The sequence below is a fragment of the Kribbella sp. NPDC050459 genome, assembly GCF_040655315.1.
Taxonomy (GTDB): domain Bacteria; phylum Actinomycetota; class Actinomycetes; order Propionibacteriales; family Kribbellaceae; genus Kribbella.
In genome coordinates this window covers 735,292-792,644 of sequence record NZ_JBFAJQ010000001.1, presented here as the reverse complement: position 1 = coordinate 792,644, position 57,353 = coordinate 735,292, and the positions used below count along the sequence as shown (strand labels likewise).

Annotated in this window: 49 protein-coding genes (2 of these 49 only partly in view); 19 read left to right on the top strand and 30 right to left on the bottom strand. The window is 70.5% G+C overall.

All coding sequences use genetic code 11. The features are described 5' to 3' along the window. Positions 1-875, top strand: the 3' portion of a protein-coding gene (locus tag AB0I12_RS03720; RefSeq protein WP_359924051.1) for a LacI family DNA-binding transcriptional regulator. 148 nt of this gene lie to the left of the window's left edge; 875 of the gene's 1,023 nt are visible here — the last part of the coding sequence; its start codon lies off the left edge, out of view; its stop codon occupies positions 873-875. A gap of 60 nt (positions 876-935) precedes the next feature. Here AB0I12_RS03720 and ftsH read toward each other — a convergent pair whose 3' ends face one another. Beyond that, complete coding sequence (ftsH, locus tag AB0I12_RS03715) at positions 936-2,906, bottom strand: ATP-dependent zinc metalloprotease FtsH (protein ID WP_359924048.1); 1,971 nt, start codon at positions 2,904-2,906, stop codon at positions 936-938. Between the two features lie 58 nt (positions 2,907-2,964). On the opposite strand from ftsH, the gene AB0I12_RS03710 reads away from it, so the two are divergent. Together AB0I12_RS03710 and AB0I12_RS03705 are read left to right on the top strand one after the other, a co-directional pair. Continuing rightward, complete coding sequence (locus AB0I12_RS03710; protein WP_359924045.1) at positions 2,965-3,894, top strand: nucleoside hydrolase; 930 nt, start codon at positions 2,965-2,967, stop codon at positions 3,892-3,894. Positions 3,895-3,970: 76 nt separating this feature from the next. Next, positions 3,971-4,657: an ATP-dependent Clp protease proteolytic subunit gene (locus tag AB0I12_RS03705; RefSeq protein ID WP_359924042.1), complete on the top strand. Its 687-nt coding sequence runs from the start codon at positions 3,971-3,973 to the stop codon at positions 4,655-4,657. Between the two features lie 9 nt (positions 4,658-4,666). On the opposite strand, the gene AB0I12_RS03700 is transcribed toward AB0I12_RS03705, so the two are convergent. The 5 genes from AB0I12_RS03700 to AB0I12_RS03680 are packed head-to-tail and all read right to left on the bottom strand — an operon-like array spanning position 4,667 to position 8,770. Further along, on the bottom strand, positions 4,667-5,629 hold the full coding sequence (locus AB0I12_RS03700) for a zinc-binding alcohol dehydrogenase family protein (RefSeq protein ID WP_359924039.1): 963 nt from the start codon (positions 5,627-5,629) through the stop codon (positions 4,667-4,669). Positions 5,630-5,638: 9 nt separating this feature from the next. Next, on the bottom strand, positions 5,639-6,001 hold the full coding sequence (locus tag AB0I12_RS03695) for a hypothetical protein (protein WP_359924036.1): 363 nt from the start codon (positions 5,999-6,001) through the stop codon (positions 5,639-5,641). Beyond that, positions 5,998-6,861: a hypothetical protein gene (locus tag AB0I12_RS03690; RefSeq protein ID WP_359924034.1), complete on the bottom strand. Its 864-nt coding sequence runs from the start codon at positions 6,859-6,861 to the stop codon at positions 5,998-6,000. Before AB0I12_RS03690 ends, AB0I12_RS03695 begins: the two co-directional genes overlap by 4 nt. A gap of 11 nt (positions 6,862-6,872) precedes the next feature. Further along, complete coding sequence (locus AB0I12_RS03685; RefSeq protein ID WP_359924031.1) at positions 6,873-7,646, bottom strand: citryl-CoA lyase; 774 nt, start codon at positions 7,644-7,646, stop codon at positions 6,873-6,875. Beyond that, positions 7,643-8,770: a CoA transferase gene (locus AB0I12_RS03680; RefSeq protein ID WP_359924029.1), complete on the bottom strand. Its 1,128-nt coding sequence runs from the start codon at positions 8,768-8,770 to the stop codon at positions 7,643-7,645. The genes AB0I12_RS03685 and AB0I12_RS03680 overlap by 4 nt, the downstream gene beginning before the upstream one ends. 163 nt (positions 8,771-8,933) lie before the next feature. Here AB0I12_RS03680 and AB0I12_RS03675 point away from each other — a divergent pair, with 163 nt between their 5' ends. From AB0I12_RS03675 to AB0I12_RS03665, 3 genes are read left to right on the top strand one after another with little or no spacing between them, the layout of a single operon-like run. Then, on the top strand, positions 8,934-10,382 hold the full coding sequence (locus tag AB0I12_RS03675) for an amidohydrolase family protein (RefSeq protein WP_359924026.1): 1,449 nt from the start codon (positions 8,934-8,936) through the stop codon (positions 10,380-10,382). 21 nt (positions 10,383-10,403) lie between these two features. Further along, the gene (locus AB0I12_RS03670; protein ID WP_359924023.1) at positions 10,404-11,225 is read left to right on the top strand and encodes an IclR family transcriptional regulator C-terminal domain-containing protein; all 822 of its coding nucleotides are present in this window, start codon (positions 10,404-10,406) and stop codon (positions 11,223-11,225) included. 8 nt (positions 11,226-11,233) lie between these two features. Further along, positions 11,234-11,665, top strand: a complete 432-nt coding sequence (locus AB0I12_RS03665) for a VOC family protein (protein ID WP_359924021.1) — start codon at positions 11,234-11,236, stop codon at positions 11,663-11,665. A 13-nt stretch (positions 11,666-11,678) separates the two neighbouring features. Here the strand turns inward: AB0I12_RS03665 and AB0I12_RS03660 are convergent, their stop codons facing one another. The 3 genes from AB0I12_RS03660 to AB0I12_RS03650 form a co-directional block, all read right to left on the bottom strand. After that, a complete protein-coding gene (locus AB0I12_RS03660; protein ID WP_359924018.1) occupies positions 11,679-12,131 on the bottom strand; it encodes a hypothetical protein in 453 nt (150 codons plus the stop codon). 17 nt (positions 12,132-12,148) lie between these two features. Then, positions 12,149-12,730, bottom strand: a complete 582-nt coding sequence (locus AB0I12_RS03655; protein ID WP_359924015.1) for a sigma-70 family RNA polymerase sigma factor — start codon at positions 12,728-12,730, stop codon at positions 12,149-12,151. Between the two features lie 66 nt (positions 12,731-12,796). Then, on the bottom strand, positions 12,797-15,409 hold the full coding sequence (locus AB0I12_RS03650; protein ID WP_359924013.1) for a CHAT domain-containing protein: 2,613 nt from the start codon (positions 15,407-15,409) through the stop codon (positions 12,797-12,799). A 45-nt stretch (positions 15,410-15,454) separates the two neighbouring features. Here AB0I12_RS03650 and AB0I12_RS03645 point away from each other — a divergent pair, with 45 nt between their 5' ends. Next, the gene (locus AB0I12_RS03645; protein WP_359924010.1) at positions 15,455-16,729 is read left to right on the top strand and encodes a S8 family serine peptidase; all 1,275 of its coding nucleotides are present in this window, start codon (positions 15,455-15,457) and stop codon (positions 16,727-16,729) included. A gap of 187 nt (positions 16,730-16,916) precedes the next feature. Here the strand turns inward: AB0I12_RS03645 and AB0I12_RS03640 are convergent, their stop codons facing one another. After that, complete coding sequence (locus AB0I12_RS03640) at positions 16,917-17,225, bottom strand: hypothetical protein (protein ID WP_359924007.1); 309 nt, start codon at positions 17,223-17,225, stop codon at positions 16,917-16,919. A 244-nt stretch (positions 17,226-17,469) separates the two neighbouring features. On the opposite strand from AB0I12_RS03640, the gene AB0I12_RS03635 reads away from it, so the two are divergent. Beyond that, positions 17,470-18,912 (top strand): alkaline phosphatase PhoX, encoded by a 1,443-nt coding sequence (locus tag AB0I12_RS03635; protein ID WP_359924004.1) that lies wholly within the window; start codon positions 17,470-17,472, stop codon positions 18,910-18,912. On the opposite strand, the gene AB0I12_RS03630 is transcribed toward AB0I12_RS03635, so the two are convergent. Beyond that, on the bottom strand, positions 18,881-19,972 hold the full coding sequence (locus AB0I12_RS03630) for a serine hydrolase domain-containing protein (RefSeq protein WP_359924002.1): 1,092 nt from the start codon (positions 19,970-19,972) through the stop codon (positions 18,881-18,883). The two genes, AB0I12_RS03635 and AB0I12_RS03630, sit on opposite strands and share 32 nt — an antisense overlap. Before the next feature lie 70 nt (positions 19,973-20,042). Here AB0I12_RS03630 and AB0I12_RS03625 point away from each other — a divergent pair, with 70 nt between their 5' ends. Beyond that, positions 20,043-20,621, top strand: a complete 579-nt coding sequence (locus tag AB0I12_RS03625; RefSeq protein WP_359924000.1) for a TetR/AcrR family transcriptional regulator — start codon at positions 20,043-20,045, stop codon at positions 20,619-20,621. Here the strand turns inward: AB0I12_RS03625 and AB0I12_RS03620 are convergent. From AB0I12_RS03620 to AB0I12_RS03575, 10 genes are read right to left on the bottom strand one after another with little or no spacing between them, the layout of a single operon-like run. Continuing rightward, positions 20,587-21,705: an MFS transporter gene (locus tag AB0I12_RS03620; protein WP_359923999.1), complete on the bottom strand. Its 1,119-nt coding sequence runs from the start codon at positions 21,703-21,705 to the stop codon at positions 20,587-20,589. The two genes, AB0I12_RS03625 and AB0I12_RS03620, sit on opposite strands and share 35 nt — an antisense overlap. A 27-nt stretch (positions 21,706-21,732) precedes the next feature. Then, on the bottom strand, positions 21,733-22,080 hold the full coding sequence (locus AB0I12_RS03615; protein WP_359923997.1) for a metalloregulator ArsR/SmtB family transcription factor: 348 nt from the start codon (positions 22,078-22,080) through the stop codon (positions 21,733-21,735). Between the two features lies 1 nt (position 22,081). Continuing rightward, positions 22,082-23,731: a chaperonin GroEL gene (groL, locus tag AB0I12_RS03610; protein WP_359923995.1), complete on the bottom strand. Its 1,650-nt coding sequence runs from the start codon at positions 23,729-23,731 to the stop codon at positions 22,082-22,084. A 19-nt stretch (positions 23,732-23,750) separates the two neighbouring features. Further along, positions 23,751-24,776: an NAD(P)-dependent alcohol dehydrogenase gene (locus tag AB0I12_RS03605; protein ID WP_359923993.1), complete on the bottom strand. Its 1,026-nt coding sequence runs from the start codon at positions 24,774-24,776 to the stop codon at positions 23,751-23,753. Further along, entirely contained in the window at positions 24,773-25,465 is a 693-nt protein-coding gene (locus AB0I12_RS03600; RefSeq protein ID WP_359923991.1) for an iron-sulfur cluster assembly protein, read from the bottom strand. The genes AB0I12_RS03605 and AB0I12_RS03600 overlap by 4 nt, the downstream gene beginning before the upstream one ends. Further along, positions 25,462-26,493, bottom strand: a complete 1,032-nt coding sequence (locus AB0I12_RS03595; RefSeq protein WP_359923988.1) for an amidohydrolase family protein — start codon at positions 26,491-26,493, stop codon at positions 25,462-25,464. Before AB0I12_RS03595 ends, AB0I12_RS03600 begins: the two co-directional genes overlap by 4 nt. A 10-nt stretch (positions 26,494-26,503) precedes the next feature. Next, the gene (gene mimD / locus AB0I12_RS03590) at positions 26,504-26,839 is read right to left on the bottom strand and encodes a propane 2-monooxygenase effector subunit MimD (protein ID WP_359923985.1); all 336 of its coding nucleotides are present in this window, start codon (positions 26,837-26,839) and stop codon (positions 26,504-26,506) included. Between the two features lie 2 nt (positions 26,840-26,841). Continuing rightward, positions 26,842-27,939, bottom strand: coding sequence for an aromatic/alkene monooxygenase hydroxylase subunit beta (locus AB0I12_RS03585; protein ID WP_359923982.1), 1,098 nt, complete (start codon positions 27,937-27,939; stop codon positions 26,842-26,844). A gap of 1 nt (position 27,940) precedes the next feature. Beyond that, entirely contained in the window at positions 27,941-28,960 is a 1,020-nt protein-coding gene (locus AB0I12_RS03580; RefSeq protein ID WP_359923979.1) for a 2Fe-2S iron-sulfur cluster-binding protein, read from the bottom strand. Positions 28,961-28,970: 10 nt separating this feature from the next. After that, on the bottom strand, positions 28,971-30,587 hold the full coding sequence (locus AB0I12_RS03575; protein ID WP_359923976.1) for a hypothetical protein: 1,617 nt from the start codon (positions 30,585-30,587) through the stop codon (positions 28,971-28,973). A 149-nt stretch (positions 30,588-30,736) separates the two neighbouring features. On the opposite strand from AB0I12_RS03575, the gene AB0I12_RS03570 reads away from it, so the two are divergent. Continuing rightward, a complete protein-coding gene (locus AB0I12_RS03570; RefSeq protein WP_359923974.1) occupies positions 30,737-32,434 on the top strand; it encodes a helix-turn-helix domain-containing protein in 1,698 nt (565 codons plus the stop codon). Here the strand turns inward: AB0I12_RS03570 and AB0I12_RS03565 are convergent. Next, positions 32,427-33,725, bottom strand: coding sequence for a BNR-4 repeat-containing protein (locus AB0I12_RS03565; RefSeq protein ID WP_359923971.1), 1,299 nt, complete (start codon positions 33,723-33,725; stop codon positions 32,427-32,429). The two genes, AB0I12_RS03570 and AB0I12_RS03565, sit on opposite strands and share 8 nt — an antisense overlap. Before the next feature lie 82 nt (positions 33,726-33,807). Here AB0I12_RS03565 and AB0I12_RS03560 point away from each other — a divergent pair, with 82 nt between their 5' ends. Then, entirely contained in the window at positions 33,808-34,440 is a 633-nt protein-coding gene (locus AB0I12_RS03560; RefSeq protein ID WP_359923969.1) for a LysE family translocator, read from the top strand. Here AB0I12_RS03560 and AB0I12_RS03555 read toward each other — a convergent pair. Further along, positions 34,437-35,009: an NADPH-dependent F420 reductase gene (locus AB0I12_RS03555; protein ID WP_359923966.1), complete on the bottom strand. Its 573-nt coding sequence runs from the start codon at positions 35,007-35,009 to the stop codon at positions 34,437-34,439. The genes AB0I12_RS03560 and AB0I12_RS03555 overlap by 4 nt on opposite strands. 79 nt (positions 35,010-35,088) lie before the next feature. Between AB0I12_RS03555 and AB0I12_RS03550 the strand changes: the two genes are divergently transcribed. After that, a complete protein-coding gene (locus AB0I12_RS03550) occupies positions 35,089-35,571 on the top strand; it encodes a MarR family transcriptional regulator (RefSeq protein WP_359923963.1) in 483 nt (160 codons plus the stop codon). Here AB0I12_RS03550 and AB0I12_RS03545 read toward each other — a convergent pair. Then, the gene (locus tag AB0I12_RS03545) at positions 35,549-36,580 is read right to left on the bottom strand and encodes an L-idonate 5-dehydrogenase (RefSeq protein WP_359923960.1); all 1,032 of its coding nucleotides are present in this window, start codon (positions 36,578-36,580) and stop codon (positions 35,549-35,551) included. The two genes, AB0I12_RS03550 and AB0I12_RS03545, sit on opposite strands and share 23 nt — an antisense overlap. A 122-nt stretch (positions 36,581-36,702) precedes the next feature. Here AB0I12_RS03545 and AB0I12_RS03540 point away from each other — a divergent pair, with 122 nt between their 5' ends. Together AB0I12_RS03540 and AB0I12_RS03535 are read left to right on the top strand one after the other, a co-directional pair. Beyond that, positions 36,703-39,984 carry a LodA/GoxA family CTQ-dependent oxidase gene (locus tag AB0I12_RS03540; protein ID WP_359923957.1) on the top strand — a complete coding sequence of 1,094 codons (3,282 nt, stop codon included), beginning with the start codon at positions 36,703-36,705 and terminating at the stop codon, positions 39,982-39,984. Beyond that, entirely contained in the window at positions 39,972-41,093 is a 1,122-nt protein-coding gene (locus AB0I12_RS03535) for an FAD-dependent oxidoreductase (RefSeq protein WP_359923954.1), read from the top strand. Before AB0I12_RS03540 ends, AB0I12_RS03535 begins: the two co-directional genes overlap by 13 nt. Positions 41,094-41,189: 96 nt before the next feature. On the opposite strand, the gene AB0I12_RS03530 is transcribed toward AB0I12_RS03535, so the two are convergent. The 3 genes from AB0I12_RS03530 to AB0I12_RS03520 form a co-directional block, all read right to left on the bottom strand. After that, a complete protein-coding gene (locus AB0I12_RS03530; protein ID WP_359923951.1) occupies positions 41,190-44,615 on the bottom strand; it encodes an error-prone DNA polymerase in 3,426 nt (1,141 codons plus the stop codon). An 85-nt stretch (positions 44,616-44,700) separates the two neighbouring features. Further along, positions 44,701-45,537, bottom strand: coding sequence for an MBL fold metallo-hydrolase (locus AB0I12_RS03525; RefSeq protein WP_359923948.1), 837 nt, complete (start codon positions 45,535-45,537; stop codon positions 44,701-44,703). 113 nt (positions 45,538-45,650) lie between these two features. Beyond that, complete coding sequence (locus tag AB0I12_RS03520) at positions 45,651-46,220, bottom strand: hypothetical protein (protein ID WP_359923947.1); 570 nt, start codon at positions 46,218-46,220, stop codon at positions 45,651-45,653. Positions 46,221-46,253: 33 nt separating this feature from the next. Here AB0I12_RS03520 and AB0I12_RS03515 point away from each other — a divergent pair, with 33 nt between their 5' ends. The 4 genes from AB0I12_RS03515 (at position 46,254) to AB0I12_RS03500 (ending at position 48,649) form a co-directional block, all read left to right on the top strand. Further along, positions 46,254-47,069: an MBL fold metallo-hydrolase gene (locus AB0I12_RS03515; RefSeq protein ID WP_359923944.1), complete on the top strand. Its 816-nt coding sequence runs from the start codon at positions 46,254-46,256 to the stop codon at positions 47,067-47,069. Between the two features lie 172 nt (positions 47,070-47,241). Further along, the gene (locus AB0I12_RS03510; protein ID WP_359923942.1) at positions 47,242-48,018 is read left to right on the top strand and encodes a GNAT family N-acetyltransferase; all 777 of its coding nucleotides are present in this window, start codon (positions 47,242-47,244) and stop codon (positions 48,016-48,018) included. Positions 48,019-48,020: 2 nt separating this feature from the next. Next, complete coding sequence (gene infA, locus AB0I12_RS03505; protein WP_359923940.1) at positions 48,021-48,245, top strand: translation initiation factor IF-1; 225 nt, start codon at positions 48,021-48,023, stop codon at positions 48,243-48,245. A gap of 68 nt (positions 48,246-48,313) precedes the next feature. Further along, positions 48,314-48,649: a hypothetical protein gene (locus tag AB0I12_RS03500; RefSeq protein ID WP_359923938.1), complete on the top strand. Its 336-nt coding sequence runs from the start codon at positions 48,314-48,316 to the stop codon at positions 48,647-48,649. Here the strand turns inward: AB0I12_RS03500 and AB0I12_RS03495 are convergent. From AB0I12_RS03495 to AB0I12_RS03485, 3 genes are all read right to left on the bottom strand, one after another. Continuing rightward, the gene (locus AB0I12_RS03495; protein WP_359923935.1) at positions 48,646-50,697 is read right to left on the bottom strand and encodes a transglycosylase domain-containing protein; all 2,052 of its coding nucleotides are present in this window, start codon (positions 50,695-50,697) and stop codon (positions 48,646-48,648) included. The two genes, AB0I12_RS03500 and AB0I12_RS03495, sit on opposite strands and share 4 nt — an antisense overlap. Positions 50,698-50,775: 78 nt before the next feature. Next, complete coding sequence (locus AB0I12_RS03490; RefSeq protein ID WP_359923933.1) at positions 50,776-56,292, bottom strand: carboxyl transferase domain-containing protein; 5,517 nt, start codon at positions 56,290-56,292, stop codon at positions 50,776-50,778. A gap of 76 nt (positions 56,293-56,368) precedes the next feature. Beyond that, positions 56,369-57,268, bottom strand: coding sequence for an LLM class flavin-dependent oxidoreductase (locus AB0I12_RS03485; RefSeq protein WP_359923931.1), 900 nt, complete (start codon positions 57,266-57,268; stop codon positions 56,369-56,371). A 62-nt stretch (positions 57,269-57,330) separates the two neighbouring features. Between AB0I12_RS03485 and AB0I12_RS03480 the strand changes: the two genes are divergently transcribed. Continuing rightward, positions 57,331-57,353, top strand: partial view of an FAD-binding oxidoreductase gene (locus tag AB0I12_RS03480; RefSeq protein WP_359923928.1) — the beginning only. It continues 1,357 nt past the right edge of the window; 23 of the gene's 1,380 nt are visible here — the first part of the coding sequence; the start codon lies at positions 57,331-57,333; its stop codon lies beyond the right edge, outside the window.

Sequence of the window (57,353 nt, the reverse complement as noted above, 5' to 3'; positions counted from 1 at the left end):
CGGCCGAGCTCGGCTACCGCCGGAATCCGCACGGCGCCAGTCTGCGCACCGCGCGGTCCCACCTCGTCGGTGTCGTCGTACCGCGGTTGCAGGACTATGTGCTCGCGACGATCTTCGAGGGCGTCGACCAGGCCGCGGCCGAGCGCGGGTACGCCGCCTTCGTCACGAACTCGCTCGACGATCCCGCCCAACGGGAGGCGCGTGTCGAGCAGCTCCTGGGCCGGCGCGTCGACGGGCTCGTCCTCTGCGACGCCCGGACCGACGACCCGCTGTTGCGAATGCTCGACGAACGCGACGTGCCGTTCGTCCTGGCGCTGCGAACCTCCGGTGATCACGTGGGGGCCTTCGCCGACGAGGTGCTCGGCGGCCGGCTCGTCGCCGAGCACCTGACGGAACTCGGGTACCGGGATCCGGCGGTCGTCGCGGGACCCGGGTACGCCTCGACCGCGAACGACCGCCTCGGAGGTTTCCGCGAAGGACTGCGGGCACGCGGTCTGCCCCTCGCCGACGACCGTGTCGTACGCACAGGCTTCGACGCCGAGGCGGGCCGGGCCGGTGTCGCCGAACTGCTCGCCCGCGGCCCGGTGCCGGACGCCGTCTTCGCGACCAACGACTTCGCGGCGATCGGCGCGATCGGCGCCCTGCGCGACCACGGACTGCGCGTCCCGGACGACGTCGGTGTGGTCGGCTACAACGACACACCGCTGGCCGACAGCCTGCCGGTGCCGTTGACCACCGTCCGCTCCCCGACGCTCGAGATCGGTCGCGCCGCTTTCACCGTCCTCGAACGGCGTCTCGCGGCCGAGCCGTGCGAGTCGCTCAGCTTCACGCCGACGCTGGTCCCGCGCGCGTCGACACAAGCCGTGCAGCGCTGACGGCCGCGGTCAAAAGACCGGCAACTGCTCGACCCAGGCCGGGGCTCGCCGTCGGCGTCGTCAGGTGCGGGAGCTGTGGGTGATGCCGGCGGCGGCGTAGGCGTCGGCCTCGTCGAGGGTCTCGTATTCGAGGAGCTGCTCGGCGATCGAGTCGAGCTTCGGGCGGTTCTCGCGGAGCAGGCGGCGGGCCTCGGCATAGCACTGCTCGATCAGGCGCCGGACCTCCTGGTCGACGCTGTTCAGCAGTTCGTCGGAGACCCCGGCCATCCGGGCGTCGCCCTCGGACGGGAGGACCGAGACCGGGCCGATCAGGTCGGACATGCCCCAGCGGCCGACCATCGACCGGGCGATCCGGGTCGCGGTCTCCAGGTCGCTCTCCGCGCCGGTGGTGACGACGCCGAGCACCTCCTGCTCGGCCGCCATCCCGCCGAGCGCGCCGATGATCCGGCCGCGCAGGTAGTCCACGTCGTACCCGTAGCGGTCCGACTCCGGCGTCGACAGCGTCACGCCGAGCGCCCGGCCGCGCGGGATGATCGACACCTTCCGGACCGGGTCCGCGCCCTTCTGGATCATGCCGAGCAACGCGTGCCCGCCCTCGTGGTACGCCGTCCGCCGCCGCTCCTCCTCCGGCATCACCACGTTGCGCGCCGTGCCGAGCTGGACCTTCTCCAGCGCGTCGGTCAGGTCCCGCTGGGTGATCTGCGACTCGCCCTGCCGGGCCGCGGCGAGCGCGGCCTCGTTCAGCAGGTTGGCGAGGTCGGCGCCGGTCATGCCGGGGGTGGACCGCGACAGCGCAGCGAGATCGGCGTCGGCGGCCAGCGGCTTGCCGCGCGCGTGCACCCTGAGGATCGCCTCCCGGCCCGGCTGGTCCGGCGCGTGCACCGTGATCGTCCGGTCGAACCGGCCGGGGCGCAGCAGCGCCGGGTCCAACACGTCGGCGCGGTTCGTGGCCGCCAGCACTACGACGCCCTCGGTCCCGGAGAAGCCGTCCATCTCGGTGAGGATCTGGTTCAGCGTCTGCTCGCCCTCGTCGTGCCCGCCGACCGACCGGGCGCCGCCGCGGGCGCGGCCGATGGTGTCGATCTCGTCGATGAAGATGATCGCCGGCGCGACCTTCCGCGCCTCGCCGAACAGCTCCCGCACCCGACTCGCGCCGACGCCCACGATCATCTCGATGAACTCCGAGGCGCTCGCGGAGAAGAACGGGACGCCGGCCTCACCGGCGGTCGCCCGCGCGAGCAGTGTCTTGCCGGTGCCGGGCGAGCCGGCCAGCAGCACGCCCTTCGGGGCCCGCGCCCCGAGCCGCCGGTACTTCTCGGGGTCCTTCAGGTAGTCGACGACCTCTTCGATCTCGGCCTCGACCTCGTCGATCCCCGCGACGTCGGCGAACGTCACCCGGACACTGGTCGGGTCGACCGGCTTCTTCTGCTGGCCGCCGCCGCCGAGCAGGCCGCCCAGCCCGCCGCCGGACCGGCTGCGCCGGAACAGCCAGAAGTAGAACGCCGCGATCAGGATGAACGGGCCGAGCGAGATCAGCAGGTTCCACAGCACACCGCGCTGCGCGACCACGGGCGTCGCCCGGACGGTGGCGCCGCCCTTCTGCAGGTCGCCGTACAGATTGTCGTTGGCGAACGTCGGCCGCTCGGTGGTGAACTTCGTGTACGTCTCGCCGCTCTTGCCCGGCACCTCGGCGGCCTCCTTCAGCCGGCCCTCGATGGTGTCGCCGCGGGAGAAGATCTCGGCCACGTTCTGCTTCTGCACCTGAGCGGTGAAGTCGGTGTAGGCGATCGTCTGCTCGCCGCCGGCCAACTGGTCCTGCATCGTGGTGAGCAGGAAGAGCACCAGGTACCCGCCGACGATCCACGCGACCCACTTCCACCACCGCGGCCGGCGCGGCTTGTCGTCGCCGTGCCCGGCCGGCAGCCCCTCGGTCCGCCACGGCTTGTGCGGTGGCCGCTGCGATCCGTTGCTCTTGCGGTCGGCCTGCTCGGGACCGGACTCGTCCTTCGCCGGCGGCTCCTTGTCGCTCATGGAGCCAAACATAGGTGCTGAATCAGCCGGGCCCTAGCAACAACTCATACCCTGGCACATGGTCACACCCCTGATCCTCGACTGCGACCCGGGCCACGACGACGCACTGGCGATCCTGCTCGCGGTCGCCGATCCGGCCGTCGACCTGCTCGCCGTGACGACCGTGGCCGGCAACCAGACCGTCGACAAGTGCACGGTGAACGCGCGGCGTGTGCTCTCCTTGGCCGGGGTCTCGGAGGTTCCGGTCGCGCGGGGCGCCGACCGGCCGCTGGTACGGCGGTTGCGGATCGCCGACGACGTCCACGGCACGACCGGGCTCGACGGCCCGGCCTTCACGGGCGAGCCGTCGGTGCCGGAGTCGCCGCACTCGGCGCACGAGCTGCTGGTCGACGTACTGCGCTCTCGGCCGGCGACGATCGTCGCAACCGGGGCGTTGACGAACGTGGCGCGGCTGCTGGCCGAGGAGCCGTCGCTGGCTCGGAACATCACCGAGATCGTGTGGATGGGCGGATCCACCGACCGCGGCAACATCGCGCCGCTGGCCGAGGCGAACGCGTGCGTGGATCCGGAGGCGGCCGATCTGGTGGTGCGGTCGGGGGTCCCGTTCACGATGTGCGGGCTGAACGTGACGCATCAGGCGCTGGTGACGGACGACGTCCTGGCGCGCCTGGAGCGGATCGGGACGCCGTTGGCGCGGGTCTGCGGCGAGTGGATGACGTTCTTCGCCTCGACGTACCGCGATCTGTTCGGCTTCGAGGCGCCACCGCTGCACGACCCGGTCGCGGTGGCTCGGGTCATCGACCCCGCGATCGTGCACTGCGTCGAGGCCAACCTCGTCATCGAGACCAAGGGCGAATGGACCGCCGGCGCCACGGTGGTGGACCTCGACGGCTACACCGGCCGCCCGCCGAACGCCCGGATCGCCCTCACCCTCGACCGGGAAGCCTTCTGGAACCGCGTCGTCACCGCGATCACCGCCCTCGGCTGATTCGTCTGCTGACAGCGGAACCCCCTTCACCCCGGTCCCCCGCTGCTCCAGGCTGGAGGTGTCGAGGAGGACACACATGGATGCAGAGAACCGGACGATCACTCTGAGCAGCAACGGCATCCCGGGGCCGGGCGTGCCTGGGCCGGGACGGCCGTGGCCGGAGATTCCCGGGGTGCCCGGGGTTCCGGAGCGGACGGCGCCGCAGCCGATTCTGCCGTCCTGGTACGAACCGACATCGATCACGCTGGAGCGGGAGCTCGCCGACCGGCTGCTGGCGGAGCGGGTGATCCTGGTCGGCGGGCGCCTCGACGACGCGCTGGCGAACCACGTCGCCGCGCAGCTGCTCCTCCTGGATGCCCAGAGCAACGATCCGATCAAGCTCCACCTGTCCGCGCCGGATGCCGACCTGGACGCGGCCCTGTCCGTGGCCGCCGCGATCGACCTGATCAACGCCCCGGTCCATGTCGTTGCCCGCGGCACCGTCCGCGGCGCCGCGATCGCCGTACTCGCCGCCGCAGCCCAGCGTGAGGCCCACCGGCACACGATGTTCGTCCTGTCCGCGCCCCACTTCACCGCCGACGGCACCGCGGACGAGCTCGCCGCGCTCGCCGAGCAGCACGAGCGCCTGGCCGCCCGATTCCGCGACCTGATCGCCGAGGCGACCGGACGCCCCGCGGACGAGGTCGCCGCCGACCTCGACGCCGGACGCGTGCTCGACGCCGAAGAAGCTCAGACCTACGGACTCGTCACCCGCCTCGTCTGACGGGGCCGTTCAGATCGTGAGGACGAGGCGACCACTGGTCCTGCCGGTGGACTGGCGGGTCCAGGCGGTGGTGACGTCGGCGAGGGTGACGGTTTCGTAGGCAACGGCGATCGCCCCGACCGCGGCGTGCTGGAGTACGGCGGTCAGCGCGTCGCGGCGCTGGTCCGTGGTGAGGGCGTTGTTCGTGTAGCCGAGCACGCTCGCTGTCCTGCTCCGCAGGACGGACGACGAGAAGACCGCCTCGTCACCCGACGAGCCACCGAGATTCACCAGCCGTCCGCCCGGGGCGAGAACCCGCGAGGCAGCGGTCGCGGCGACGCCGAACACCGGATCGATCACCACGTCGTACGTCGGATCGCCCAGCAGTCTCGTCAGCTCGTCGGTATCCGGGCCGAGCGCGACCACCTCGTCCGCACCCGCCGCCAACGCCCGGTCCCGGGACGCGTCCGACCGGACGACGGCAACGACCCCCGACGCCCCGAGGACCCGCGCGGCCCCGATCGCCACCTGCCCGACCGCACCGCCACCGCCCAGCACCAGGACCCGCTCGCCCGCCTGCATCCGGGCCCGCCACATCAACGCCATCCACCCGGCGACCCCGGACAACCCGATCGCTGCCACCGCCGCGTCCAGCACCGGCACGTCCAGCGCCACCAGATCCTCGTCCGGTACGGCGGCCCGCTCCGCGAGACTCCCGTCGCCCGCCGTCATCCCGGCCGAGGTCGCGAAGAACACCCGGGTCCCCGCGGGGACCGTCGACGACTCCTCGACCACACCGACACCCTGCACACCCGGGACGTACGGAAGCGCCGGCGGGCCGAAGTACGACGTACCGGAGGCACACAGCAGATCGAGCGGAACGATCGGGGCCGCGGTCACCCGGACGATCGAGGAACCTTCACCGGCCACCGGGTCGGGGTGTTCGGCATGCGACGGCGGCTGGCCGTGGGTGTGCAGGACTGCGGCGCGCACGCGGACTCCTCAGGTTGCGATATCGGGGTACGGCAGGGCGTACTGCTGCTGCAGGGCCCGACCGTACGCCTTCTGGTACTCCAGCGGGCCGTGATCCCGCTCGAACATCGCGATGAACAACGTCAGCGTGAGGAACGGATGCGCACCCAGGCCGAACAGCGCGAGGTGGTCGTGGTCGCGCAACGCCCTCCGCTCGTCGTCGGTGAACGCGAGCCAGGTGGACTTCTCCGCGACCGCGCAGTTCAGGATCTCGTTCGCCTTCTCCCGCTCCCACCAGTCCACCGTTCCGGCGGGATCCTCGCGGTAGCGCTCCACCAGCTCCGGGTCCCGGTCGACCGTGTAAAGAAACTTGTCCAGCAGGTACTTACTCATGCCGGCACTCCGTTCGGGTACCAGGTGAAATACGCCTCCATCGTGTGGAACAGGTCGAGCGAGTCCACGTGGTCCGCCTTCGCCCCGGCGCCCGCGACGCCCATCATCAGCATGAAGTCCATGAAGCCGTGCGTCGCATTGCCCGGCAGATGCAGGCTGTCCAGCGTCACCTCGGACAGGCACCCGTCGACGTCGCCGCTCGCGATCCAGTCCACCGCCTTGCGGTCGAACTCCGGGTCCGGGCCGTGCTCGCCGAACTGCCGCGGCCCGCCCAGTTCGAGCGACAGGTGCCCGGTGCCGATGATCGCGACCCGCTTGTCGATCGGCCACGACTCCACCAGCTGCCGGATCGTCCGGCCGAGCTCGACGAACCGGCCGGGCCGCGGCAGCGGGGGTGCGAAGATGTTGGTGTAGATCGGCACGATCGGCAGGTCCGCGTCCGGGCGCAGCGTGATGATCGGGCAGGTGATGCTGTGGTCGATCCGCAGTTCGTTGCTGAAGGCAAGATCGAAGCCGGCGTCCAGGCCGTTGCGCAGGATGTGCCCGGCGAGCTGCTCGTCACCGGCCAGCCGCATCCGGGGCAGGCCGAACTCGCGCTCCTCGTTGTACCAGTTCGCGTCGAAGTACGGCGCCTTGCCGACCAGGAACTGCGGCATGTTGTCCAGCCACAGCTGGTGGAAGTGGTCGCTGCCGACCATCACCAGGATGTCCGGCCGCGCCTTCGTCAGGGTCTCCCGGAAGGCCTCGATCTTCGCCACCCACGTGTCGGCGAACGGCGGGCGGTCGGTGCCGGTGGCGGTGCTCGCCCGGTAGTAGAACGGATGGTGCGTGGAGGCGATCACCGCGGCGACTGTGGCCATGTGGTGCTCCTTCAGGGTTCGACGTACACGGCGTTGCGATCGACGGTCAGGTAGGCGTCCATGCCGATGGGCCTGCGTCGCTCCTCCGCCAACTGGCCGAGGAGTCCGGCGGCTCTGGCCAGCAGGGCGAAGCCGCGCAGCATCTCCACCGGCAGGCCGAGGTCGGCGAGCGCGGCGCCGCACACTCCGGCTCCGTTCAGCGGCAGCTTGCGCCCGAGCACCTGCTCGTGCACCCGGCCGATCGCCTGGAACAGCTTCAGGTGCGGCCCTTCGAGCCCTTCCTCCCGGGCGATGCGAATCAGTACCGGTGTGCGCGGGTCTTCCACCTTGTGCACCGGATGACCCAGCCCGGGGATGTACGTCCCGTTGGCCCGGGACTGTCGGACGAGCTCCAGCGCGAGTGCGTCCCAGCCGGCGTCGTCCGGCGTGACGTGGCCTTGCAGGGCTTCGTGCAGGAACATGGCGCAGTCTTCGGTGACGCCCAGGAAGCGGGAGCCTCCGCCCAGCAGGCCTGCGGCCAAGGCGCCCTGCAATGCGTCCGGCGCCGACAGGTACGTCAACCGTGCGGCAATGGCGGTGGGGGTGAAACCGTGGTCGGCGAGGGCGACCAGGACTGCTTCGAAGACGCGGGTCTCGGACGGTGTCGGGCGGCGCAGGGCGACCAGCCAGAACGCCAACTCGCCGAAGCCGACCTTGCCCATCAGGTCCGCGGTCAGGTCCTGCCCGAGCAGGCGGATCTCGTCGGCGGTCGAGGTCCCGAGCGAGGTGGGGAATTCAGGGCTCATGCGGACAACCACTTCCTCAGCTCGGCGCCGTGTTCATCCAGCTCGGGCGGGGGCAGGCGGTACGACGCCGCGCTGCCGGAGAACGTGATCGGGTTGCGCACCGTCGGGATGTCCCCGACCGTCACCACCGGGTCCAGCCCGATGTCCTCGGCGAACGCGACCCCGGCGTCCACGGTGTTGATCGGCCCGCACGGCACCCCGGCCGCGATGATGTCGCGGAACCACTCGAGCTTGGTCCGCGTCATCAACCGCTCCACGAGCAACGGCCGCAGCTCCTCACGACGGGCCGTGCGCTTCTCGTTCCGGTCGAACCGCGGGTCGTCGGCCAGCTCCGGTACGCCGAGCACCTCGACCAGCTTGCGGAACTGCCCGTTGTTCCCGGCCGTGATGATCAGTTCCCCGTCGGCGCACGGCAGCGGCTCGTACGGGAACAGGCTCGGGTGGCTGTTCCCCATCCGCAGCGGTACGACGCCGCCCGCGACGTACGCGCTCGACTGGTTGACCAGCCCGGACAGCGCCGACGACAGCAGGTTCACCTCGACGTGCTGCCCGCGGCCGGTCTCGTGCCGCAGGTTGAGCGCCGACAGCACCCCGATCGTCGCGTGCAGCCCGGCCATCACGTCGAACACCGAGATGCCCGCACGGTACGGCTCGCCGGACGGGTCACCGGTCAGGCTCATCAATCCGGAGATCGCCTGCACGATCAGGTCGTACCCGGGCAGTGCGGCGCCGCCCGGCCCGGACCCGAACCCGCTGATCGACGCGTACACCAGCCTCGGGTTGCCGGCGGCAACGGTCTCGTAGTCGAGCCCGAACCGCGCCAGCCCGCCCGGCCGGAAGTTCTCCAGCAGCACGTCCGCACGCCGCGCCAACTCCTGCGCGGCGGCGAGGTCCGACGGATCCTTCAGGTCGAGCGCGATCGACCGCTTGTTCCGGTTCACCGCGAGGTAGTACGTCGAGACGCCGTCGCGCACGGGCGGCTGCCAGGACCGGGTGTCGTCACCGCCGGGCGACTCGACCTTCACCACGTCGGCCCCCAGGTCGGCCAGCAGCATGGTCGCGTACGGACCGGCCAGGATCCGGGAGAAGTCGGCCACCAGCAACCCGGAGAGCGGACCCTTCACCTGACCTCCCGGATCTACGGACATCTGTCCGCATTAGTCTCGATCTCCTCGTAGCACCTGTCAACAGGCTCTTGACACCATCGAACTGCGCTCAGATAGTGAGGCTGACCGCCCCGTTGACCGTCATACGGACGTATGTCCGGGCAAGCTCTTGGAGGCAGCGATGACCACAGTGCTGTTGCGGGGCGGGACCGTGCTGACGATGGACGACCACCACACGGTGGTCCCGGACGGCGACGTACTGATCGACGGCGACAAGATCGCGGCGGTCGGGCAGCAGGGGCAACGACTCGACGTCCCCGAGGGCACCCAGGTCGTCGACGCGTCCGGCGGCATCGTGATGCCGGGGATGATCGACACCCACCGGCACATGTGGCAGACCGCGATGCGCGCGTACGGCGCCGACTGGACGCTCACGCAGTACTTCGTCTGGTACTACCTCGAGCACGGCAAGACGTTCCGGCCGGAGGACATCCACGCGGGCAACCTGACCTCGGCGTGGGAGTCGCTGGAGGCCGGCATCACCACGACCGTCGACTGGTCGCACGGGCTGCAGAGCGTCGAACACGCCGAGGCGGCGGTCGACGCGCTGACGGCCGTGCCCGGCCGGTTCGTCCTTGCCTACGGCAACATCCAGGCCGGGCCGTGGGAGTGGACCGCCGATCCGTCCGTGCGGACGTTCCTCGAGCGGTTGCGCGACGACGGCCGGCTCGGTCTGCAGCTCGCGTTCGACGTGACCGGCGATCCGGCGTTCCCGGAGCGGGCCGCGTTCGAGGTCGCCCGTGAGCTCGGGCTCGGCGTCACCACGCATGCCGGCGTCTGGGGTGCGACCAACGACAACGGCATCAAGCTGATGCACGAGAACGGCTTCATGACGCCGCAGAACATCTACGTCCACGCGGCGACCCTGACCACGGACTCGTACCAGCGGATCGCCGCGACCGGCGGTTCGATCTCGGTCTCGACCGAGTCCGAGCAGAGCGCCGGCCAGGGCTACCCGCCGACCTGGCAGGTCCGCCGGCACGACATTCCGGTGTCGTTGTCGCAGGACACCAGCGTCTGGTGGAGCGGCGACCTGTTCAGTGCGATGCGGAGCACCCTCGGCGCCGACCGGGCCCGCGAACACCTGGAGGCGCACATGAAGGGCGCCACCGTGACGCACAGCCATCTGCGCGCCGAGCACGTCGTCGACTGGGCGACCCGCGGCGGCGCCCGCGCGCTCGGGCGCGACGACCTGGGCAGCCTCGAACCAGGCAAGACGGCGGACGTGATCCTGATCAAGAACGACGCGTCACCGGTGTCGTTCCCGCTGATCAACCCGTACGGCCAGGTGGCGTTCCAGGCGCAGCGCGGCGACGTCCACACGGTCATCGTCGACGGCCGCGTGGTCAAGCACGAACACCAACTGGTCGGTTGCGACCTGCCCGCCGTACGACGGGAGGTCGAGGCGACCGTCGACTACCTGCGTTCGACGCTCGGCGAGGAGGCGTGGAAGAGCGGGATGAACCCGGAGCTGCCGAAGGGCGAGGTCCTGGACAACCCGTACCAGTACACCGACTACAAGTCCGACTCCACCCGCGAGGCCCGTGGCACCATCTTCGGTGAGTCGTAGGTCGAGCGGGAGGATCACCAGATGGCAGGGCGCGGCGCGGGTCCGGATTTCGTCGAGGCACTGGCGCGCGGGCTGGACGTGCTCGCCTGCTTCGACGCCGGCCACCGCACGATGTCGCTCACCGAGGTCGCGACCGCGGCCGGTCTGGCCCGGCCGACCGCGCGCCGGCTGCTGCTGACGCTGGAGGAGCTCGGCTTCGTCCGCACCGTCGGCGGGTCCTTCCAGCTCACCCCGAAGGTGCTGACGCTGGGGATGGCGTACGTCGGTTCGCTCGGCCTCTGGGACATCGCGAGACCGCATCTCGAGGCGCTCGTCGCCCGCACCGGCGAGTCGTCGTCGATGGCGCAGCTCGACGGCTCGGACATCGTGTACGTCGCGCGCGTGTCGGTGCCGAAGCTGATCGCGCTCCGCGTCGACATCGGCACCCGGTTCCCCGCGGCGCAGACATCGCAGGGCAAGGTGCTGCTGTCGGCGCTGTCGCCCGACGACCTGGCCGGCGTGCTCGCGCAACCGAGCCGCGCCGGACTCCCGCCGTACATCGGCCGGACCGCGGACCAGTTGCGCGACGAACTCACCGAGATCCGGGCGCGCGGGTGGGCACTCGCGGATGAGGAGCTCGCGCCCGGCGTCCGCTCGGTCGCGGCGCCGGTGCGCGACGGCACCGGCACCGTGCGGGCCGCGATGAACGTGACCGTGCACGCGGCCGAGACCTCGGTCGACAAGCTGCTGCACGATCACCTGCCGCTGCTGCTGCGGACGGCCGGCGACGTCAGTGCGGAGTGGGCGCTGTGGCAGTCCAGGCCGCACGTCGAGGTCGAGCAGCGCGACGAAACGACTGCTTGAATGGAGACATGACTGTTCTCGACTCGCCCATCCCCCGGTTCCACCTCGCGATGCCGGTCGACGACCTGGACGCGGCCCGGCACTTCTACGGCGAGGTCCTCGGCCTCGAACAGGGCCGCAGCTCGCAGACCTGGATCGACTGGAACCTGCGCGGCCACCAGTTCGTCACGCACGTCGCACCCGAGCGGGCGCAGCGGATCCACAACCCGGTCGACTGCCACGACGTACCGGTGCCGCACTTCGGGCTGATCCTGACCGTCGAGGAGTTCCGGACCTTCGCCGAGCGGCTGCAGGCGGCCGGCACCACGTTCGTCATCGAGCCGTACGTCCGGTTCCAGGGCCAGACCGGCGAACAGTGGACGATGTTCTTCCTCGACCCGGCCGGCAACGCCCTGGAATTCAAGGCCTTCGCCGACGACTCCCAGGTCTTCGCCGCCTGACTCAGGTCGCCGGCTAGGGCGTGATCCAGCCGGTCAGGATCGTCGTGCCGGAGCCGGTCTGGCAGACCAAACGGTACGGCACGGTCGGCGGCGGGCCGAGGACGAAGAAGCCGAGTTCGTCGATGTCCGCGGTGGCCAGTTCGCCGCCGTCGCCGCGGGCCGTGACCGTGCCGACGGCGGGCGGGTCGAGCTGTCCGAGGACCGCGTCCGGCGTCAGCTCGAGCTCGACCGTCCAGCCGTCCGAGGCGAACGTGAGCGACCGCAGGATCGCACTCTCCGACCGGATCGCCACCGGTTCCAGCGCGGAGTCGTAGGTGAGCGCCGCCAGCTCGGCGTCGATGGACCGCCACGCGAACGCAGCCTTGCCGGCCTCGACGAAAGCCGACGGCACGTCCTCGGCGGAGGCCAAGGCCTCGCGCAAGGCCGCGATCAACTTCTCGTCGTCGTGCCATTCGGGATCCATCACGGGTCTCACCTCCTCGTTCATTCGTCGTTCGGTCCGGGGCCGTCGGCCGCCAGCAGGGCGAGCGCCGGGGTCTGCCGCAGCCGGGTCAGGCAACGCGCCCGGTTCGGCCCGATGCTGCCGACCGGCAAGTTCAGTCGCCGGCTGATCTCGTCGTACGGCGCCGGCGGGTCCTGCATCAGCAACGACAGCAACTGCTGGCATTTCCGCGACAGCTCGCTGAACGCGGTGCGCAGGATCGCGCCGCGTTCGTGCCGCAGTACCTCTTCCTCGGCGATCGCCTGCTCAGGGATGTCGGGCGACTGCAGGAGGTCGACCGGCTCGACCCGGCTGGTCGCACGGATCAGCCGGAAGCACTCGCGTTGCGTCGTGGTCGCGATCCAGCCCGGCAGCGCGGCCGGCTCGCGCAGACCGGGCAGGTGCTCGACCAGCCGCAGCCACACGCTCTGCCCGACGTCGTCGATGTCGGGCTGGGTCAGGCGATACCGCCTGCACACCGAATAAACGAGCGGCGCGTATCTCTCCACCAGCTCGTCCCAAGCATTCTTCTCGCCGTCCCTGGCCCGGATGACCAGGTCGACGACTGTCGGATCGTCCCGCATGCCGTCCCCCTTTCCTCCGGACCGCTCTCTTACTGATACAGAGCGGTTCGGACCACTGCTGATACATCATGCGCCGAGCGCGACGAACGACCGGCCGGCGGCGTCGGCGACCGGGTCACCTCCTGTCCCGTGACGCGCCGCGGCGTACGCGGCAGCCAGCGGTTGGCCCGCCCGCAGGTTGTCGTGCAGCGCGAGCATCAGCGGAGCGGTCGCCGGGTCGTTCACCGGTACGACGCTCGCGAGAATGCCGGCCGCGCCCAGCGGGATCAGGCTGCTGCTCAACCCGAGCAGCTCGTCCGCGCCCACCGGCTTCGCGAGGCCGGAGTCGCAGCTCGACAGCACCATCCGGTACGGCGCCCGGCGCAGCCGCTCGAAGTCGTACACCGTCAGCGGCCCGTCGTCGAGCCGCAGCGACGAGAACAGCGGACTGTCCGAGCGGAACGTGCCGTGCGCCGCGATGTGCGCGATCCACGCGCCGTCGAGCTCGCGCAGCACGTTCTCCGCGGTCGCGTCGCCGTCGGCCAGCACGGTCGCGTCCGGATACTCCTTGGCCAGCCGCAGCACCTCGGCACGACCCGAGGACAGCCCGGGACCGAGGACCAGCACGACCCGGCGGTCCGACGGCGGGCGCAACCTCTGCGCGCGCAACCAGGTCGCCGCCGACGGCACCACGTTCACGGCCCGATCGGCCAGCCCCGGCACCAGTCCCCAGGGCAACGCGTGCAATCGACCGGGCGGAACCATCACCACGTCCCGATCCCCCAGCAACTCCTGTGCCGGGCCGAGAATCGCGTCCCCGAGCCGAGCCCCCAACACCTCGAGCGATGGCCCCGCATGCCGCGCCGGGCCCTGGGTGCTGCCGGGGCGGGAGCGGCCGTGGGCCAGCCGCCGCAGACGGAATCGGGACCGCTCGACCTCGAGCGCAGCCGCCGCGAGCGGACCGACCTCGTGTCTGGTGATTCGCCCGTTCCGCACCACCACCGCGTGCAGTACGCCGTCCACCTCGACCAGCTCCACCAGCACGGTCTCGCCCAACGCCGCCACCAACTCGTCGACGTCGAACCGCCAAGCGCCGGCCCCGTTGCCACCCGCGGCCCGCAACGTCCGATCGCGAACCGCCTTCTCCAGGCGCCGGCGTTCCTTGTCCAGCGCGGGATCCGGTGCCGCCTCCAACCGCCGTACGACGTCGCGCAACGCGGCCAGCTCACCGACCAGCTGCTCGTCGTCGGGCGGCCGCACGGGCGGTACGCCGAGCGCCGTCGCGCGCCACCGCTCACCCCAGCTGAGCAACCGCCGCGGATCGTCGCGCCGCAGCGCGTCCCGCAGCGCCAACTCCGCCAGCTCCGCACCCTGACCGGTCGCCAACGCCCGCAGCTCGGTCGCACCCATCGCCAGCCGGTGCTCGTCCAACGCGTCCAGACCACGGGCACACGCCGACAACATGCCGCGCACCTCACCCCGGGCCTCGGCGCGCAACGCCTTCCCCAACCAGGCAGCGCTCCGGGCGATCGGCGGCGCGTCCTTGCTGTGCCGTCCGGCCAGCTCCAGTTGCCGATCCGCCGCCCGCGCACGGCCCGCGGCCAACGCCAACCGGCCCGCGAGCAGATGCGCGGCCGACGCCTCGGACGCGCCCAACGCGTCCAGCCGGGCCGCCACCGCACTCACCCGGCGCAGGAGCGGCTCGCCGCGCTCGCCCGACTGGTACCGCGCCTCGAGCAGCACCATCGACGAACGCACCGACCACCACTCCCGCCGCTGCGCCGAGAACAACCGCCGGGCCTGGTCCGCCCGCTCCCGCGCCGCCGCCGGATCGCCGGCCGCCAGCGCCGCGGTCGCCGCCGCGAACCACAGCTCGCCGCGTTTGGTCGCCGTACCGCCCTCGGCCGCGATCGCCTGGTCCATCTCGGCCAGCGCCTCCGCGCTGAGACCAGCGGCCAGCAGCACGCCGCAGCGATCGATCGCGAGGTCCGGCCAGACGACACCGACCGCCGCGAAGCGCCGGCCCGCTTCGTCCAGATACCGCAGCGCGGCCGGCAGGTCGCCTCGCGAATACGCGACCAGTCCCCGGTTCTGCCGGGCTTCGGCGTACTCGAACTCCTGTCCCGTCGCGGCGTACAGCTTCTCCGCGACCGCGAAATCCGCGTCCGCCCGCTTGGTCCCGCCGAGGGCGAGTTGGATGAATCCGCGATAGTTGCGCGACCGCGCCTCCCAGACCTGGTCGCCCGACCGCCGCAGCCGCGTGATCGCCGAGCGCAGATCCTCGAGCGCCTCGCGGTGCCGCCCGAGCACCAGCAGTACGTCGGCGCGCCGTAGCAGCACCCGGCCGGTCAGGGCGCCGCGACTGAGGTCGACCGCGCGATCGAGCCGCGCCAGTCCCTCCCGGCTGCGCCCGGCCCGGCCGAGCGTCGCGCCCAGCGTGGCAAGGACATCCGCCTCCCGCTCCGACCGCCCGGACTGCTCGGCCAGCCGCAGCGCGGTACGCAACTCCCGGACCGCCCGCGGCACGTCGCCGAGCTGCCTCAGGCCGATGCCCCAGGCCTGATGCGCGATCGACGCCTCGACCTGCGGCGGACCGCCGGCCAGCAGGGTCCGCGCGGACGCGATCGCGTCGTGCGGGCGCGACAACGCGAGCGGCAGCAGATTTTCTGCTGCCTCAGCACTCCCCCCTGCCGATGGCACTCTGTAATCATATCGACCATTCATGCATCTGGGGGAAGGAACGAAATGGCGGATCAAACGAGTGAGAGAAAATACATCTCTCAGATCGAGCTGATTCTGGAGGCGTTCGGGCGCGAGGTCGCGGTCCATCCCGAGGACTGGGAGAAACGGCCGGAGGGGGCCGACTACCTCTACCGGACCGGGGTGGTCCTGGTCCGCGACGAGGACGTTCAGCGGGTGGTCGAACTGTTCCGGGGCGGCCGGCCCGACGAGGGCGGGATCGGCGGTGTCACGCGGCTGCTGCTCCCGGAGGAGGTGCCGCCGGACGCGCCCGAGGACCGGTCGCCGACGCAGCGGTTCCTGAAGTACGCCGACCTGCGGCTCGGCCGCGGCGTGGTGACACCGGAGCACCTGTTCTACGTGACGCCGAGCGTCAGCCCGTGCCCGGCGACCGAGCCGGAGGAGGTGCCGCCCGGGATCCCGCCGGACCCGGTGCTGCCGACCCCGTTCCTGACCGCAGGCGCCGCGGACGGTCGCGGCGTCAAGGTCGTCGTCCTCGACGTCGGCTGGTCCGACGCGCCGGCGGCGTACTGGCTGGCCGGGGTGACCGGCGATCCGGAGAACGCGTTCGACGGCTCCGGGCGGATCCGGCCGTACGCCGGGCACGGGACCTTCATCGCCGGCGTCCTGCGGGCGATCGCGCGGAACGTCGAGGTCGTGGTGAAGAGCTACTTCACCAGCGCGGGCGCGATGTGGGAGTTCGATCTCGCGCAGGCGCTGGACGAGGTGCTCGACCTGGCGCCGGACATCATCAGCCTGTCGGCCGGGACCCGGACCCGGTTCGACCTGCCGGCGCTCGGCCTGGACGTGTTCGTCCGGACCCGGCTGGACCGCGTCAACGGCCTCACGCTGGTCGCCGCGGCGGGCAACGAGTCGTCCAGGGACTACTTCTGGCCGGCCGCGTTCCCGGAGGTCGTCGGCGTCGGCGCGCTCGCCGAGAACGGGCGGGACCGGGCGTCGTTCAGCAACTTCGGCGGCTGGGTCGACGTCTACGCACCGGGCGAGCACCTGGTGAATGCGTTCCTCACCGGCGACTACGAGTGCACCGAACCGCCGAACACCGGCCAGCTGCGCTCGTTCCAGGGCATGGCCCGCTGGAGCGGTACGTCGTTCGCGACGCCCCTGGTGGCCGGCCTGATCGCCGGCCGGATGTCGGTCACCGGTGAGAGCGCGAAGCAGGCGTCCGACGCGCTGCTGGCGTTCGCGCTGACCCAGCCCGAGCCGGGCGTCGGGCCCGTTCTGCACGCCGGGGACGCGCTCGCGTCGCTCGGCACGCCCTGACCGGCAGCCCGTTCACACGCCGACGCGGTGCGGACCTCCGGCCTGACCACCGAACCACCGCACCGCGTCAGCATCCCCCTCTGCACCCTCGTCCCGTCCTCCCCCCTGCGACGGCCCGAGGGCTTGCCCCCACTTCTGCGGAGTCACCCTCGGTGCGGGTTGATACACCGCTCAACCAGGAAAGTTTTCAACGAGCCGGCGGCTGCGGCTGCTCACAAAGGAACGGCGCCCGGTGGCCGCCCGAGTGGTAGTGGTACTGCTTCCCGCCCGCCTCCAGCACGGTCCGGTTTCCGGGCACCAAGGCCTGGGTGTAGTGCATCCCCGGCTCCGGGCAGCCGAGGCTGCCGTCCGGCCAGGTCACGTCCTCGGAGCTGACCACGGTGACAGCGGCGGCGTCGACACCGAGCCGCTTCACGAGGTCGGCCTTCGCCTGGTCGGCTACCCCGCCACCCGGGCTCGCGGGTCCGGAACTGCTGCTACTGCTGCTCGGCGTCATCGACGGTTGTCCTCCTGTCGGGGCTTCATTGCCACATGCAACCAGAAGCACGGCCACGGCGACCATGCCCGCCGTCCTGCCCGCCACCCTCGTCACGCTGCGCATCGCCATCACCTCCCACAGTAGACGTCCGGCCGGCGCGATTCGTTGCAGATCGTTTGTTCAAGTTCTGTTTGCCAGGTGTCAGTCCACGGCGTGAAGGATCTCGACTGCTCGGGAACCGCCTTTCCAAGGAGTCAAACCCATGTCAGTCGATCGTCGTTCCGTCCTCCGGGGCGCCGCCGCCGGTGCCGCCGGGGTCGGGTTCACCACCGTCGGGGCCGTGCCGACGCTCGCGGAGGCCGCGCCGGCTTCGCAGGGCGACCGTTCGCCGTTCCCCCAGCACAAGCCGTTCCCGCCGCTGCTGGACGACCCGAAGGGCATCCTGGCGCTGCCGCCCGGGTTCAAGTACACGATCGTCACCTATGCCGGCCAGACGAAGCTGACCACCGGCCAGCCGACACCGGACCACCACGACGGCACCGCGGTCTTCAGCACCGGGAACAAGTACCAGCTGATCCAGAACCACGAGATCAGCTCGAACGGTCCGCTCGGTGTCCCGCCGATCGAGGGCACCGTGTACGACGCCGGCGTCGGCGCCGCCGGCGGCTGCACCGTCATCACCGTGGGCAGGGACGGCACGAACCTCGGTGAGTGGGTCGGCATCTCCGGCACCCTGACCAACTGCGCCGGCGGCCCGACGCCGTGGGGCACCTGGATGACGTGCGAGGAGACCGAGAACAAGGCCAACGGCACCACCCGGCTGAAGGACCACGGGTACGTCTTCGAGGTCTGGGGCGACGGCAAGACCGCGCACCCGGTGCCGCTGAAGGCGCTCGGCCGGTACGCCCACGAGGCGCTCGCGATCGACGAGGACCGGACCCACATCTACCTGTCCGAGGACGCCTCCGGCCCGAACGGCACCTTCTACCGCTGGTCCGCGCCGCGCGGCTACAAGCTCGGCCCGAACAGCTGGAAGGACCTGCAGAACAAGGACTTCGGCACCCTGGAGGCGCTCGCCATCCTCGGTGACGACGGCAAGCCGATCCCGGACGTCGCGTACCTGACCTCCGCGCAGCTGCTCCGCCCGTTCCGGGTCGCCTGGGTGCCGGTGCCGGACCGTGACGGCGCCACAACCTCGGTGCGCAAGCAGTTCACCGACGGTCAGATCACCCGCGGCAAGAAGTTCGAGGGGGTTTACGGCACCAAGCAGGGCGTGTACGTCGTGAACTCCTACGCCGAGTCCGGCACCGCCGACCTGCCCGCCGACGCGGTCCCGCACGACGGCATGGTCTGGTTCTACAACTACGACGCCGAGACCATCCAGCTGGTCACGTACTTCCCGGACAACGCCGCCGCCGACAAGGGCGCCGAGGCGAAGTACGACGACTACAACTTCGACAGCCCGGACAACGTCACCGTCACGCCGTGGGGCTCGCTGGTGCTCGCCGAGGACGGCAACGCCAGCAGCCACGTGCTGAGTGCGACGCCGGGCGGCCCGACGTACGCCATCGCCCGGAACATGCTGAACGACTCCGAGTTCACCGGCCCGACCTTCTCCGCCGACGGCAAGGTGCTCTTCGTCAACATCCAGACCCCGGGCATCACCCTGGCCATCAGCGGCCCGTGGCGCGACTACCTCGGCTGAGTGATTCGAGAAGGGTGAGCGGGCGGTCGTCCGGGCCGACGCGGACCTCGTTCATCAGGTAGGAGAAGGCGATCTCGCGGTGCGGCCAGGCGCCGTGCCGCGAGCCGCCGGCTCCCGCGTGACCGAACGCGTCGGGCGCGTCGCCCATCCGGCCGTCGCCGGTCTGCAGCTCGAAGCCGGCGCCGTACCTCATCGGGCTGCCCCAATTGGGTTCGAGGCCGCGCCGGAGCTCGCGGCGCCCCAGCTCGACGGTCTCCTGGGTCAGGACGCGGGAGCCGTCGAGGTCGCCGATCAGCGACGCGTAGAACCGGGCCATCCCGCGAGCCGTCGCGTAGCCGCCGACCGCGGCCAGTCCCGCGGAGCGGTACTCGGCGCTGTTCCAGATCTTCTCCGAGCCCGGGATCCACAGCGGATTCGGCCGGTTCAGCTCGGTCCACGGCCCGTCGACGAGGACGCCGTCCGGCGCCACCATCGTCGCGGCGCGCCGGTGCAGGTCCTCGGGCAGCCCGATCCACACCTCGAGGCCGAGCGGCCGCGCGAACTCGTCCGCGAAGAACCGGCCGACGGTCCGCCCGTCCACCCGGCGCACCAGCTCGTCCAGCAACCAGCCCCAGGTGACCGGGTGATAGACGAATCCGGCCCGAGCGTCCGCCGCCGGGGCCTGAGCGGCCAGATAGGCCGCCATCGCGTCGTGGTCGAGCAGATCGGCGTACCCGGCGTCCACCCACGGCAGCCGCGCCTGGTGGGACAGCACGTCGGCGATCGTGATCGACTCCTTGCCCTGGGCACCGAATTCGGGCCAGTAGCGGCTGAGCGGATCGTCCAGCCGGAGCTGTCCGCCCTGCACCAGGAGGAGAACGCACGCGGTCGTGAGCCCCTTGGTCCCGGAGAACATCAAGTGGATCGTGTCGCGATCCCAGGCCCTGCCCGTGCCGGGATCAGCCGTCCCGCCCCAGAGGTCCACCACCAGTTCGCCCCGGTGGTACGCCGCGAACGCCGCACCCACCTCGCCGCGCTCGGTGAAGTTCCGCGCGAACGCCTCAGCTACTTGTTCCCACATGACGAACGATAGTACCGATCGTTCTTATCTTGGTCCAGCTCGGTAGGGTGGCGGTGGAGGTGGTGGCACGATGCCGGTGAAGGCTGGGGAACGGCTTGATCCCGAGGCGACCCGCGCGCGGATCCTGAAGGCGGCCGCGGAGGTGTTCGGCCGGCGCGGGATCCACGCGGCCGGGATGAACGAGATCGTCGAGGCGGCCGGCGCGTCCAAGCTGACGATCTACAAGAACTTCGGCTCCAAGGAAGGGCTGGTCGAGGCCGTCCTCACCGACCGTACGCAGCGGGTCCGCGCCTGGCACAACGCGGCGGTCGACGCGGCGCCGGCCGGTCGTGACAAGATCCTGGCGGTCTTCGAGCTGATCGCGACCTGGTACGCCGAACCCGGGTTCCGCGGGTGCGCGATGATGAACGCGGCGACGGAGGATCGCGGGCAGGACGGGGCGCCGCGACGGCTCGCGCAGGACCATCTCAGGTTCTACCGGCAGCTGTTCGAACGTCTGCTGACCGGCGCGCGCAACCCCGAGGTGACCGCGCGGCAGCTGGTCGTCGTCCTGGAAGGTGCGACGCTGATCAGCGCGGTCGACCAGGACCCCGGGCTGGGCACCGAGGCGCGCGTCATCGTCGAGACCCTGCTGGACGCGGCATCCTGAGCAGTACGGCGACGCACGCGAGTCCCGCACCGGCGGCCACCAGGAAGGCCGCGCGGAACCCGGCCCGCTCGCCGACGAGCCCGCCGAGCGGACCCGCGACCATCACCCCGAGATCCCAGAACGACGTCATCACCCCCATCGACACGCCGGGCCGCAGTCCACGCACACGATCCAACGTCATCGACACACAGGCCGGATAGATCAACGCCAACCCGACCCCGGCCGCCGCGATGAACACCAGCGCGCCGACAGGTCCGCTCGCCGACGCGATCCCGGCCAGCGCCACGACTTCCACCGAGATCGTCGAGACGGCCACGACGCGCCCGCCGTACCGGTCGACGAGCGGACTGCCGGCGAACCGGACGACCAGGAACGCCGCCGCGAACACCGCCAGCGCGACGCCGTCGACTTCGATGTGATCGGCTCGCAACCGCAGCACGAGCAGCGCAGCCACCGTCCCGTAGCAGTAGGCGGCCAGCCCGATCGTCACCCCCGGCAACGGAACTCCGGGCGGCACCAAACCCCGGAGCCGCACCAACGGCTCGCGCAGCCCTGGGTCCCGGCGAGTTGTCAGCACAAGCCCCACGGCCACGAGCGACAACGCCACAACCACCCACCAGACCGCACCACCCGCTGCAGATCCGACGAGCGGACCGGCGGCCAGGCCGCCCCACATCGACAACCCGAACCAACCTGCCAACCGGCCGCGCTGCGCCGGTCGCACACCGGACAACACCCATGGCAACGCGGCCGAGAACAGCGCCGCCTCCCCCGCCCCCATCACCAGCCGCGCGACCAGCAGGACCCCCAGCCCGGGCGCCCACAGTTGCCCCAGGCCACCAATCGCCGCGAGCACTCCCCCGGCAAGCACGACCGGCCGCGACCACCCCGCATCAGCCAGCCGGCCCGCGAACGGCCGCCCGCACGCCGTGGCGAGAAACGCGATCCCGATCGCGGTCCCACTGGCCAGCGCGCCGCCGCCGTACCTGTCCGGCACGTACGACGGCAACGCCTGCAGCGCCGCCCCGAACGCGAGATACCCGCACAGCACCGCCACCCACAACCGCCGGACCGGAACCGTCATGGGCTAGATGGTACCGCTCGTTACTATCTAGGCGAACCCGCCGTCCGGGGCGATGTGGTCGAAGATCTGGTCGACCAGCGCGACGACGTGCGGATCGTCGACGGTGTAGATGTGCCGCCGCCCCACCCGGCGGACCGTGATCAGGCCGGCGATCCGGAGCTTGCCGAGATGCTGGCTCGCGGTCGCGACGCTCACGCCGGCACGCTCCGCCAGCGTGCCCACGTCGTACTCGCCGTTCGCCGCGAACCACACCAGATGCAGCCGCACGGGCGGCGACAGCAGCCCGAAGGTCCGAGCCGCGGCGGCCAGCTGCCGGCGGGTCGGGGCGATCCGCCCGGACCTGACCGCGGCCGCCGCGGGCTCGGACCCGTTCATCTCAGTAGATGTTCGAGGGCCGGACCATGCCCTCGGCCAGGTCGCCGAAGCCCGGGGCCAGGATCGCGCCGGGGTTGCCGAGGACCTCCTCGACCACCGCGGTCTCGGTCGTGATCAGCAGCGCCGCGATCGACGCCGCGCTCTCCAGGGCCGCGCGGGTCACCTTCAGCGGGTCCATCACGCCTTCGTCGAACATGTCGTCGTAGTGCCCGGTCAGCGCGTTGAACCCGTGGCCGAGCGGCAGGCTCGCCACCTTCGCGACGACCTCGTCGCCGTCGTACCCAGCGTTGATCGCGATCCACCGCAGCGGCTCGGGCAGCGCGCGCCGGACGACCTCGCGGCCGATCGCGTCGTCGCCGGTGAGCTCGACGCGCGACACCGCCTCCTGCGCCTGGACGAGCGCCGTACCGCCGCCGGCCACCACGCCCTCCTCGACCGCCGCGCGGGTGGCGGCCAGCGAGTCCTCGACCCGCAGCATCCGCTCCTTGAGCTCGACGCTCGTCGCGCCGCCGACCCGGATCACGGCCACCCGCCCGGACAGCCGCGCCATCCGGAGCTGCAGGCTGTCCCGGTCGGCGTCGATCCGGGCCCGCTCGAACTGGGTCTCGAGCTGCCGCAGCCGTGCCTCGACGAGCGCCGGGTCACCGTGCCCGCCGACGATCGTCGTACTGGCCTCGCTGATCGTGATCCGGTCACAGGTGCCGAGGTGCTCCAACGCCACCTCGGCGAGCTCGAGCCCGGTGTCCTGCGCGATCACGTGCCCGCCGAGCGCCACCGCGAGGTCTTCCAGCTCGGCGATCCGCCGGTGCCCGAAGCCGGGGGCCCGGACCACGACCGACTGCATCGTGCCGTGCATGTTCCCGCCGACCAGGAACTGCAGCGCCGGCCCGGTGACGTCCTCGGCGAGCACGACCAGCGGCCGGTCCGCGCGCTTGGCCACCTCGACCGTCGGCATGATGTCCTGCACCTGGCTGATCTTGCGGTTGGTGAGCAGGACCAGCGGGCGCTCGTGGACGGCCTCCATCCGCTCCTTGTCGGTGACCATGTACGCCGAGGTGTAGCCGTGGTCGAACTCGATCCCGTCGACCACTTCGACCGACATCCCGAGCTCGTCGGACTCCTCCGTGGTGACGACGCCGTTGCGCCCGACCCGCTCGACCGCCGCCGCGATCACCTCGCCGATCGACTCGTCGTCACCGGCGGCCATGGTCGCGATGTGCCGCAGGTCCTGCCCGCCGCCGACCTCGGCCGCCCAGGACCGCAGCGTCGCCACCACGACCGGTACGGTCTGCTCGATGCCGCGGCGGACCCGCATCGGGTTGGCGCCGGCGTCGACGGCCCGCAGGCCCTCGCGGACCATGGCCTGGGCGAGCACCGTCGCGGTCGTCGTCCCGTCGCCGACCACGCCGTTGGTCTTCATCGCGACTTCCTTCACCAGCTGGGCGCCCATGTTCGCGAACGGTTCGCGCAGCTGGATCTCCCGGGCGATCGTCACCCCGTCGTTGGTGATCGTCGGCGGCCCGGTCAGCTTCTCCAGGACGGCGTTGCGTCCCTTCGGTCCCAGCGTCACCTTCACCGCGTCGGCCAGGGTGTTCACCCCGGCCTCGAGCAGCCGTCGTGCTTCTTCGTCGAACCGCAGTTCCTTGGCCATGGTCGGGCCGCCCTTCGGGTTATGGGATGAGAATCGCCCGGCCGCGGACCAGTCCGCGGTCGAGGTCGTCGATCGCCTGCTGGAAGTCGGTGAGCGGGTACTTGCTGGTGTGCAGGGTGACCTTGCCCTGCGCGGCGAGAACCATCAGCTCCTGCAGATCGGTGTAGGAGCCGACCAGGTTCCCGACGAAGTTGATCTCGGTCGAGATGACGTCGATCGTCGGTACGACGAGGTCCTCGCCGTAGCCGACGACGTAGTAGTTGCCGGCCCGGCGCAGCATCGCCACGCCTTCCGCGGTCGCCCCGCCCTCGCCGACGAAGTCCACCACCGCCTCGGCGCCGCGGCCGCCGGTGAGCTCCAGGACCTGCCGCACCTGGGTGCCGTCGGCAACGATCCCGTGGTCGGCGCCGATCGAGACCGCGAGCTCGACCGCGGCGGGATTGCGGTCGACGACGACCAGCGTCGCCGCCGAGATCGCCTTCAGCACCTGGATCCCGATGTGCCCGAGCCCGCCGGCGCCGATCAGCACGCACACGTCGCCCGGGTGCAGCGCCCGCGCGGCCTTGCGCACCGCGTGGTACGCCGTCAGCCCCGCGTCCGCGAGCGCCGCGACGTCGGCCGGTTCGAGACTGTCGTCGATCCGCACCACACTGCGGGCGGTCGTCTTCAGGTACTCGGCGTACCCGCCGTCGGTGTCGATCCCCGGGAACCGGCTGTTCTCGCAGTGCACGTCGTCGCCGAACCGGCACGCACGGCACAGCCCGCAGGTGACCAGCGGATGCAGGATCACCTTGTCGCCGGGCCTCACGTTCGTGACCGCGTCGCCGGTCGCGTGCACCCAGCCGGCGTTCTCGTGCCCGATCGTGTAGGGCAGCACCACGCCGGACTTCTCGGCCCACTGTCCTTCGAGGATGTGCAGGTCGGTCCGGCACACCCCGGCTCCGCCGATCCGCACGATCACGTCGAGCGGCCCCTCGACCTTCGGCTCCGGTACGTCGTCCAGTTGCAGACCTGTGTGATAGCCGACCACCCGGACCGCTCTCATGCCGTGCTCCCGTATCTCGTAGCCAACAGTCCACGACAGAAGTGCGCGTTGCCCTCCATCGAGATCCGCACCGACTTCGCGAACCGCAGCCGGAGCGGGACGTCCTCGGGAGCCAGCGACTGCCCGTCCTCGGACACCACCAGCGGATCCGCAGGCCGTACGCCGAGCCCGACCGCGACCCGGCGGCGCAGCAACGCCTCCTTGTGCGGCCCTGCGGGGACGTCGGCGAGCGTGACCCGGTGGAGATCGTCCACGGTCACGTCGGTGGTCCGCAGGAGTTGCTCGGCGCACCGTTCCATCGCCGCGGTGTGCGCCTTGCGGTGGAAGATCTCCCGCAGTTCGTCGAGGCTTTCCTCGGCCTCGATGCCGAACGTTCCGACGTACCCGGCGTCCGCGGCCAGGCCGGCGTTGATCTTGTCCGAGTCGTGGTGGTCGTCCAGCTCCACCACGACACCGCGCAGACCGTCCACCCGGCGCAGGGCGTCGGCCGCGTCGGATGCCATCAGGTAAGCGAAGTTCGGCGAGCAGAACGACGTCGGCAACCGCAGGTGCACGGTCACTCGTGCGTCCTCGATCCGGACCGAGCGGACGAAGCCGAGCTGCGTGATCGGCTCGTCCAGCTCCGGATCCATCACCTCCGACAGGGCCCCCAGAACCCTGTCGGACAGCGATGTGGCGACCGCGATCATGGCCGCGCGCCCGCGGCCACCTCGACGGAGGCGTCGCCGGCCTCGGTCGGCAGCCGCAACTCGGCCGGTACGTCGAGGTCGTACATCGCCGCGGCGTTCAGGCCGAGGATCTTCTTCTTCTGCGCCGTGGTGATCGGCGCATACTCGGTCAGCTCCTCGGGGATCTGGAAGTCGACGAACTTCTCGACCAGCCACTTCGGCGTCCACAGGGCGTAGTCGCTGGAGAAGAAGATCTTGTCCTCGCCAAGCCAGTAGAGCAGCTCCCCGATGATCTGGGCGAAGTACTTCGGCCGGGTGTGGATGAACGGCATCGCGACCGCGAGACCGCCGTACACGTTGGACTCCTGGGTGGCGATCCAGCAGAAGTCCTCCAGCCGCGGCAGGCCGACGTGCTCGACGACGAAGTTCAGGTCGAGGTAGTCGGTCGCGACCTTGTCGATGTCCGCGACGTCGAACGCGTCCCGGTCCAGCGGGCGGATCGTGGGGCCCTTGTGGATGTGGATGTTGTGGATCCCGAGCTCGAGACACTCCTCGAGGTACCGCCGCGACCACGGGTCGTCGAGCTTGTAGCCGCGCGAGTCGCCGTGCCACTCGGCGGTGTAGAGCTTGACGCCCTTCAGGTTCATCCGCTCCGCGTCCCGGCGGAGTTGCTCCAGGCCCGCTTCCCCGTTGCGCGGATCGTAGGCGTGGTTGTACGTCAGCTTGTCCGGATGCTCCTGCGCCAGCCCGAAGGCCTCCTCGGTCTGCCCGAACCCGTTCGTGTAGAACTCACCGAGGATCGCCGGCTGGAAGATCGCGTGGTCGACGTAGCCGTCGTCGAACAGGTCCTTCATCAGCCGCTGGCCGCCGTAGTACGTGTAGGTGTCGTAGTCCCACAGAACCTCCTCCGGGCTGAGGTTCTTGTGGTAGTCGTAGAAGCAGTCGATGAACTGCTTGCCGTGGATGTTCTTGTGGTTCGACGCCCGCCCGTCCCACAGGGCGATGTGCGCGTCGACCACGAAGTACTTCTCGCCGTCCTTGTCGTACATGCGTGCCCTCCTAGTGGACGGTGAGGTCGAAGCCGATGTACTCCGCGGCGTCCTCCGGGCTCGCGAACAGCAGCGTCCGCTCGTCGAGGTGGACCATCCGCCCGTAGTGCGTCGAGCTGATCTCCTCGAACACCGACCCGTCGAACTCCGACCCGAGCGCGTCGGTCAGCTCGGCGTAGTCGAAGTCCAGGACGCCGGTGCCGTCGACGCGGATCATCGACGGGTACTCGGTCAGCTCGACGCCGTCCTTGGTGCCCATCACCCGGGCCACGACCCGGCCGATCGGCGTGTTCATCAGCGTCACACCGCACTTGTTGGAGAACTCGGTGTCAGATCCGAACTGCATGCTCACTGGTCCAGCTCCTTCGGAACGTCGAGCCCGAGGTCCTCGAGCAGGGAACGGAACTTCTGCTTGGCCGCGTCCAGGCTGACCGCGAACGTGACCGACTTGTCGGCCGGCTGCGACCAGATCGGCTGCAGCGCGTGCGCGGCGTCGAGGCAGCGCGGCACCCAGGTCGCGAGCCATTCGCCGAACAGTGCCTTGTTGGCCTCGCCGTACTCGGCGTCGCGGGTCAGCAGCCGGAACAGGCCGCGGGTGTAGCCGAGGTCGCGGTCGTAGTCGTGCTCGCCGGTGCCGACGATGGTCGGCGTGATGTAGTCGCCGTTGCGGGCGGCGATCTGCATCACCAGCTCGGTCCGGAACAGTGAGCCGACCAGCTGCTCGAACACGATGTTGGTGGCGAACAGCAGCTGGCACCAGTCACCGACGGCGGTCAGCCGCTCGACCACCTCGCGGGTCGGCTGCCACTCCGGCGCCGACTTCCAGACCTCCTTGTGCGCGGACCCGTCGAACGGTACGTCGGCCTCGGCGAGGTCGAGGTTGAACAGCGCGAGGTCCTGCGCGAACCGCATCTTGTGCGCCGCGTTGACCGCGACCGCGGTGTTGATCATGTTCGTCGGACCGGACCGCTGGATGCTGGTGAAGACGTGCAGCGCGAGCCCGTTCTCGGCGTGCATCCAGGCGCCCAGGTTGCGCTCGATGAACTTCAGCCAGGCCGGATTCCAGCTGTCGTACGCCCTGGCCCGCTTGGCGTTCTGCAGGCACAGGTCGACTTGCCGGACGACCGCGGAGTTGTTCCGGTAGATGGTCTGGTTCCACTCCTCGTTCGGGTCGAGGAAGGCGTGCCAGTTCGACGACTTCGCGGCCGTCCACTCCTTCGGGTAGCCGCCGGGGCCGTCGCCGAAGCCGTAGATCCAGCCCTGCGTCAGGTGCCGGTCGGGGTCCGGCTGGACGTCGACGGTGACGTCCTCGTACATCGTCGCGCGCAGCTTGGCCGGCTTGTAGTAGTTGTAGCTGCGGCTGGTCGAGCTGGGGAACTCCAGCGCGCCGGCCTCGGAGTCGGTGAACTCGATCCTGGGGAAACTGCGGGGCTTGGTCTGTGTCATCTCAGACTCCATCGGTAGCTGGGCTGGTGAACTTGTCGTAGAAGACCTGGTCCTTCGGGACGGCGTGGTTGTCGAGCAGGGCGAGCGCGGCGTCGACCATCGGCGGCGGACCGCACAGGTACGCCTCGCACCTGCTCAGCTGCGGCTCCCGGCGCTCGACGACGTCGGTGACGTTGCCGACCTCGTACTCGCCCTCGGGCGACTCGGACAGGCAGGGCACGAACTCGAAATCGGTCAGCGTCGCCCCGAGGTCGCGGATCGCGTCCAGGTAGAAGAGGTCGGCCGCCGTCCGGGCGCCGTAGTAGAACCGGACCGGCCGGGTGCTGCCGGTCTCGCCGAGGTGCCGCAGGATGGACAGGATCGGCGCCATCCCGGCACCGCCGGCGATACAGACGACCGGCAGCACGTGGCCGTCCTTCAGCGTCGACGAGCCGTACGGCCCGGTCATCGACAACTCGTCGCCGGCCGCGAGGCCGTCGTCGAGCAGCCCGGAGAACCGGCCGCCGGGGTACTTCTTGATCAGGAACTCGATCTCACCCGCCGGGGTCGTTGCCATCGAGAACGACCGATGCTCGTCGGTGCCGGGGATGGTGAGGTCGACGTACTGCCCGGGCTTGAAGTCGAACTCCTCGGCGGGCTTCAGCCGCAGCGACACGATGTCCCGGGTGACCGGCTCGATCGCCGTGACCATACTCGTCACGGTGCGGATCGGAATGCCGCCGAGCAACTCGTCCTCGTCGAAGTTCAGCAGCTCGATCGTGCAGTCGCTGAACGCATGTGACTTGCAGAGCAGCACGTAGCCTTCCGCGACTTCGGCGTCGTTGCAGGCGAACGTCGAGTAGCGCTCCATCTGGATGTCGCCCTCGAGCAGGTACGACTTGCACGCCGAGCACTGTCCCTCGCGGCAGCCGTGCATCAGGTGGATGCCCTGCCGGAATGCGGCGTCGAGGATCTTCTCGTCCTCGTCGACCTCCATCTCGATGCCGACCGGTTCGAACTGGATACGATGTTTGTCGGCCACCCGGACCACCTCAGCCCGCGCGGTACGCCGCGACGTGCGCCTCGCGGTCGGCGTCGGACATCTCGTTCAGCAGCACGTTCGGGCTGTTGAAGGTGTTGCCGCGGACGTCGTCGAGGGTCCACATCTTCTGCGGGTCCAGGTCGAGGTGCGGCTGCCCGATCAGGGTCTTGCCGTCGTCACGGACGTACCCGAGGTCGGAGACGATGTCGGCCAGGTCCTTGCCGTGGTGCAGGGTCTCCCACTCGCGGAACCCGGTCAGCCGGCCCATGTTCGGCGTCGGCCGGCCGTCGTACTCGCCGCGGAACGCGACCGCGTCGGTCCAGTAGCAGGTCTCCGAGCAGTACGTCCGCCACTGGTCGTCGACCTTCTCGACCACCATGTCCTCGCGGATCAGCGCCGGCACCATGCAGGTCCAGCAGCGGTGCGGGTACTGGTAGCCGACGTCCTCGAAGGCGATCGGCTTGTTCCGGCCCGGGTAGGCCAGCCGGTTGTAGTTCTCCCACCACTTGCCGTACTTCGAGTACCAGCCGGGGTACTTGTCCTCGAACCACGCGAAGTCCGTGTCCGTCATCGTGTCGATCCGCCAGTAGTTCACCGGCCAGCCGGTGGCGAAGAACCGGGCCACCTCGTGCACGTAGCCCTTGTTGGTGATCCGGTTCCACGCCTCCTCGACCAGGTCGTGCGGAATCGTGAGGCCGTACTTCTCCAGCGGCAGCAGGTAGCTGCGGTAGTAGTCGTCGTAGATCCAGCGGCGCCACATCTCCGCATAGCTCTCACGATCCTTGCGCCGGTCCTTCGTGCCGTACTCGATGAACGTGCCGATGGCCGCGTCCACGACACAGTGGTTGTTCCACCACGCGTAGCGCAGGTCGCGCTCGAGCAGCGGGCGGTTGCGTTCGTCGGCGAGCGCCATCAGCAGGATCGAGTACCCGTTGCTGATGTGCCGCGACTCGTCGGACTGCACCGAGTGGAACACCGTCGGCAGCAGGTAGTCGCCGTTCGCGGCCGCCTCGTCGGGCATCGCGACGAACAGCGTGTTGGTGAACGCGGTCTCGGCGACCACGGTCAGGTAGATGTTCGCGGCGGTGATCGCGTCACCGGTGATGAATCCCTCGCCGAACTGCCGGCCGATGGTGCCCGCGTAGTTGTTCGCGAACGCCTTCTCGGTCATGTCGAAACCGGCCGGGTCGATGTAGTTGTTCATGTAGAGCCGCTTGAGGTTCATCTGGATCGTCGAGTGCCGGACCTCGTCGATCATCTGGACCGCGAGCCCGTTGTGGATCTCCGGGTTCGGTACGGCGTCGATCGCCATCGGCATCGCCCGCGCCGCCGAGATCTCCGGGAACGGGATGATGCTCAGGAACAGCTTCTGCCACTCCAGCCAGCGCTGCTGGACCTGGCGGAACATGTTGCCGCGGATGGCGCCGTCCATGGCGCCGTACACGCGGTTGTCCTTCTCCTCCTCCATCGGGAAGTACGACCGCATGATCTGCTTCAGCGGGTCCTTCTTCGGCGCCTTCTCGAACGTGTAGTCGGTGCCGAACCGGGTCGCCGGGGTCGCGAAGGTCGGCTCCCACGAGAGCTCGGTGATCTTCGCGTGGGCCTTGGTGAGACTCTGCCTGCTCATGTGCCTGCCTCCAGGGGTCGGGCTGTTGGCTGGAATGAAAGCGGGCGGGCGCAGGCGCTGCTGTCTCAATGTGAGATACCGGTCACACGGTTGCGGAACTACCTTGAGGGGTGTTCGCTGGCCTGACCCGTCGATGCAGGAGGTGGGAGATGCCGTCCAGCCGATCGGTCCGCGACTCGATCCTGTTGTCCTGGCAGCGCTCCGAGGCGTCGCTGGTCGACGCCGACCAGCCCTCACCGGCGTACTTCGCGGGGATCGACGTGGACACCACGCTCACCCGGGCCGCCCGGCCGGTCATCGACGCGCTGGCCTCGGAGCTCACCAACGAGCCGGTCTGCATCATCCTCACCGATGCCAAGGGCATCGTCCTGGACCGTCGCGGCGGCGATCCGGGGCTGATCCGCAAGCTCGACTCGGTCGACCTGTGCCCCGGTTTCACCTACGCCGAGTCCGAGGTCGGCACCAACGGGATCGGCACCGCCCTCGAGGTCGGCGGCCCGATCCTGGTGCTCGGTCCCGACCATTACAGCGGTGTACTGCGGCGTTTCGCCTGCGCCGGCGCACCGATCACGCACCCGGTGACCGGCGGCCAGCTCGGCGTCCTCGACATCACCACCCAGGCCCAGAACTCGAACGCGGTCCTGCTGTCGTTCGCGAAACTCGCCGCCCGGCGGATCCAGGAGCGCATCGTCGAAGAGGCGAACGCGCTCGACCAGGCCCTGCTGAGCGACTACTACGCGGCCTGCCGGCACAGCGGCGGATCGGTCATCGCGCTCGGCGACGAGGTCTTCATGATCAACGCGCACGCCCAGGCGCACTTCGACTCCACCGACCAGGCCGCGCTCATCGACCGCACCCGGGACGCCCGCGGCGGGACCAGGCCGCGCACGTACCTCGCCGACCTGCCGAGCGGGATCACCGCGCGGCTCGCCTACCAGCCGACGTTCCTCGGCCACCGGCTGGCCGGCGGAATCGTCCAGGTCCGCGAGCAACGGGCCGGGCTCCGGAACGCCGGCGGTCCGGCCCGGGTGCCGTCGCTGCCCGGCGTGGTCGGCAGCAGCGCCCTGTGGCGGCGCACCACCCAGGAGGTCCTGGAGTCCGCGAGCCGGGCGGAGTGGATCGTCGCCGAAGGTGAGCCGGGCACCGGCAAGCTGACCCTGCTGCGGGCGGTGCACAACTACTCCAGGTCCGGCCACCGGCTGGCGATCGTCGACGCGGACGATCCCGCACTCGTCACCGCCGTCGCGAGCGAACTCGAGTCGGGCTCGGACCTGGTACTGCGGCACGCGCACCTGCTGTCCACCGACGCCATCCACGCCCTGGTCGACGTCCTGCAGGGCGTCCGCGACAGCCTCGCGGAGGATCCGTGGATCGCGCTGACCGTCGCCACCGGTCAGTCCGGTGCGCAGGACGAGCTCGACACCCAGCTACTGCGGTTCTTCCCGCGGACGGTCGCCGTACCGCCGTTGCGGCATCACCTCGACGACGTACAGGCGCTCGTACCGCACCTGCTCGCGCGCACCGGGGTCGCCGGGGTGACGCTCTCCCCGGCCGCGATCAGCCAGTTGATGCGGCTGCCGTGGCCGGGCAACGTGACCCATCTGCGGACGGTCCTCGCCGAGGTGGCACGGCGCCGCCGGTCCGGTGTCGTGGAGCTCGACGGCCTGCCTGCCGAGTGCCGCGCGACGACGCGCCGGCATCTGACCCGGATCGAAGCGCTCGAACGGGACGCGATCGTCGACGCGCTCGCCGCCCACCAGGGCGACAAGGCGGCCGCCGCGACCGCGCTCGGCATGTCGCGGGCGACCATCTACCGCAAGATCCGCGACTACGCGATCGTCACCTGAGGCGGTCGAGCAGGACGACCTCGCAGTCGTAGTGCTGCGACGCGGTCATGTGGCCGCGGAACCAGAGCAGGGGGACACGGCCGGGGTCGCCGGGGGCGACGATCGGGCGGAGATTGTCGCCGGTCGAGTTCTCGGTCACCGGCGTCCAGGTCCAGGTGGCCCCGGCATCGGTGGTCCGGCCGTGGAAGATCTCGTGGTGCTTCAGCGCGCTGCCGTCGCGCGGGTCGATCGGCGTCGAGGCGTAGAGCGAGTCCAGGTCGTACGGGTCGATCGCGACCAGGCCTGTGTAGTCGTTCTCGTGCACGAGCAGGCCGTGGCCGGCCTTCGCCAGCTGGCGGACCTGCCAGGTGCCTTCGGTGAGGCGCGCGTAGAAGAAGCGGTGGTCCGGTACCGGGTGCTCCCGGGCGAACGCCTCCTCCGGCTTCTCCGGCGTGTCGTGACGGGCCAGCAGGATCGCCGCGACCTCGTCGCCGCCACGGCGGATGTCGACCGTCCAGCAGTGCGTCATCGGCTCGCTGTCCCAGACCGAGTCCGCGGCGAGGAGCGTGGTCAGCTCCACCTGTGACGGCGCGTCGGCGTCGAGCGCGTGCGGATCCACGACGGTCCCGTCCGCCCGGTGCAGCGCGCCGGCTTCCAGGTAGCCGTGGTAGATCGAGTTGTTGTAGTCGCGCGGGTGGTGATCCGTCGTGATCAGGTCGATGCGGGCCGGCTCTGAAGAACTGGAGACGTACCGGGTGTAGCCGTTGACGTAGCCGACCTTGGGGCGGGTGAAGAGCTTCCCGGCGTACGCCCAGGTGTCGCCCTCGTCGTCGGACACCAGCGCACACGGGTCGTCGTTGACGGCTCGCGCGAAGCAGTAGAGGCGGCCGTCGAGCTCGTGCAGGTTCGAGTACGTGACGCCGCGGCCGCCGGTGAACTCGCTCCAGTCGAAGGTCTGCTCCGGGCCCCACGTGCGCGGGTCACCCGGCTCGCTGATCCGCCACCGGGTCAGGTCGTCGGTCTTGTGCTTGGTGTACACGGCCAGCCAGCGCCCGTCGCGGCGCCGCCACAACGCCGGTACGTCGTGGTCGTCGGCCTCGAACCGCTCGTGCAGGACGACGACGTCGGTGGCGCCGGACCGCAGGTCCACCACGGTCAGCTCGACGTTGCCCGCCCGGCCGTCGCCGCCGGGGCCCTCCGGCGCCGCGATCGATCCGGCCACCAGCACGCCGGCGTCCGGATCCACCACCGCCCGCTCGTCCTGGAACCAGCACCAAGCACCGTTGTCGTTGATCACCCGAGCCGCATCCATGGGCACCCAGTGTCGCAGAGATCCCGTCTCATCGGTAAGCGCTTGCCAGCATCTGGTCAGTGCCACCTGCGACGATCGGGGTATGCCGATCGATCAGCACCTCCTGCTCGCGTTCCTGCTGACCACGACGATCGCGATGATCACGCCGGGACCCGACATGTTGTTCATCCTCGGCTGCGGTATGCGCAGCGGCCCGCGGGCAGGTCTGCTGGCGACAGCCGGTGTGGCGACGAGTGAGGCGGTGCACGTCGCGGTCGCGGCCGCCGGGCTGGCCGCCTTGTTCGCGGCGGTGCCGGTCGCGTTCACGACGGTGCGGATCGTCGGCGCGGCGTACCTGGTCTATCTGGGTGTCCAGATGATCCGGCACCGCAACGATGCCGCCGACGAGGCGCCGGCCGGTCAGGCCGCGATGTCCGGGCGGAAGGCGTACCTCGCCGGGCTGACCACGAATCTGCTGAACCCGAAGATGGTCACGTTCACCATCGCGTTCCTGCCGCAGTTCGTGGTGCCGGCGCACGGTCACGTGTGGCTGCAGTTCGCGGTGCTCGGCGCGATCCTGATCGTCCTGGAGTTCCTCGTCGACGGGACGGTCGGCCTGCTGGCCGGGCGGATCGGGGGCTGGCTGCGCACCCGCCGTACCGCCCGGCGCCGGATCGACACCGCGACGGGCGGCATCTTCATCGGGCTCGGCGTCCGCCTGGCCCTGCTGCGTTAGACGAGCGCCAGGCCGCCGGTCCAGGCGACCTTCTCGCCGACGGCGAGGGTGAGCTGCAGGAAGCCGGCGGCCTCGAGCTCACGGGCGCGCTTGAGCGCGCCGGCGTCGACCGTCTGCAGGCCACCGGCCGAGATGATGCCGGCCAGCAAGGCCTTGGCGTCCGCGTCGTCGCCGGCGATCAGGACGGTCGCCGGCGCCTCGCCGGCCTTCCCGGTCGCGACCGTGGCGGCGAAGTTCGTGTTGAAGGCCTTCAGCACCGTGGAGTCCGGGAGCTTCGCGGCCAGCTCGGCCGCCGCGGAGCCGTCCGCCGGGACCACGAGCGAGTCGAAGGTCTCGAAGTTCAGCGGGTTGCTGATGTCGACGACGACCTTGCCGGCCAACTGCTCGGCACGGTCGGCGAGCACCTGGTCGAAGGCCGGGTACGGCGTCGCGAGGATCACGACCTCACCGGTGACCGGCTTGTCCTTGTCGGTGGAGTTGAACAGCTCGACGGTGTTGCCGCCCTTGGCGACGACCGCCGCGATCGCCTGTCCCATGTTCCCGCTGCCGATGATGCTGACGTGCGTCATGCTCTCGCTCCTTTTGGTTGTACCTTCAACTATCACGATAGCGCATGATTGTTGTAGCTACAACCATTAGGATGAGGTTGTGAGCACCCGATGGCTGGACGACACCGAGATGACCGCGTGGGTGCGGCTGGCCGCCGTACTCGAGCTGCTGCCCGGCGTCCTCGACTCGCAGCTGCGCCGGGACGCGGAGCTGACCCACTACGAGTACTACGTGATGGCGATGCTGTCCGAGGCGCCGCAACGGACGCTGCGGATGACCGCGCTCGCCCAGCGGACCAACGCCACGCTCCCCCGGCTCTCACATGTGGTGAAGCGCCTGGAGGACCGTGGCCTGGTCGAGCGGTTCCCGTGCCCGGAGGACGCCCGCGCCACCAACGCGCGGCTGACCGCGCCCGGCTGGAAGAAGATCAAGGCGACCGCGCCCGGCCATGTCGAGACGGTCCGGCAGCACGTGATCGACGTACTCACGCCGGAGCAGATCTCCCAGCTCGCCGCGATCACCGGGGCGATCCTGGAGTCGGTCGACCCCGACGGCAACCTCAGCGCTGTGTATCGCCGCTGAGGTCGAGCAGCACCTTCGACGCGACCGTGCGGTCGGTCGCGAGATCGAACGCGGCGCGCGCCTCGTCGAGCGGGAACGCGTGCGTGACGATCGGGTCGACGTACAGCCCGTCGGCGAGCAGCGCGATCGCGGTGTCGAACTCGTGGTCGAACCGGAACGCGCCGGTCAGCGTCAGCTCGCGGGTCATCAGCAGGCTCCCGGCGAACGCGGTGTCGCCGCCTGGCAACGAGCCGACCTGGACGACGGTGCCGCCGCGGCGTACCCGTTCCAGACAGGTCCGCAGGCCGCCCGCCGTACCCGATGCCTCGATCGCGACGTCGATCTCGTCCGGCCAGTCCGCCGTATCGGCCCGGATCGTCTGCGTCGCGCCGACCTGGGACGCCAGCGCCAGCGGGGCTTCGTGCAGATCCGTCACGACGACCTCGACCGCTCCGGCCTGGCGCAGCGCCGCGGCCACCAGCAGACCGATCGGCCCCGCGCCGGTGACGAGCGCCCGCTTCCCGGCCACAGCTCCCTCGCCGGCCTGTCGTACGGCGTGGATCGCGACCGACAACGGCTCCGCGAGTACGGCGGTGCGTAGCGCGAGCCCGGCGGGAAGCACCCGCACCTGGTTGGCCCGGACGATCAGCTCCTGGACGAACCCGCCCTGGATGTGTGGGTCGCGGGCCGCGCTGCCCAGGTAGCTGCTGGAGGCGCAGATGTTCCGGCGGTCCCGGGCGCATTCCGGGCACGCGCCGCACGGTGTCGCCGGGTGGATCCCCACCGGCGTTCCGGCTTGGAGATCGCCTCCGCTGATCCGGCCGACCACCTCGTGCCCGAGCACCAGCGGTTCGCGGATCCGGAAGTTCCCGACGCCGCCCTCGTGGTAGTAGTGCAGGTCCGATCCGCAGATCCCGCCGTACTCGATCCGCACCGCGACCTGTCCCGCGCCGGGCTCGACGGCCGGCCGCTCCTCGACCCGCAGGTCTCCCGCGGCATGCACCACACAGGCGTACACGTCATCCACCATCCCGGAAATCGCTGTCCGCCCGACCTTATCCGCCGGGCGCCGCCGGGCAACTGCGGTGTATCGCGAGGTGGTCCTGGATCCTCCGTCCCGGTAGGGGCGGACCAACTTGGGGGGAGACAGGCATGGCGACGACGTACAAGATCCATCCGGCGATCGGTATCGCGCGGGTCGGGAACAGTCCGGACGAGTTCTTCGTCGGACCGGAACGACTCCGCGAACGGCCCGAGCCGGCGGGTGGGTTCAAGGACGCGCAATGCCGGGTCAAGCGGCAGGCGGCGCGGTTCCGGATCTTCGCGCACCACGACGACGGCAGCGTCGAGGAACTCACCGACGCCACCGCCGAGATCTCCTGGACCGTGCATCTGGTGAACGCCAAGGCCGCGCACCCGAACCGCGGCAACAGCGAGCCGGCCGGTCAGCTCACCATCGACCCGGGCCCGCGGACGCTGACCGGGCCGGACCAGCGGGAGCTGTTCGACACCGGCTCGATCGACTTCTCCGGGCAGCCGGCGGTGACGGTGCCACTCGGCGAGATCCGCAGCGACGACGACAACCACCTGCTGGTCCTCGGCGGGCACGGGACCTCCGCGTCGCCGGCGGGCAATGTGATCGGCAGCTTCTGGGGCAACGCCGGCTGGTACGACGACGTGTCGGACGGACCGGTCACGGCCACGATCACGCTGCGCGCGGACAACTCGTCACCGGCGGTCGAAGGCGCCTGGGCGATCGTCGCGCCGCCCAAGTTCGCGCCGCACCAGGACAGCGTGACGACGCTGTACGACCGGGTCCTGCAGCGGATGATCGACCTCGGGCTCGCGGCGGCGCCCACCACGACGTCGTACACCGAGGACGTCTACCCGATCCTGCAGCGCGCCCGCGACATGCGCTGGGTGGAAGGGATCTTCGGCGCGCACAGCTGGCCGGACCCGGTCACCGCGCAGCCGCTCGTGGACGCGATCTTCGCGCGGCTGCGGCCGCCGGGCGACATGCCCCGGCTCAACGGCGGCGATTCCGCGCTGACGCCGACGCAGTACGCGCACATGCAGCGCTGGCAGGCCGGCAACTACGCCGCCGACTGGACCGGAGTACCGCAGCCGCAGACCGATCTGACCCCGGACGGGATGGATCGCGCGGCGCTCGAAGCCTGTGTCGGCGGCGCGTTCTTCCCCGGGATCGAGGCCGGCGGGCTGTCCGCCGGCGACCGGCCGATCATCGAGACGTCGTACGCCGAGGCGTTCCGGCTCGCGTCCTCGGTCGGCGCCGGCACGATCAGCCAGGCGATGGCGCTGCCGTGGCAGGCCGACTTCAAGGCCTGCGGTGACAACTGGTGGCCGGTCCCCCGGCCCAACGACGTCATCGCCCAGGACACCGGCAGCCCCGCCCGCTGGGACCGCGACGTCGCCAGCATGGACGACATGGTGACGCTGTGGCACACGCTCGGCTTCGTCGTCGAGCAGGGGTCCGAGCACGTCGAGGTCGAGCACTGCGACGAGGCGTCGATCACGCTGCTCACGCCCGAGCTGCGGTTCGTCGACGTACCGCAGGGGCCGATGGGCATGGTCCGCGAGGCCGCGCTGGCGATCACGTTCGAGGTGCTGTCGCCGGGGTCCGCGGTCACGCTCGACTACGCGCCCGGCGGTGCGCCGGCGCATCCGCAGCTGGTCGCCGCGACCACCTCGGTCACCGTCGGCCCGACCGCGCCCAACGGCGTCGCGACCGCTCGGCTGTGGGTCGTGTACCGCACCGGCGCGGCACCGTCGGCGATCCCGCCGCAGGTCCTCACGGTCCAGGAAGCCGCGTCCGGTCAGACCTGGCAGGTGACCGTCACCGGCAACACCGTCGCGCGGACCACGGCAGCGACCGCCCTGGTGCTGGATCGCTCCGGCAGCATGAGCGAGGACCGCGGCGACGGCCAGAGCAAGCACGTCGCGCTGCAGCAGGCCGCGAACATCTTCGTCGACCTGATGCTCGAAGGCGACGGCGTCGGCATCGTCCGCTACAACGAGGACGCGCAGCCGCTGCAATCCGTCCTCGAACTCGGCGCGGGCGGACTGTCCGACCTGAACCGCAGCGCGACCCACGACACGATCAACGGCACCGGGCTCGATCCGCAGGGCGCAACGTCGATCGGCGACGGCATCTTCGAGGGCCGCGGTCTGCTCGACGCGGCGCCGCCGTACGACGTGAAGTCGCTGGTCGTCCTCACCGACGGGATCGAGAACAGCCCGCGCTTCATCTCCGACGTCGCCGCGCAGATCAACGAGCGCACGTACGCCGTCGGTCTCGGGCAGCCGCAGAACATCAGCGTTCCCGCGCTGCAGACCATCTCCGGCAACAACGGCGGGTACCTGCTGGTCACGGGCGCGATCACCACCGACAACCGATTCCTGCTGCAGAAGTACTTCCTGCAGGTGCTGGCCGGGATCAGCAACGCCGAGGTCGTGCTCGACCCAGACGGCGAACTGACGGTCGGCGCGGTGCACCGCATCCCGTTCCAGCTGTCCGACGGGGACTCGGGGGTGGACGTCGTCCTGCTGACGCCGCGGCCGGACGCCGTCGACTTCCGGCTCCAGACGCCGAACGGGCTGCTGATCGAACCGTGGCGGGCGCAGTCCGAGCCGGCGATGCGGTACGTGACCGGGGAGGGCGTCGCGTACTACCGGCTCACACTGCCCGTCCAGCTCCGGCCGAACAGGTTCGACCAGGCAGGGACCTGGCACGCGTTGCTGACCATCGGCCGGCCACACACCGGGAGGACTCCGGATGACTCCGACGGCGTCGACCTGTCGATCCTTCGCGGCCGCGCGCATCCGGCCGTGCACGCCGCTCCGCCCGCGCGGCGTCCGTTCGAGTTCGAGCGCGCGTTCGCGGTGGCGCAGGAGCCTGCTGTCGGCGAGCAGCCCGGGCGGCGCGGTCTTCCGTACAGCCTGGTCGTGCACTCCTACTCGAACGTGTCGTTGCGCGCCACGGCCGACCAGCGATCCTTCGAGCCCGGCGCCGGGGTGACCATCAACGCCTCCCTCACCCAGTCCGGCGTACCGGTCTCCGGGGATCCTTACGTGTGGGCGGAGGTGACGCGGCCGGACGGGTCCGTCGTGACGGTCGTGCTCGATCCGTTCGCGGCTGGGGAGTTCGAGGCGAGCTTCCGTACGACGGCTCCAGGCGTTTACCGGATTCGGGTGCGGGCTCGCGGACGTACTCGCATCGGGCGGCCGTTCACGCGGGAACGTACGCTCACCGCGGCCGTCTGGCGTGGCGGCGACAACCCGCCGCCGGTGGGTGGCGGCGATTCGTGCTGCTGCGAGTTGCTGTCCTGCGTGCTCAAGGGCTTCGACGACAAGCTGATCGAGCGGTTGCGGCGACTCGGGTTCGACCTCGACGCGATCCGCAAGTGCGGTTGCTGATGTCCCCGACGTACGACGTCGTTGTCGCCGGCGGTGGCCCCGCCGGCGCGGCGACCGCCCTGCGACTGGCCCGCGCCGGGCACACCGTCGCGGTGCTGGAACGCAGCCACTTCGAACACCCACGGGTCGGCGAGACGCTGGCCCCGAGCATCCAGCCGCTGCTGCGCACGCTCGGGCTGTGGTCCCGATTCGTTGCCGCGGGCCACCTTCCGTCGTGGGGGACGCGGAGCCTGTGGTCCGGGGCGGGCGAGCACTCGCACCTGACGAGCGCGTACGGAAGCGGCTGGCACGTCGACCGGCGTACCTTCGATCGAATGCTCTTCGACGCGGCAGGTGACGCCGGGGCGTCGACGTGCCTCGGTTGTTCTTTGAGCTCGTGCTCGTACGACGGGATGTGGCAGCTGACCTGCTCCGACGGCGGCCGGCTGACCGCCCGCGTGCTGATCGACGCGACGGGCCGCTCGGCAGCCGTCGGGCGCTCCCTCGGCGCGCGTCGTATCCCTTTCGACCGTCTGGTCGGGATCACCGCGCGTTGGTCGGGCGTCGACGTGACGGACGAGCACTACCTACTGATCGAAGCCGCTGCGCATGGCTGGTGGTATACGGCGCCTCTCGCCCACAACGCGATGATCGCCATGCTGATCACCGACGCCGACATCTGCCGCCGTCACCACCTGTCGTCCCCTATGGCCTGGACGACCGACCTCAACCAAACCTCCGCCACCTCCGCCCGTCTCCACCACAAAATCGCCGGGGTCGCGAGTTCACCTCGGGTGTGCTCGGCGGCGAGTCAGCGGTTGATTCGGTCGCGGGACCTGCGGCCGTGGCTGACCGTCGGCGACGCGGCTCTTGCCGTCGACCCGATCTCCGGCAGCGGCGTGCCCCGCGCGCTCCGCACCGCGGAAGCCGCGGCCGAAACAGCCACCCGACTCCTCAGCCACCCGTCCGACGCCGCGGACCTGATCACGCAGTACGAGTCCGACCGCAACACCGAATGCACCACCTACCTGACCACCCGCGCCAGCTACTACAACGCCGCCGCCCACCACCCCACGCCCTTCTGGACCCGCCGCCGGACCCCCGTTCCTCGAGTCGTGGAATACGGCTGACCACCTGTTCGTCGAGTCGTGGGATGTGGCTGTGGAAAGCGACCACGATCCACGACTCGGCGAACCGTCGGACCTGGATCCGACACAGCACCGCGGTCAGCGGAAGTCGCGGGACTTGGTGCGGGCGGCCAGGGGGAGGTGTTGGAGGTGCTCGGCGGAGAGGTTGGTTACTTCGCCGGCGCGTTCCACGCGGCCCCGGATGATGAGGGCGGCGGCGTTGCGGGCCACGGCGGCGTGGTGGTGCCAGCAGCCGACGGTGATGACGATGTTGGCCATGCCGGTCTCGTCCTCGAGGTTCATGAACGTGACGCCGGACGCGGTGGCGGGGCGCTGGCGGTGGGTGACGACGCCGGCGACCCGGACGCGGGCGCCGTTCGGGGCGTTGCGCAGCTCGGCCGCGGACAGGATGCCGTCGGCGCGCAATTGCTCGCGGACGCGTTGCATCGGGTGGCTCGTGGTGGTGATCGAGGTGGACCACAGGTCGGCCATGTCGGCCTCGATGTCGCTCATCCCGGGCAGCGTCGGCGGCGGACCGGCCGCCGTGATGCCGGCCAGTTGACCCGGGCGCTCCTCGGCGGCGCGGCCCGCCTCCCACAACGCCTGTCGCCGGTCGAGCCCGAAGCAGTCGAACGCGCCGGCGGTCGCCAGCGCCTCGACCTGGGCCGCGGTGATCCCGGTCCGCCGGACCAGGTCGGCCATCTCCGTGAACGGCCCGCCCCGCTCCCGCTCCTCGACGATCAGCTTCGCGCCCTTCTCCCCCACCGTACGTACCTCAGCCAGCCCGAGCCGGACCGCGAACGCGCCGTCCCGCCGATGCACCGTGGTGTCGAACGGAGCCTTCGGGTCGAACGGGCCCACCACCGGCTGCGGATCCGCCAGGCACGCGTCGAGACCGGTCGGCCCGGTCAGCTCCTGCCCCTCGACCAGCAGCTCAAGACCCGCGTCGACACCCGAGAGATGCAGATGCGGGCGGCGGACCTCGACACCGTGCCGGCGGGCGTCGGCGACCAGGGACTGCGGTGAGTAGAAGCCCATCGGCTGCGCCCGGAGCAGCGCGGCCAGGAACGCGGCCGGGTAGTGCAGCCGCAGCCAGGTGCTGGAGTAGACGAGCAGCGCGAAGCTGATCGAGTGCGACTCGGCGAACCCGAAGTTCGCGAACGCCTCGATCTTGGCGTAGATCTCGTCGGCCAGCTCCCCGGTGATCCCGTTGCCCGCCATCCCGGCGTACAGCTTGTCCTTCAGCGACGAGATCTTCTCGATCCCGCGCTTGGACCCCATCGCGCGGCGCAGCAGGTCGGCCTCGTCGCCGTCGATCTCGCCGACCGCCATCGCCATCTGCATCAGCTGCTCCTGGAACAGCGGCACGCCCATGGTCCGCTCCAGCACCGGCCGCAGCTTCGGGTGCAGGTAGGTGATCGGCTCCTCGCCGGTCCGGCGGCGGATGTACGGATGTACGGCGCCGCCCTGGATCGGGCCGGGCCGGATCAGCGCGATCTCGGTGACCAGGTCGTAGAACCGCCGCGGCTTCAGCCGGGGCAGCGTCGCCATCTGCGCGCGGGACTCGACCTGGAACACACCCACCGAGTCCGCCCGGCAGAGCTGGTCGTAGACCCCGGCTTCCTCCCGCGGGATCGTGTGCAGCTCCCACGACTCCCCCACCTGCTCGCGGACCATGTCCAGGCAGTACTGCAGCGCGGCCAGCATGCCGAGCCCGAGCAGGTCGAACTTCACCAGCCCCATCCAGGCGCAGTCGTCCTTGTCCCACTGCAGGACCGTCCGGTTCTCCATCCGGGCGTGCTCGATCGGCACCACCTCGCCGACCGGGCGCTCGGTCAGCACCATGCCGCCGGAGTGGATCCCGAGGTGCCGCGGGAACTTCAGCAGCTCGGTGGCCATCGCCACCACCTGCGGCGGGATGTCGTGCTCGGTCGAGGTGATCTCCGGGCTCCAGCCGTCCACCTGTTTCGACCACGCGTCCTGCTGGCCGACGGAGTACCCGAGCGCCTTGGCCATGTCCCGGACGGCGGACTTCGGGCGGTAGGAGATCACGTTCGCCACCTGGGCGGCGTTGTGCCGGCCGTATTTGGCGTAGACGTGCTGGATCACCTCCTCCCGGCGGCCGGAGTCGAAGTCGACGTCGATGTCCGGCTCCTCGGCGCGGGTGGTGGCCAGGAACCGCTCGAACGGCAGGTTGTAGAGGATGCTGTCCACCGCGGTGATCCCGAGCGCGTAACAGACCGCCGAGTTCGCCGCCGATCCCCTGCCCTGACAGAGGATCCCGTGGTCATGGGCGAACCGGACGATGTCCTCGACGATCAGGAAGTACCCCGGGAAGCCCTTCTCCTCGATGACGTCGAGCTCCCGCTCCAGCCGCTCGTACGCGTCCGGGCGCTGCTCGCGCGTCCCGTACCGCTTCGCGGCCCCGCGGAACGTCAGCACCCGCAGCCACGACATCGGCGTCTCCCCCTCGGGTACGTCGCGCAGCGGCAGCTTCGGCTTCGCCCGGGCGAGGTCGAACGCGAGCTGGTCCGCCAGCGTCACCGACCGCGCCACCGCCCCGTCGTACCGCCGGAAACGGGCGGTCATCTCGGCGCCGGAGCGCACGAACGCCATCCCGCTCGACGGCAGCCAGCCGTCCATCGCGTCCAGGTCGCGACGGGCCCGTACGGCGGCCAGCGCGGCCGCCAGTTTGTGCTGCGCCGGGGTGGCGTAGTGAACGTTGTTCGTGGCAACTACCGGGAGACCGCGGTCGGCGGCCAGACCGGCCAGGACCCGGTTCCGCGTGGTGTCGGCGGGGAGGTGGTGGTCGATCAGCTCGACGACCACCCGGTCCTTGCCGAACAGCGCGGTCAGCCGGTCCAGCTCGCGTCCGGCCGCGGCCGGGCCGTCGGCGCGCCCGCCGAGCTCGAGCGCCTGCCGGACCAGGCCCTTGCGGCAGCCGGTCAGGATCACCCAGTGGTGACGGCCTTTCTCGGCCAGCCGCTCCAACGAGTAGACCGGTTTCCCCTTCTCCCCGCCGGCCAACTGCGCCTCGGTGATCTCACCGGCCAGCCTGTGGTATCCCTCTTGCCCCTCGGCCAGCACCAGCAGGTGACTGCCCTCCGGATCGGCCACCCCGTTCTGCGGGCCGGTCAGATCCAGCGACAGCTCGGCGCCGAACACGGTCGGCAGCGAGTACGCCGCCGCGGCCTCGGCGAACCGCGCCGCACCGTAGAACCCGTCGTGATCGGTCAACGCCAGCGCGTGCAGCCCCTGCCGAACAGCAGCCTCGACCAGGTCCTCGGGCTGCGAGGCGCCGTCCAGGAAGGAGAAGTTCGAGTGCACGTGGAGCTCGGCATACGGCACGGCGTACTCAGGGCGATGCACCACGTCAGGCACATACGGCCCGCGATGCTGCGACCAGGCAGGACTGTCCCCGCCGTCTGCCGTCACCGGACGCCCACCATGGCTGCCCGGACGCGAGCGATCCGACAACTTACGCTCGAGCTCCGACCACTTGATCGGCGGATTGTTGTAACCCACGCAACCATATTAGAACATAGGTTCCCTTAAGCTCAGGCGCCAGCCGCCCCAATCGTGGACATCATCCGCCTCAACTTGCCGCGCGTCACGGGACGGGAACCGAGTCACCCAGACCGGCGTACAGGTAGCGGTCGCCGAACGCCTCGCTCAGTGCCAGGAAGCCGGGTTCACCCGTGCAGTGGCCCGGGGCGACGGTCTGCACTTGCCACTCGTCGCGGAGTGCCTGCGCGACCCGACGCACCTCGGGCTCCTCGGCCAGGACGAGGTGGAGCCCACCGGCGATGCAGTGGACACGGTCGTCGATCGCGGCAGTGGCCTCCAGGATCCGCTCGATGCCCGGGTGCGAGCACCCCACCACCAGCACCAGTCCCTGCGAAGTCAGCAACGCGAGGGAGATCTCGCGCAGCTCACGCGTTCCCGCCACCTCCGAGACGACGGGGATCAGCCACGCGCCGCTTCCCAGCGGGGTCGACTCCTCGATCCAGGTGAATCGTGCGCCCGGCCACGGCGTGCCGTGGCGGATGACGTCGGGCGGCTCGCCGTCGTAGTACTGCATGGACCGCGGCAGCGACGGGCGGCGCGGGTAGAAGTGGCCGGGAAGGCTCGAGCCGAACACGCCGTACAGCTCGGCCGGCGCGTAGACCGGCACGTCGGGGTTGACGTGCAGCAGGTGATCGAGCCCGGAGGTGTGGTCGCCGTGCCGGTGCGAGACCACGACGAGATCGATCGTGCGCAGGTCGACACCGAGGGCGCCGGTGTTGGCGGCGAACGTCCGCGAGTCGTTCCCGGTGTCGAAGAGGATCCGCTGGCCCTCGAACTCCACGAGCGCAGCGAATCCCCAGTCCTTGATCAGGCCGGGGCGGCTCCCGAACGCGTCGTGGAGGACCGTGATCCGGTTGGCCGTCCCTCCCCGAGGCTCCATGCCATCACCTGACCACACCGCACGGCGTACGTCGAGTAGGGCACGGACCGCCGTGCCCGCGGATCTACGCGACTGTCAGGGGCTAAGCGCCGAGTAGCCACGTCTAGGTGAGCTCAGTCCGGTCGGTGCAGGGCGTCGAAGACGTCGCGGACGAAGTAGGTGTCGGCCAGGGCGTCGTGGATCGCGTAGGACGACTGGTCGATGCCGACGGTCGCCGACATCTCGCCGACGTCCGCGGTCGGCGGGTGCTTCGTGTGGCCCAGCAGCTGGCTGATGACGCAGACGAGGCGAAAGTCCCACGGCACGTCCGCCGCATCCTCGGCGACCAAGCCGTTGAGGTGCATCAGATGCAGTACGTCGGTGGCATCCATCCACGGCGCGGCCCCGACCCACAACGGCTCGTCCGCGGTCAGCTCGACCATGAGCTCCGCGACGTCCCGGCCGCTGCACACATCCTGTTCGGATCCGTTCAGCGACGGGTGACGATGGAAGCGGCTGATCTCCAGCGCCCGCTCGGTCGCGGCCGACAGGTCCAGCTCGTCCAGCCGGACGAACCGGTTGTACGCCGTCTCTCGCCCGTCGTCCTCACGGCGGATCACCGCCAGCTGCCAGATCTGCCGGCCGCCTGGGAGCCACGGTTCCCGGACGCTGGTGGTTTCCAGATCAACGAAAAGAATCGCCATCCCGCAATCCAACCAAAGCGATACGGTGTCGGCATGTTGAGGCAGGTTGCGGAGGGTGTGCTGGTCCACCGGAGCGAGTTGCTCCAGAACAACACCGTCGTCGTGCAGGGCCACTCGGGTGTGCTGCTCGTCGACCCGGGCATCACGGGCGAGGAGATGGCCTGCCTCGCGGACGACCTTCGGGCGATGGGTCAAACCGTCGTCGCAGGCTTCTCGACGCATCCCGACTGGGATCACACACTCTGGCATCCCGAGTTCGGCGACGCGCCCCGCTACGCCACCGCCCGCGGTGCGGCCTTCCTGCGCGAGCTCCTGTCCGACGCCGCCTGGAAGGACCGCGTCGCCGAGGGGTTGCCGCCGGAGATCGCCGACCAGATACCGCTGGACCTGCTCGGCCGGGTCACCGCCCTGCCGGCCGGAGCCACGAAGCTTCCGTGGGACGGACCCGAGATCCGGATCGTCGAGCATCCGGCGCACGCCCAGGGCCACGCGGCGCTGCTGATCGAGGAGCCCGGCGTGCTGGTCGCCGGCGACATGCTGTCCGACATCCTGATGCCGTTCCCCGATCCGGCCGCCGCGGATCCGCTGGCGGACTACCTCACCGGGCTGCAGCTCCTCGAGGGCGTCGGGGACGCCGTCGAGGTCGTCGTCCCCGGTCACGGCTCCCCCGCCGCCGGAGCCGATCAGGTCCGCGTCCGGATCGCGCAGGACCGGGCGTACGTGCAGGCCTTGCAGGACGGCCGTCTTGCCGACGACCCGCGGATCGGCCCGTCGGCCACCTACGGCGCGGACTGGCTGCCCGCGGTGGCCGAATGGCATCTCCAGCAGTTCGGCCGGAAAACCGATTGACCGGCACCACGGCCGCGCTGGTACCGTGCCGTGGTCCGTGACATCACACCAGGAGGTGAGGCCCCGATGAACGCTGTAGCGCAGTGGGTGCTCCCCCTCTCGTGGTCACGGGCGGGCGATTGACGTAGGTGTCGTCGGGAGCGCCGCGAGAAGCTCCCGAAGGGAAACACCTATGAACTCTTTGCCTTTCAGTCCGGGCGTCGGCGCGGTGACGATCTCACGCGTCGCGGACAACCAGTGGCACGCGATCGAGAACGATCTCGTCGTCGGCCGCGGTCACGCCTCCCGGCGGCTCGACGGCCGGAGCTTCCTCAGCATCGACACCTGGCGGGACGCCGTCTTCGACCGGCTCGCCGCCGCGATGCTGGCCGACCTCACGGGCCCGCTCCACACGGTCGTCGACGAAACCGACCGTGACCTCACGGCCAACTGGGAACGCGCTGGACTCACGATCTGGCGCCGCGAGTCGGAGTACGTCGTACCCACCCGGCCGATCGCGCCGCCAGCGCCGTCAGGGGTGCACATCGTCACCGACGTCGCCGAGCCGCCGCTGCGCGAGCTGGACCAGGCGATCCGCGACGAGGTCGGATCCACCGTCGGCTGGCACACGATGCCCGCGGAGGTGCTGCCCTGGCAGGGCGGGACGCGGCCGATCGACCCGTCGAAGTACACGGTCGCCGTCCGCGACGGCCGGTACGTCGGATTTGTCCGGGTGGCCACGAGGACGCGGCGCCCGCGCATCGGGCTGATCGCGGTCCTGGCGGCCGAGCAACGCCGAGGCATCGGCCGGGCGCTGCTGGGCCACGTGCTCGACGGGTTCCACCGCGCCGGCGTCGAGGCCGCCACGGCGGAGGTCGACGAGACCAACACCGCGGCGACGGCACTGTTCGAAGGGATCGGCGCCGAACGCACCGGCCGCACTCTCGAACTGATCACCGGGAAGGCCTGACCATGCCCAGAGCAGCAGGCGGTATCGAGATCGAGGGCACTGTCGTCGAGTGCCTCCGCAATGCCACCTTCCGGGTCGAGCTCAGCAACGGCCACAAGGTCCTGGCGCACATCAGCGGCAAGATCCGGAAGAACTACATCAAGATCCTCCCCGAGGACCGCGTCCTGGTGGAGCTCAGTCCTTATGACCTGAACCGGGGCCGGATCATCTTCCGCTACCGCACCTGATCCATCTCACACGCCACCCGTCTGATCAAGACTAGAACATGTGTTCGACGAAGCGGTAATCTGAAAACATGCTTGGTCGGTTCACGGTTCGGCCGTCCGACGACGGATCCACTGGATTCGGCGTCTGGGACGGTGCGGTCAACGGGTGGCGTGCAACAGGTATCGGCGACGAGGCGAAGGCGCGGGAGCTCGCCGCCGATCTCGACGTGCAGTACGACGCCCACGGCCCTCGGGCGGCGGATGCCGTGCGGCACGTCGACCCCGCGCAACCGGTGCAGCGGGCGACCTGGTCCACCGGCGAGCTGGACGTCTGGATCCGCGACAACGGCGTCTGGCTGGGCCGGTTCCGCGACAAGGACGGGCGGATCACCTGGGTGCCGGGCACGGACCTCAGGCCGCTCTAGCCGGGCGGCTTCGGCTTGGCGGCGTCGGCGGGCTGGGGGTTCGGGTCGCCGATCAGGCGTTTCGGCGGCGCGACGAAGTGCTCGGCGGGCAGGCCGCGGAGGGCGCCCTGCATGGCGGTCTTCCAGAGCGGGCCGGCGGTGCCGGAGCCGGTCGGGTCGGCGATGTCCTGGCCGTTCAGCGTGTGCCGGTACATCAGGTTGGTGTACGGCAGGTTGGCGTCGGCGACCACCGCCGCCGCGGCCAGGTTCGGGGTGTACCCGGCGTACCAGACGGCCAGGTTCTCCTGGATCGTTCCGGTCTTGCCCGCCATGTCACGGGTGCCGAACCGCAGCCGGCCGCCCGTCCCGCCCGGCATCATCACCGCGCTCAGCACCCGGTTCACGCCGTCCGCGACCGCCCGCGGGAGGACCTGCTTGCAGTCGTACCCGGGGCCCGGGACCGGGCGCCAGGACTTGTCCCGCACGGACGTGACGACGATCGGCGTGCAGTACTTCCCGCGCGCCGCGAACGTGGCGTACGCGTTCGACAGCATCAGCGGTGTCACGTACCCGACACCGAGCGTCATCGAGATCACCTGGTCGAGCGGCTGGCCGGTCTGGCCGTTGTACATCCCGAGCTCGGCCGCGACCGTGGCGACCGCGCACAGCCCGGTCCGCTGCGACAGCTGCAGGAAGTAGGTGTTCGTCGAGAACCGCGCGGCCTCGACCATGGTCAGGTTGCCGCTGTGCGTCGAGTTCTTCGGCCGGTACGTCGGGTCGCGCGTCCAGCCGTGGCAGGTCCGGAACTTCTTGTTGCTCAGATCGATCTGCTGCGGCGAGTTGATCCGGTAGTCCATCGGGATGCCCTGGGACAGCGCCGCGGCGATCGTGAACGCTTTCATCGTCGAGCCGTTCTGGAATCCGCCGTACCCGCCGGCGTAGGACTTCTCGACGTTGTAGTTGTAGTTCGTGTGGAACTTCCCGTTGCCGTACGGGCGGCTCTGCACCATCGCCTTCACCAGGCCGGTGCCGGGCTCGACGATCGTGATCGCGGCGATCGCGGAGTCGGTGCGCTTGCTGTGCTCCTCGATCGACGCCTGCGCCGCCGCCTGGATCCGCGGGTCGATCGAGGTCCGGATCAGCAGCCCGCCGGTCTTCAGGTAATGGTCGCGGTCCTTCACGGTCGCGCCGAGCGCCGGGTTCGCGAGCAGCTTGGAGACCACGTAGTCGCAGTAGAACGGGTACCGCGAGTTGGCGCACCCGTTCGGCACCGGCTCGACCTTCGCCAGGTCGATCACGGGCGTCTTCAGCGCCTGGTTCGCCTGGTGCACGGTGACGACGCCGAGCTCCAGCATGCGTTTGATCACCACGTCCCGGCGGGCCTTGGCGCGGGCCAGGTCGTTGGTCGGGTCGTACCCGGTCGGGTTCTTCACCAGTCCGGCCAGCATCGCGGCCTGCGGCAGCGTGAGATCGGCGGCGGAGGTCCGGAAGTAGTGCTGGGCCGCGGTCTGGATGCCGTACGTCCCGTCGCCGAAGTTCGCCAGGTTCAGGTACCGCTCGAGGATCTCGTCCTTGGACAGCTCGCTCTCGACCGCGATCGCGTACCGCAGCTCGGTGAGCTTGCGCTGGTACGAGACCTCGGTGGCCTTGGCCCGCTCGGCCGCCGTCTTCGCCTTCTCGACCAGGCTCATCTTCACGTACTGCTGGGTGATGCTCGACCCGCCCTGCTGCACCTCGCCGCCGGTCTGGTTGCGCACCATCGCCCGCACGGTGCCCTTCAGGTCGAGCGCGCCGTGGTCGTAGAAACGGGAGTCCTCGATCGCCACGATCGCCTTGCGCATGATCGGGCTGACCGAGCTCAGCGGCACCGGCACCCGGTTCTGCTCGTACAACGTGGCGACCAGCGTGCCGTCCGCGGCCAGGATCCGGCTGCGGACGGCCAGCGGGTCGCTCTCGAACTCGCGCGGCAGGCTCTGCACGGTCTCGGCGACCTGCTCCGAGCCGCGTCCGGCGAAGCCGGCGAACGGGATCACGAGCCCCGCCGCCAGCGCACCCGAAAGTACGCTCACGCCGATGAACAGAATCAACGACCGAGCCTTACTGCGACCGCCCCTGCCGGTACGCACCCTTCCAGGCTAGACGAGTGATCAAGCTCCGGGTACCCCGGAATTGATTGCCTCGATCAACTTCGGCCGCAGTTCCCGGGCACTGATCACCGCGTCGACCGACCCCACGTCGCGGGCCCGCTCGATGCTGTGCACCCGGTCGAACTCGGCCGCGACCTCGCCCAGTTTCTCCGCCCGGACGACGGTTCGCACGTCCGCGAGCTCCGTGGCCAGCGCCGCGCGCTCCGCTCCCGAGGCCTCGCCGACGCGCTCGGCCAGCGATGCCACCCGCGGATCCGCGGCGGTCCGCGCGTCGACCTCGGCCGCGAACACGACCGCCGCCGCCGGCGCGCCGCCGAGCACCGACGCGAACGAGCCCTCCACCGCGAGCACGGTCATCGACGGGTTCAGCGACTTCGAGAACACCACGAACGCGCCGCCGTGGTACCGCGACACGACGCAGAACACGATCGGCCCGCGGAAGTTCACCATCGCGCGCCCGATCTCGGCGCCGTACTCGAGCTGCAGGTTCCGCATCGAGTCCGGCGACCCGTCGAACCCGGACAGGTTCGCGAGCACCACCAGCGGCCGGTTCCCGCTGGCCGAGTTGATCGCCCGGGCGACCTTCTTCGACGACCGCGGGAACAGCGTGCCGGCGGTGTAGGTGTCCGGCCCGTCGGTGGGCGGGAACCCGCGCCGCGGCACCGATCGGGACTCGATCCCGACCAGGCACACCGGGAACCCGCCGAGCCGTGCGTCCTGCACGACCGCGGTGTCGGCGTCGGCCATCCCCGCCCAGCGCTCCAGCACCGGGTGGTCCTGGTCGGTGACGGCCCGCATCAGCGTCCGGATGTCGAACGCCTTCTTCCGGTCCGGGTTGGTCGCCGCCGAGAAGATCTCGCCGATCGTCTTGAAGTCGCTCCCGGCCACCTCGTGCGGGTACGGCGTGACGTCGCGATCCGCCGGGTCCGACGTCTCCGCCCGCCGCGGCCCGCGCTCCCCCGGCACGACGTACGTGTGGTCGTAGTACGTCATCAGCACGTCCCGGGCGCCCTTCAGGTCCGGCGCCCAGTACTGCGCCTGGCCGTTCGGGCCCATCACCCGGTCGTAGCCGCCGATGCCGAAGTTGTCCTCGGCCGAGACACTGCCGGAGAAGTCGAGCGTTTGCTTGCCGGTCAGCACCATCGCGCTGTCCGGCGTCATCACCAGGATGCCCTTGGTGTGCATCAGCATCGTCGCCTCGGCGTTCCAGTACGGCTGCGCGCCGACGTTGATACCCGCGACCACGACATTGATCTCGCCGCCGGCCTGGGTGAACTCGACGATCCGCTTGAGCGCCTTGGCGACCCAGTCCATGTTCTCGGTGCCGGAGTCCATCGAGATCCGGGCGCCCGCGGACAGCGAGTACCACTCGACCGGGACCCGCATCCGCTCGGCCAGGTCGAGGGCCGCGATGATCCGCGAGCACTCCGCCTCGGCCACCGCGCCGAGCGCCTTGGTCGGGTCGCCGCTCATCGCGACCCGGGTGACGCCGTCCGGGTACCGGTCGGTCGGGGTGCTGACGATGCCGACGATGATGCCGGCCTTGTTCAGGCCCTTCGGCCGGTCCACCGGGACCAGGTTGCCGCTGTCGTCCAGGTCGTGCTCGACGAACGAGCCGCCCTGACCGGCGACCATGCCGCTGACCTCGTACGGGTAGATCGTGTTCCGCCGCCGGGAGCGCTGCACCTTCTGCGCGTAGTCGTCGAGCGGCAGCAGCCGGCCGGTCGGCGGCTCCTCGATCGACGTCACGACCCCGGCGCCGTGCTGGTAGTAGAACCGCGCCGCGACCGGGTTGACCGAGCCGTCCGGCGCCGCGACGTCGCCCTGCACCAGGACCTCCTCGATCCCGGCGCCGGCGGTCATCGGGGCGATGTTGCGCTGCAGCGCGGTCACCTCGTCGACCTGGACGTTCACCACCGGCCAGATCTGCACCCAGACGTGGTTCATGTCGAGCTTCGCGCCGGCCGCGCCGCGCGCGGTACGGGCCCGGCGGATCGCCTCCAGGCAGTTCGAGATCGCGCGCTCCGCGTGCGGCAGCGACGTGACCTGGCCGTCCTCGTCCCGGGCGACCGCGAACTGGCGGACCTGCGCCAACGCGACGAGCCTCCGGTCGGCCTCGTTGTCGCGGGCGACGCAGTAGTAGAGCAGCACGTCCTCCGGCGCGTCCAGCCGGGTGATCCGGAAGTCGCGCAGCCGCCAGAGGTTCAGGCGGCGGCCGACCATCGGGTGCACGCCGCGGACGTTGTCGTCCTCGGCCATCGACCCGCCGGCCGGCCGGTAGGTGAAGTACGAGACCGGGCGGCCCTGTCCCGGGGCGACCGCGACCGAGATCCGCCGGACCCGCTGGGCGATCGGCAGGTCGGCGACCATCCGGCGGTACAGGTCCGAGGCCTCCTGCTGCCACTCGGGCAGGTCCGGGCCGTACAGGTACAGCTCGAGGACGGCCTCGTGGCCCGCCGTCCGGGCCTCGATCCGGTCGGTCAGCGCACGCGACAGGCCGCTGTCCCGGTCGGCCAGCTCGGCGACCGTGCCGACCGTCGTGACCAGGTGGCTCGGGCGGTCGTCGATCGTGTAGTCGGCAGTCGCGAACGGCCGCCCGTCGACGGCGAATTCGCGCAGGTCGTGCAGTTCGTACTCGCGGTAGTGCCGCCGGACGAGCACCTCGAGCATCGGCTCCCGCTCGCCCCAGCCGTGCTCCAGCCGCTCGGCGAGGAACCGGACGATCGGTTCCGGGATCGCGGCCAGCGCGTCGATCCGGCGCTGCCGGTCCGGCGAGTCCGGGTGCGCGGCCAGGTCGGCGACCTCGTCGCCCACGCCAGCGATGATCGAGGCCCGCTCGGCGTCGACCTGGGGCTGGTCGAACCAGCGGAACCGCACGCTCCGGGCCAGGTCCCCGACGACCGGGAAGCGCAGCTGCGTGGCCAGCACCAGCCGGTCGAGCAGCTCGTGCACGGCCTCGTCCAGCGGCGCGTCCGGCAGCGGCTCGGCGATCCACCGCTGCAGCACCGACGTCACCAGCAGGACGTCGGGAGTCGAGCGCTGCTGTGCCAGGAAGATCCGGAAGACTGCCTCCTCCAGCTCCGGGCTGCGCTCCAGCCCGGTCACGCCGTAGTGGCTCAGCACGCGGGTCAGGCGGGCCTGGAACTCGGCCGGCAGCCCGCCGCGGTCCGGATCCAGGCTCTGCAGGTAGGTGTAGAAGTACTCGCGCGGGCTGTGCACCCGGTTCTCGAGGGTGGTGTCCGTGCCGGCCGGCCGGTTGCGGCTCAGCTCGGCGAAGTCCGCGAACACCGTCAGCAGCTCGATCTCGGCGCCCACCGGCGGCTCGGAGCGCTGGTGCGCGAGCTCCGACCGCGCGGACAGGTAGTCGGCCAGCATGCCGCCCTCGTCCTGCGGGTCGATGTCGAAGCCGAGCAGCATGCTCCGCAGATCGTCCAGCCCGCGCTCCACCCGCTCGGCCGCGGACTTCTCCCCGGTCCCGTTCGGCAGATCGAGCTGTACGCCGTTGTGGACCGGAGCCACTTCCTCTACGGCAGCGTCGTCCGCCACCGGCTCCAGCCGGATGAGCGGCGCGCCCGTCTCCACCTGGCTGCCGGTCGAGACCAGCAGCTCCTTCACGGTCGCCTTGAACGGCGCGTACAGCACCGTCTCCATCTTCATGCTCTCGAGCACGAGCACCGGAGCGCCGGCCTCGATCTCGGCCCCGGTCTGCACCGGCGTCGCCACCACGAGCGCCGGCGCGGGCGACCGCAGTACGCCGCCCTCGTCCCGGCTCACGCGGTGCGTGACACCGTCGACCTCGACCAGGTGCACCGGGCCGTGCGTCGCGGTCACCAGCCGGAACCGCTGCCCGCCGACGACCAGCCGGCCGCGGTAGTCGTCCAGCCGCTCCAGCTCGGCGTCCACCACCTTCAGGTGCTCGTTGCCGTTACCGACGCCGACCCGGAACCGCTCCGGCCCGATCCGCGCGACCGTCACCCGGTAGCTCGCGCCACGCAGCTTCAGGTCGATCGCGCGGCCGACCTCGTGCTGGACCTGCGGACGGCCGCCGTGCGCGGTCTCCAGCAGCCGGGTCCGCTCGACCTGCTCGGCGTCCTCGTACCCCTCGATCGCCGCCGCGACCAGCGCGACGCCCGAGTGCCGGTGCGAGACCAGCCGACCCTCGCCGCGGACCCGGTCGATCCAGCCGGTGTCCGCACTGCCGTCGATCACCTCGGGCTGGTCGAGCAGCTCGAGGATGAAGCTCTTGTTGGTCGCGCCGCCCTCGATCAGCACTGTCGTCGCCTGCATGGCGCGCCGCAGCCGCGCCAGCGCCTCCTCGCGGGTCCGCCCGTACCCGATCACCTTCGCGATCATCGAGTCGAAGTCGGCCGGGATGCTGTCCCCGGCGCTCACCCCGGTGTCGACCCGGATGCCCGGGCCGGCCGGCAGGTCCAGGACGACGATCCGGCCGGGCGACGGGGCGAAGTCGCGGTCCGGGTCCTCGGCGTTCAGCCGGGCCTCGACCGCGTGCCCGCTCTCCACCGGCCGGGCGCCTTCCAGCCGGCCGCCGGACGCGACGTGCAGCTGCGCCTTCACCAGGTCGAACCCGGTGGTCAGCTCGGTGATCGGGTGCTCGACCTGCAGCCGGGTGTTCACCTCGAGGAACGCGAACGACTTCTCGCCCGGGTGGTACAGGAACTCGACCGTCGCGGCCCCGCGGTACCCGACCGCGATCGCCAGCCGCTCCGCCGACGCCTTCAGGTCCTCGACCTGCGACGCGGACAGCAGCGGCGACGCCGACTCCTCGATCACCTTCTGGTTGCGGCGCTGCACCGAGCAGTCCCGGACGCCGAGCGCCCACGCCGTCCCCTCGCCGTCGGCGATCACCTGGACCTCGACGTGCCGGGCGCCGGTGACGAGGCGCTCCAGGAACACCACGCCGCTGCCGAAGGCGCGCGCGGCCTCCTCACTGGTCCGCGCGTACGCGTCGGACAGCTCGTCGGCGGAGCCGACCATCCGGATCCCGCGGCCACCGCCGCCGGCCGTTGCCTTCAGCATCAACGGGTAGCCGATCCGGTCGGCGGCCTCGAGCGCGGCATCGAGCGACTCGACCGCTCCGCGGCTCCACGGCGCGACCGGGACGCCGACCTCCTCGGCGATCAGCTTCGAGCCGATCTTGTCGCCGAGCTTGCGCATCGCCGCGGCCGACGGGCCGATGAACGTGACGCCGATCCGGTCGCACAGCTCGGCGAACGCGGGGTCCTCGGCAACGAATCCCCAGCCGACCCAGGCGGCGTCCGCACCGGTCTCGCGTAGCGCGCGCTCCAGCACCCCCAGGTCGAGGTACGGGCGGGCCGACGCCGGGCCGAGCGGGTAGGTGATGTCCGCGGCCCGCACGAAGGTCGCGGTGCGCTCGCCGTCGGTGAACAAGGCCACGGTCTCGATCGGGTCACCGCCTTCGGCGTTGACTTCCCGGACCGCGTTGATCAGCCGCATCGCGGCCTCACCCCGGTTCACGATTGCGATACGCTTGAACATCGACCGCCTCCATGTCGCACCCTGCCTTGTATTGCTGGGATCGCCAGCTCTGGCACAGGTTTTCAGCACATCACCGTTACCGTCGAGTCGGCCCCCTGTTCAGGCGTGTTTCGACCTCTGGTACGACGTCTCGCGCGAACCGGATCGTCTGCTCCAGGGGGTCGGCTTCCGGCCAGAACACGAACGCCCGGAACGGCTGCCGCGTGACCAGCTCGGTGACGAAGTCCGCCCACTGTCCCGGCGTCCCCCGCAACGGAGCGTCACCGTGCGTCGTGTCGGTGTCACCCGGCCCGTCGGTCACCGTGCCGACGATCTGCGCGATCCGCAGCACGTCGGCCGGATCGCGGCCCGCCGCCTTGGCCGCCTCGTCGATGATCGCGTTCGCGGGCGCCAGGTCCTGGTACGGCAGGTAGCTCGGGATCGGCGCCGCCCAGCCGTCGGCCAGCCGCCCCGTCAGCCGCAGCGACCGCGGGCCGATCGAGCCGATCCAGATGCCGATGTCGTGCGGCGGCGCCGGGACGGGGCGGGTGTTCACCGCGTAGTACTTGCCCTCCGCAACCACTCGCTCGGCGCCGGACCACAGCCGCCGCAGCAGGCCGATCCCTTCCTCCAAGGCCTCGATCGCCTCGCCCGGCGTCCGGTCCGGACCGCCGAACCCCTTGATCGCGCGCGGGATGCCGCCGGCCCCGAGGCCGAGCTCGAACCGTCCGCCGGACACCCGGTCGAGCGTCGCCGCCAGGTTCGCGAGCATCGTCGGCGGACGCAGCGGCAACGGCGTCACGTCGGGGAAGAACCGCACCCGCTCGGTGCGGCTCATCAGGTCCCCGATCACCGCCATCGCGTCGAGCTGCGCCGGAGCGTACGGGTGGTCCTGCACACCGACGTACGTCAGGCCGCCCTCCTCCGCGGCGGCCACGACCTCGCGGTGTTCGGCGAGGTCCGGGGTCGGTGTCACCTGTACTCCGAAATCAACCATGTCTCGAGCATGACCCCAGGGTGCGGAAAACTGCGCGGCAGGGCTCATGGGAGGGGACTGACGTGACGGATGCGTTGATCGAGCG

Coding starts and splice junctions, on each gene's coding strand:
- AB0I12_RS03545 (WP_359923960.1), bottom strand. CDS start 36,580: ATGGTGGATGACGTGTACGCCTGTGTGGTGCATGCCGCGGGAGACCTG.
- AB0I12_RS03570 (WP_359923974.1), top strand. CDS start 30,737: ATGCCGTCCAGCCGATCGGTCCGCGACTCGATCCTGTTGTCCTGGCAG.
- AB0I12_RS03520 (WP_359923947.1), bottom strand. CDS start 46,220: ATGGCGATTCTTTTCGTTGATCTGGAAACCACCAGCGTCCGGGAACCG.
- ftsH (WP_359924048.1), bottom strand. CDS start 2,906: ATGAGCGACAAGGAGCCGCCGGCGAAGGACGAGTCCGGTCCCGAGCAG.
- AB0I12_RS03705 (WP_359924042.1), top strand. CDS start 3,971: ATGGATGCAGAGAACCGGACGATCACTCTGAGCAGCAACGGCATCCCG.
- infA (WP_359923940.1), top strand. CDS start 48,021: ATGCCCAGAGCAGCAGGCGGTATCGAGATCGAGGGCACTGTCGTCGAG.
- AB0I12_RS03525 (WP_359923948.1), bottom strand. CDS start 45,537: ATGGAGCCTCGGGGAGGGACGGCCAACCGGATCACGGTCCTCCACGAC.
- AB0I12_RS03695 (WP_359924036.1), bottom strand. CDS start 6,001: ATGAGTAAGTACCTGCTGGACAAGTTTCTTTACACGGTCGACCGGGAC.
- AB0I12_RS03605 (WP_359923993.1), bottom strand. CDS start 24,776: ATGAGAGCGGTCCGGGTGGTCGGCTATCACACAGGTCTGCAACTGGAC.
- AB0I12_RS03690 (WP_359924034.1), bottom strand. CDS start 6,861: ATGGCCACAGTCGCCGCGGTGATCGCCTCCACGCACCATCCGTTCTAC.
- AB0I12_RS03645 (WP_359924010.1), top strand. CDS start 15,455: ATGGCGGATCAAACGAGTGAGAGAAAATACATCTCTCAGATCGAGCTG.
- AB0I12_RS03585 (WP_359923982.1), bottom strand. CDS start 27,939: ATGACACAGACCAAGCCCCGCAGTTTCCCCAGGATCGAGTTCACCGAC.
- AB0I12_RS03710 (WP_359924045.1), top strand. CDS start 2,965: ATGGTCACACCCCTGATCCTCGACTGCGACCCGGGCCACGACGACGCA.
- AB0I12_RS03615 (WP_359923997.1), bottom strand. CDS start 22,080: ATGAACGGGTCCGAGCCCGCGGCGGCCGCGGTCAGGTCCGGGCGGATC.
- AB0I12_RS03565 (WP_359923971.1), bottom strand. CDS start 33,725: ATGGATGCGGCTCGGGTGATCAACGACAACGGTGCTTGGTGCTGGTTC.
- AB0I12_RS03500 (WP_359923938.1), top strand. CDS start 48,314: ATGCTTGGTCGGTTCACGGTTCGGCCGTCCGACGACGGATCCACTGGA.
- AB0I12_RS03540 (WP_359923957.1), top strand. CDS start 36,703: ATGGCGACGACGTACAAGATCCATCCGGCGATCGGTATCGCGCGGGTC.
- AB0I12_RS03625 (WP_359924000.1), top strand. CDS start 20,043: ATGCCGGTGAAGGCTGGGGAACGGCTTGATCCCGAGGCGACCCGCGCG.
- AB0I12_RS03560 (WP_359923969.1), top strand. CDS start 33,808: ATGCCGATCGATCAGCACCTCCTGCTCGCGTTCCTGCTGACCACGACG.
- AB0I12_RS03640 (WP_359924007.1), bottom strand. CDS start 17,225: ATGACGCCGAGCAGCAGTAGCAGCAGTTCCGGACCCGCGAGCCCGGGT.
- AB0I12_RS03600 (WP_359923991.1), bottom strand. CDS start 25,465: ATGATCGCGGTCGCCACATCGCTGTCCGACAGGGTTCTGGGGGCCCTG.
- AB0I12_RS03675 (WP_359924026.1), top strand. CDS start 8,934: ATGACCACAGTGCTGTTGCGGGGCGGGACCGTGCTGACGATGGACGAC.
- AB0I12_RS03555 (WP_359923966.1), bottom strand. CDS start 35,009: ATGACGCACGTCAGCATCATCGGCAGCGGGAACATGGGACAGGCGATC.
- AB0I12_RS03485 (WP_359923931.1), bottom strand. CDS start 57,268: ATGGTTGATTTCGGAGTACAGGTGACACCGACCCCGGACCTCGCCGAA.
- AB0I12_RS03670 (WP_359924023.1), top strand. CDS start 10,404: ATGGCAGGGCGCGGCGCGGGTCCGGATTTCGTCGAGGCACTGGCGCGC.
- AB0I12_RS03635 (WP_359924004.1), top strand. CDS start 17,470: ATGTCAGTCGATCGTCGTTCCGTCCTCCGGGGCGCCGCCGCCGGTGCC.
- AB0I12_RS03685 (WP_359924031.1), bottom strand. CDS start 7,646: ATGAGCCCTGAATTCCCCACCTCGCTCGGGACCTCGACCGCCGACGAG.
- groL (WP_359923995.1), bottom strand. CDS start 23,731: ATGGCCAAGGAACTGCGGTTCGACGAAGAAGCACGACGGCTGCTCGAG.
- mimD (WP_359923985.1), bottom strand. CDS start 26,839: ATGCAGTTCGGATCTGACACCGAGTTCTCCAACAAGTGCGGTGTGACG.
- AB0I12_RS03515 (WP_359923944.1), top strand. CDS start 46,254: ATGTTGAGGCAGGTTGCGGAGGGTGTGCTGGTCCACCGGAGCGAGTTG.
- AB0I12_RS03620 (WP_359923999.1), bottom strand. CDS start 21,705: ATGACGGTTCCGGTCCGGCGGTTGTGGGTGGCGGTGCTGTGCGGGTAT.
- AB0I12_RS03595 (WP_359923988.1), bottom strand. CDS start 26,493: ATGTACGACAAGGACGGCGAGAAGTACTTCGTGGTCGACGCGCACATC.
- AB0I12_RS03490 (WP_359923933.1), bottom strand. CDS start 56,292: ATGTTCAAGCGTATCGCAATCGTGAACCGGGGTGAGGCCGCGATGCGG.
- AB0I12_RS03510 (WP_359923942.1), top strand. CDS start 47,242: ATGAACTCTTTGCCTTTCAGTCCGGGCGTCGGCGCGGTGACGATCTCA.
- AB0I12_RS03630 (WP_359924002.1), bottom strand. CDS start 19,972: ATGTGGGAACAAGTAGCTGAGGCGTTCGCGCGGAACTTCACCGAGCGC.
- AB0I12_RS03655 (WP_359924015.1), bottom strand. CDS start 12,730: ATGCGGGACGATCCGACAGTCGTCGACCTGGTCATCCGGGCCAGGGAC.
- AB0I12_RS03665 (WP_359924021.1), top strand. CDS start 11,234: ATGACTGTTCTCGACTCGCCCATCCCCCGGTTCCACCTCGCGATGCCG.
- AB0I12_RS03575 (WP_359923976.1), bottom strand. CDS start 30,587: ATGAGCAGGCAGAGTCTCACCAAGGCCCACGCGAAGATCACCGAGCTC.